Annotated in this window: 52 protein-coding genes and 1 pseudogene (1 of these 53 cut by a window edge); 32 read left to right on the top strand and 21 right to left on the bottom strand. The window is 69.8% G+C overall.

The annotated features are described in order from the left end of the window. From KLK06_RS35275 to KLK06_RS35245, 7 genes are all read left to right on the top strand, one after another. On the top strand, positions 1-1,001 hold the 3' portion of the coding sequence (locus KLK06_RS35275) for a flavin monoamine oxidase family protein (protein WP_214639951.1). 550 nt of this gene lie to the left of the window's left edge; the window shows 1,001 of its 1,551 coding nt (coding positions 551-1,551); its start codon lies beyond the left edge, outside the window; the stop codon is at positions 999-1,001. Between the two features lie 59 nt (positions 1,002-1,060). Beyond that, on the top strand, positions 1,061-1,573 hold the full coding sequence (locus KLK06_RS35270; RefSeq protein WP_214639950.1) for a YbaK/EbsC family protein: 513 nt from the start codon (positions 1,061-1,063) through the stop codon (positions 1,571-1,573). 121 nt (positions 1,574-1,694) lie between these two features. After that, positions 1,695-3,749 carry a serine/threonine-protein kinase gene (locus KLK06_RS35265; RefSeq protein ID WP_214639949.1) on the top strand — a complete coding sequence of 685 codons (2,055 nt, stop codon included), beginning with the start codon at positions 1,695-1,697 and terminating at the stop codon, positions 3,747-3,749. A gap of 16 nt (positions 3,750-3,765) precedes the next feature. Continuing rightward, positions 3,766-5,547 (top strand): serine/threonine-protein kinase, encoded by a 1,782-nt coding sequence (locus tag KLK06_RS35260; protein WP_214639948.1) that lies wholly within the window; start codon positions 3,766-3,768, stop codon positions 5,545-5,547. A gap of 34 nt (positions 5,548-5,581) precedes the next feature. Then, complete coding sequence (locus KLK06_RS35255; RefSeq protein WP_214639947.1) at positions 5,582-6,811, top strand: serine/threonine-protein kinase; 1,230 nt, start codon at positions 5,582-5,584, stop codon at positions 6,809-6,811. A gap of 216 nt (positions 6,812-7,027) precedes the next feature. After that, a complete protein-coding gene (locus KLK06_RS35250) occupies positions 7,028-7,807 on the top strand; it encodes an electron transfer flavoprotein subunit beta/FixA family protein (RefSeq protein ID WP_214639946.1) in 780 nt (259 codons plus the stop codon). A gap of 21 nt (positions 7,808-7,828) precedes the next feature. Further along, positions 7,829-8,782: an electron transfer flavoprotein subunit alpha/FixB family protein gene (locus KLK06_RS35245; protein ID WP_214639945.1), complete on the top strand. Its 954-nt coding sequence runs from the start codon at positions 7,829-7,831 to the stop codon at positions 8,780-8,782. A gap of 3 nt (positions 8,783-8,785) precedes the next feature. Here the strand turns inward: KLK06_RS35245 and KLK06_RS35240 are convergent, their stop codons facing one another. From KLK06_RS35240 to KLK06_RS35220, 5 genes are all read right to left on the bottom strand, one after another. Beyond that, complete coding sequence (locus tag KLK06_RS35240) at positions 8,786-9,925, bottom strand: cell wall metabolism sensor histidine kinase WalK (protein ID WP_214639944.1); 1,140 nt, start codon at positions 9,923-9,925, stop codon at positions 8,786-8,788. Then, a complete protein-coding gene (locus KLK06_RS35235; protein WP_214639943.1) occupies positions 9,922-10,821 on the bottom strand; it encodes an ABC transporter ATP-binding protein in 900 nt (299 codons plus the stop codon). The genes KLK06_RS35240 and KLK06_RS35235 overlap by 4 nt, the downstream gene beginning before the upstream one ends. A 188-nt stretch (positions 10,822-11,009) precedes the next feature. Beyond that, positions 11,010-11,684 (bottom strand): rhomboid family intramembrane serine protease, encoded by a 675-nt coding sequence (locus KLK06_RS35230; RefSeq protein WP_214639942.1) that lies wholly within the window; start codon positions 11,682-11,684, stop codon positions 11,010-11,012. A 77-nt stretch (positions 11,685-11,761) separates the two neighbouring features. Beyond that, a complete protein-coding gene (locus tag KLK06_RS35225) occupies positions 11,762-12,958 on the bottom strand; it encodes an MFS transporter (RefSeq protein ID WP_214639941.1) in 1,197 nt (398 codons plus the stop codon). A 94-nt stretch (positions 12,959-13,052) separates the two neighbouring features. Then, positions 13,053-13,559, bottom strand: coding sequence for a TetR/AcrR family transcriptional regulator (locus tag KLK06_RS35220; RefSeq protein WP_214639940.1), 507 nt, complete (start codon positions 13,557-13,559; stop codon positions 13,053-13,055). Positions 13,560-13,612: 53 nt separating this feature from the next. Between KLK06_RS35220 and KLK06_RS35215 the strand changes: the two genes are divergently transcribed. Continuing rightward, positions 13,613-14,776, top strand: coding sequence for a cysteine desulfurase family protein (locus KLK06_RS35215; RefSeq protein ID WP_308168591.1), 1,164 nt, complete (start codon positions 13,613-13,615; stop codon positions 14,774-14,776). Positions 14,777-14,796: 20 nt separating this feature from the next. On the opposite strand, the gene KLK06_RS35210 is transcribed toward KLK06_RS35215, so the two are convergent. Then, on the bottom strand, positions 14,797-15,849 hold the full coding sequence (locus tag KLK06_RS35210; RefSeq protein ID WP_214639939.1) for a DUF695 domain-containing protein: 1,053 nt from the start codon (positions 15,847-15,849) through the stop codon (positions 14,797-14,799). A gap of 79 nt (positions 15,850-15,928) precedes the next feature. Here KLK06_RS35210 and mnmA point away from each other — a divergent pair, with 79 nt between their 5' ends. Next, the gene (gene mnmA / locus KLK06_RS35205; RefSeq protein WP_214639938.1) at positions 15,929-17,032 is read left to right on the top strand and encodes a tRNA 2-thiouridine(34) synthase MnmA; all 1,104 of its coding nucleotides are present in this window, start codon (positions 15,929-15,931) and stop codon (positions 17,030-17,032) included. A gap of 52 nt (positions 17,033-17,084) precedes the next feature. Here mnmA and KLK06_RS35200 read toward each other — a convergent pair whose 3' ends face one another. Beyond that, positions 17,085-17,717, bottom strand: a complete 633-nt coding sequence (locus KLK06_RS35200) for an MBL fold metallo-hydrolase (RefSeq protein WP_214639937.1) — start codon at positions 17,715-17,717, stop codon at positions 17,085-17,087. 24 nt (positions 17,718-17,741) lie between these two features. On the opposite strand from KLK06_RS35200, the gene KLK06_RS35195 reads away from it, so the two are divergent. From KLK06_RS35195 to gatB, 7 genes are all read left to right on the top strand, one after another. After that, complete coding sequence (locus KLK06_RS35195; protein WP_214639936.1) at positions 17,742-18,734, top strand: methionine synthase; 993 nt, start codon at positions 17,742-17,744, stop codon at positions 18,732-18,734. Positions 18,735-18,748: 14 nt separating this feature from the next. Then, positions 18,749-19,168, top strand: a complete 420-nt coding sequence (locus tag KLK06_RS35190) for a hypothetical protein (protein ID WP_214639935.1) — start codon at positions 18,749-18,751, stop codon at positions 19,166-19,168. A 95-nt stretch (positions 19,169-19,263) separates the two neighbouring features. Continuing rightward, positions 19,264-21,447: an NAD-dependent DNA ligase LigA gene (ligA, locus tag KLK06_RS35185; RefSeq protein WP_308168590.1), complete on the top strand. Its 2,184-nt coding sequence runs from the start codon at positions 19,264-19,266 to the stop codon at positions 21,445-21,447. Between the two features lie 149 nt (positions 21,448-21,596). Then, positions 21,597-23,669, top strand: a complete 2,073-nt coding sequence (locus KLK06_RS35180; RefSeq protein WP_214639934.1) for a bifunctional diguanylate cyclase/phosphodiesterase — start codon at positions 21,597-21,599, stop codon at positions 23,667-23,669. A gap of 76 nt (positions 23,670-23,745) precedes the next feature. After that, the gene (gene gatC / locus KLK06_RS35175; protein ID WP_214639933.1) at positions 23,746-24,045 is read left to right on the top strand and encodes an Asp-tRNA(Asn)/Glu-tRNA(Gln) amidotransferase subunit GatC; all 300 of its coding nucleotides are present in this window, start codon (positions 23,746-23,748) and stop codon (positions 24,043-24,045) included. Further along, positions 24,042-25,532 carry an Asp-tRNA(Asn)/Glu-tRNA(Gln) amidotransferase subunit GatA gene (gene gatA / locus KLK06_RS35170; RefSeq protein ID WP_214639932.1) on the top strand — a complete coding sequence of 497 codons (1,491 nt, stop codon included), beginning with the start codon at positions 24,042-24,044 and terminating at the stop codon, positions 25,530-25,532. The genes gatC and gatA overlap by 4 nt, the downstream gene beginning before the upstream one ends. Before the next feature lie 115 nt (positions 25,533-25,647). After that, the gene (gene gatB, locus KLK06_RS35165) at positions 25,648-27,153 is read left to right on the top strand and encodes an Asp-tRNA(Asn)/Glu-tRNA(Gln) amidotransferase subunit GatB (RefSeq protein ID WP_214639931.1); all 1,506 of its coding nucleotides are present in this window, start codon (positions 25,648-25,650) and stop codon (positions 27,151-27,153) included. Positions 27,154-27,276: 123 nt separating this feature from the next. On the opposite strand, the gene KLK06_RS35160 is transcribed toward gatB, so the two are convergent. Genes KLK06_RS35160 through KLK06_RS35145 form a run of 4 tightly spaced genes read right to left on the bottom strand, consistent with a single transcriptional unit; the run spans position 27,277 to position 30,815 of the window. Continuing rightward, positions 27,277-27,729 (bottom strand): VOC family protein, encoded by a 453-nt coding sequence (locus tag KLK06_RS35160; protein WP_214639930.1) that lies wholly within the window; start codon positions 27,727-27,729, stop codon positions 27,277-27,279. 48 nt (positions 27,730-27,777) lie between these two features. Then, on the bottom strand, positions 27,778-29,301 hold the full coding sequence (locus KLK06_RS35155; protein ID WP_214639929.1) for a tripartite tricarboxylate transporter permease: 1,524 nt from the start codon (positions 29,299-29,301) through the stop codon (positions 27,778-27,780). Then, positions 29,302-29,835, bottom strand: a complete 534-nt coding sequence (locus KLK06_RS35150) for a tripartite tricarboxylate transporter TctB family protein (RefSeq protein ID WP_214639928.1) — start codon at positions 29,833-29,835, stop codon at positions 29,302-29,304. It lies immediately after the preceding gene. Further along, complete coding sequence (locus tag KLK06_RS35145) at positions 29,835-30,815, bottom strand: tripartite tricarboxylate transporter substrate binding protein (RefSeq protein WP_214639927.1); 981 nt, start codon at positions 30,813-30,815, stop codon at positions 29,835-29,837. Before KLK06_RS35145 ends, KLK06_RS35150 begins: the two co-directional genes overlap by 1 nt. Positions 30,816-30,951: 136 nt before the next feature. Here KLK06_RS35145 and KLK06_RS35140 point away from each other — a divergent pair, with 136 nt between their 5' ends. The 3 genes from KLK06_RS35140 (at position 30,952) to KLK06_RS35130 (ending at position 35,318) form a co-directional block, all read left to right on the top strand. Further along, on the top strand, positions 30,952-32,535 hold the full coding sequence (locus KLK06_RS35140; protein WP_214639926.1) for a sensor histidine kinase: 1,584 nt from the start codon (positions 30,952-30,954) through the stop codon (positions 32,533-32,535). Beyond that, the gene (locus KLK06_RS35135) at positions 32,532-33,194 is read left to right on the top strand and encodes a response regulator (protein ID WP_214639925.1); all 663 of its coding nucleotides are present in this window, start codon (positions 32,532-32,534) and stop codon (positions 33,192-33,194) included. The genes KLK06_RS35140 and KLK06_RS35135 overlap by 4 nt, the downstream gene beginning before the upstream one ends. Positions 33,195-33,512: 318 nt before the next feature. Next, positions 33,513-35,318, top strand: coding sequence for a VanW family protein (locus KLK06_RS35130; RefSeq protein ID WP_214639924.1), 1,806 nt, complete (start codon positions 33,513-33,515; stop codon positions 35,316-35,318). Here KLK06_RS35130 and KLK06_RS35125 read toward each other — a convergent pair. Beyond that, a complete protein-coding gene (locus KLK06_RS35125; RefSeq protein ID WP_374197171.1) occupies positions 35,315-36,370 on the bottom strand; it encodes a sorbosone dehydrogenase family protein in 1,056 nt (351 codons plus the stop codon). The genes KLK06_RS35130 and KLK06_RS35125 overlap by 4 nt on opposite strands. A gap of 140 nt (positions 36,371-36,510) precedes the next feature. Here KLK06_RS35125 and KLK06_RS35120 point away from each other — a divergent pair, with 140 nt between their 5' ends. The 5 genes from KLK06_RS35120 to ilvC all read left to right on the top strand — a co-directional run bounded on the left by KLK06_RS35120 (position 36,511) and on the right by ilvC (position 43,643). Further along, positions 36,511-37,308 (top strand): 2-hydroxyacid dehydrogenase, encoded by a 798-nt coding sequence (locus KLK06_RS35120; RefSeq protein WP_308168589.1) that lies wholly within the window; start codon positions 36,511-36,513, stop codon positions 37,306-37,308. A gap of 238 nt (positions 37,309-37,546) precedes the next feature. Continuing rightward, positions 37,547-40,180, top strand: a complete 2,634-nt coding sequence (locus KLK06_RS35115; RefSeq protein ID WP_308168588.1) for a sensor domain-containing phosphodiesterase — start codon at positions 37,547-37,549, stop codon at positions 40,178-40,180. Between the two features lie 200 nt (positions 40,181-40,380). Next, positions 40,381-42,120: an acetolactate synthase large subunit gene (locus KLK06_RS35110; RefSeq protein ID WP_250906524.1), complete on the top strand. Its 1,740-nt coding sequence runs from the start codon at positions 40,381-40,383 to the stop codon at positions 42,118-42,120. Continuing rightward, entirely contained in the window at positions 42,113-42,637 is a 525-nt protein-coding gene (ilvN, locus tag KLK06_RS35105; protein WP_214639921.1) for an acetolactate synthase small subunit, read from the top strand. Before KLK06_RS35110 ends, ilvN begins: the two co-directional genes overlap by 8 nt. A gap of 22 nt (positions 42,638-42,659) precedes the next feature. Beyond that, positions 42,660-43,643 (top strand): ketol-acid reductoisomerase, encoded by a 984-nt coding sequence (ilvC, locus tag KLK06_RS35100; RefSeq protein WP_308168605.1) that lies wholly within the window; start codon positions 42,660-42,662, stop codon positions 43,641-43,643. An 862-nt stretch (positions 43,644-44,505) separates the two neighbouring features. Here the strand turns inward: ilvC and KLK06_RS35095 are convergent. Both KLK06_RS35095 and KLK06_RS35090 read right to left on the bottom strand, forming a co-directional pair. Then, positions 44,506-45,162, bottom strand: coding sequence for a WXG100 family type VII secretion target (locus tag KLK06_RS35095; protein WP_214639919.1), 657 nt, complete (start codon positions 45,160-45,162; stop codon positions 44,506-44,508). A 74-nt stretch (positions 45,163-45,236) separates the two neighbouring features. Continuing rightward, positions 45,237-45,581, bottom strand: coding sequence for a hypothetical protein (locus KLK06_RS35090; RefSeq protein WP_214639918.1), 345 nt, complete (start codon positions 45,579-45,581; stop codon positions 45,237-45,239). 104 nt (positions 45,582-45,685) lie between these two features. On the opposite strand from KLK06_RS35090, the gene KLK06_RS35085 reads away from it, so the two are divergent. From KLK06_RS35085 to KLK06_RS60380, 8 genes and pseudogenes are all read left to right on the top strand, one after another. Beyond that, positions 45,686-46,081: a YbaB/EbfC family nucleoid-associated protein gene (locus tag KLK06_RS35085; RefSeq protein ID WP_214639917.1), complete on the top strand. Its 396-nt coding sequence runs from the start codon at positions 45,686-45,688 to the stop codon at positions 46,079-46,081. Between the two features lie 485 nt (positions 46,082-46,566). Then, positions 46,567-46,722, top strand: a complete 156-nt coding sequence (locus KLK06_RS35080) for a hypothetical protein (protein ID WP_214639916.1) — start codon at positions 46,567-46,569, stop codon at positions 46,720-46,722. Positions 46,723-46,848: 126 nt separating this feature from the next. After that, entirely contained in the window at positions 46,849-47,226 is a 378-nt protein-coding gene (locus KLK06_RS35075) for a group 1 truncated hemoglobin (RefSeq protein WP_214639915.1), read from the top strand. 57 nt (positions 47,227-47,283) lie between these two features. Then, entirely contained in the window at positions 47,284-48,348 is a 1,065-nt protein-coding gene (locus KLK06_RS35070) for a globin domain-containing protein (RefSeq protein ID WP_308168587.1), read from the top strand. Beyond that, positions 48,348-48,998: a DivIVA domain-containing protein gene (locus tag KLK06_RS35065; protein WP_214639913.1), complete on the top strand. Its 651-nt coding sequence runs from the start codon at positions 48,348-48,350 to the stop codon at positions 48,996-48,998. The genes KLK06_RS35070 and KLK06_RS35065 overlap by 1 nt, the downstream gene beginning before the upstream one ends. Positions 48,999-49,372: 374 nt before the next feature. Continuing rightward, positions 49,373-49,585 carry a hypothetical protein gene (locus KLK06_RS35060; RefSeq protein ID WP_214639912.1) on the top strand — a complete coding sequence of 71 codons (213 nt, stop codon included), beginning with the start codon at positions 49,373-49,375 and terminating at the stop codon, positions 49,583-49,585. 219 nt (positions 49,586-49,804) lie between these two features. Then, positions 49,805-50,014 (top strand): annotated as a pseudogene (locus KLK06_RS63190) (NUDIX domain-containing protein); the annotation flags it as partial. A gap of 46 nt (positions 50,015-50,060) precedes the next feature. After that, the gene (locus KLK06_RS60380; protein ID WP_250906523.1) at positions 50,061-50,225 is read left to right on the top strand and encodes a hypothetical protein; all 165 of its coding nucleotides are present in this window, start codon (positions 50,061-50,063) and stop codon (positions 50,223-50,225) included. A 1-nt stretch (position 50,226) separates the two neighbouring features. On the opposite strand, the gene KLK06_RS35050 is transcribed toward KLK06_RS60380, so the two are convergent. The 7 genes from KLK06_RS35050 to KLK06_RS35020 form a co-directional block, all read right to left on the bottom strand. Then, positions 50,227-51,228, bottom strand: coding sequence for a substrate-binding domain-containing protein (locus tag KLK06_RS35050; RefSeq protein WP_214639909.1), 1,002 nt, complete (start codon positions 51,226-51,228; stop codon positions 50,227-50,229). Positions 51,229-51,275: 47 nt separating this feature from the next. Then, positions 51,276-52,286, bottom strand: a complete 1,011-nt coding sequence (locus KLK06_RS35045) for an ABC transporter permease (protein WP_214639908.1) — start codon at positions 52,284-52,286, stop codon at positions 51,276-51,278. Continuing rightward, entirely contained in the window at positions 52,283-53,776 is a 1,494-nt protein-coding gene (locus KLK06_RS35040; protein ID WP_214639907.1) for a sugar ABC transporter ATP-binding protein, read from the bottom strand. Before KLK06_RS35040 ends, KLK06_RS35045 begins: the two co-directional genes overlap by 4 nt. A gap of 13 nt (positions 53,777-53,789) precedes the next feature. After that, positions 53,790-54,194: a D-ribose pyranase gene (rbsD, locus tag KLK06_RS35035; protein WP_214639906.1), complete on the bottom strand. Its 405-nt coding sequence runs from the start codon at positions 54,192-54,194 to the stop codon at positions 53,790-53,792. Continuing rightward, positions 54,191-55,135: a ribokinase gene (locus tag KLK06_RS35030; RefSeq protein WP_214639905.1), complete on the bottom strand. Its 945-nt coding sequence runs from the start codon at positions 55,133-55,135 to the stop codon at positions 54,191-54,193. The genes rbsD and KLK06_RS35030 overlap by 4 nt, the downstream gene beginning before the upstream one ends. 83 nt (positions 55,136-55,218) lie before the next feature. After that, positions 55,219-56,079 (bottom strand): aldehyde dehydrogenase, encoded by an 861-nt coding sequence (locus KLK06_RS35025; RefSeq protein WP_214639904.1) that lies wholly within the window; start codon positions 56,077-56,079, stop codon positions 55,219-55,221. After that, a partial coding sequence (locus KLK06_RS35020) for an aldehyde dehydrogenase family protein (protein WP_214639903.1) occupies positions 56,072-56,347 on the bottom strand: 276 nt, incomplete at its 5' end. The genes KLK06_RS35025 and KLK06_RS35020, both read right to left, overlap by 8 nt.

Here is a 56,347-nt window from a genome sequence, read left to right as displayed (position 1 = left end):
CCAAAGCGACGAATGTCGGCGCGCTCGACAAACAGATCAGCAAGGACGACCAGGAACGCCTGCTGGAGTTCCTCCGCAGGTTCGGCGACCTGGGCCCCAAGCTCGGCTACGAAGGCTCCGACCGCCGCGGTTTCGTCAAATATCCGGCGCTGGACGGCGGCACTCCCATCCCGGCCCCCGGCACCCTGCACGCCGTCCTCGCCGCCGGCACCGGCCGTTCGATCACCAACGACTTCGGCTACGAGCAGTCCACCCCCATGTTGCAGCCGATCGGCGGCATGGACGCCATCGTCACCAAGCTCACGGCGGCGGTCGGCGAGGACCGGATCAGGACCGGCGTCAAGGTCAACAAGATCACCAACCTGGCCGACGGCGTCGAGGTCACCTGGGACGGCGGCTCGCTCAAGGCCGACTACTGCATCGCCACCCTCCCGCCCCACCTGCTCGCGAAGATCCCGCACAACCTCGGCGCCCCCGTCACGGCCGCTCTCAAGACGCCCATCCCGGTCGCGAGCGGCAAGATCGGGCTGGAGTACAGCCGGCGCTGGTGGGAGCTCGAAGACCGCATCTACGGCGGCGTGACCGAGACGGACCTGGACATCACCCACATCTGGTACCCGTCGTCCGGCTTCCACTCCGAGCGCGGCGTGCTCGTCGGCTACTACAACACCGAGCAGAACGCCGAGCTCTACGGCGCGCTCACCCCGGAGGACCGCAGGCGCCGCGCCCTCACCCAGGGCAGGAAGATCCACGGCGACAAGTACGGCAAGGACCTGCTCTCCAGCGTCTCCATCGCCTGGGACCGTCAGGAGCACATTCAGGGCGGCTGGGTGCGCTGGCCCGCCATTGATTCGTCGTTCACTCTTCTGCAACGCCCCAGCGGAAGGGTCTACTTCGCGGGTGACTGGCTCACCTACCTGATCGCGTGGCAGGCGGGCGCGATGGAGTCGGCCCGCGGCGCCGTCACCCAGCTGCACCAACGGGTATTGCAGTCACCGTGACGTCGCGCGCGACTCCGGGGACCGGCGTAAGGTCCTGAGAGAGCGATCGAGGAGATGGGATGACGTTGGACTGGGTGCCCGCGACCGACCGGACCGACCTGCTGGCCGAGCCGGTGGCACGTGCCGTGCAGGGACTCGGCGGCGTCGAAGTGGCCGAGATCGACCCCGAGCTGGCCGATACGGCGGCGTTCTGCGAGCGCTACGGCGTGACCCTCGACGAGTCGGCCAACTGCGTGGTCGTCGCGGCAAAGCGCGGCGGTGAGACGCGTTACGCGGCGTGCATGGTGCTCGCGACGATGCGGGTCGACGTGAACGGCGTCGTACGCAAGCATCTCGACGCGCGCAAGGCGAGCTTCGCCCCGATGGCGGAGGCGGTCGAGCTCACCGGGATGGAGTACGGCGGCATCACCCCGCTGGGCCTGCCCGCAGACTGGCCGATCCTGGTGGACACGAAGGTGGCGGAGCACCACAAAGTGGTGATCGGAAGCGGTGTGCGGCGGTCCAAGTTGGCCATCGCCGGAACCGCACTTGCCGGACTTAAGGGTGCAGAGGTCCTCCCTCTGGCGAACTGAAGCCAATTCGAGACCGTTGAACTGGAAACCGATGGGCCCCTTCCGGACGTTGTACGAGTGGGAATGTGGCCTCATGGTTCATCTCGTGGGCGGGGATTAAGCCGGTATGGTGCTTCATGCCATGAACGATGACCGACTCGGCCCTTACCGGCTGCTCAGGCGGCTCGGTGAAGGCGGAATGGGCGTTGTCCACCTCGCTGTCGACCCACAGGGGCGACAGGTGGCGGTCAAGGTCCTACGCGCCGAAGTCGCCGGCGACGAGGTCGCCAGGCGGCGGCTCTCGCGCGAGGTCGAGACCATGCGCCGGGCGCGCAGCAAGTACATCGCCGAGGTGCTCGACGCCGATGTGACCGGTCATCGGCCGTACATCGTCACGCGTTACGTCCCCGGACGACCGCTCGACGAGATCGTCAAGGACGACGGCCCGCTCGGCCTGCCCGCGCTGGTCAAGATCGCGCACGGGGTCGCCACCGCGCTGGCCGCCGTGCACGCGGTCGGCGTGATCCACCGCGACCTCAAGCCGGGCAACGTGCTGATCATCGACGGCGAGCCGGTCCTGATCGACTTCGGCATCGCCCAGGCGGTCGACGCGACCCGGCTGACGCAGACGGGGATGTTCATCGGCACGCCCGGATACCTCGCCCCCGAGATCATCGAGGGGCAGGAGGCCGGCCCCGAGGTCGACGTCCACGCCTGGGCGGGCACGCTGCTGTACGCGGGCACCGGCCAGCCGCCCTTCGGCAAGGGCACGCTGGAGATGATCTTCTACAACATCACCGCGGGCAAGGCCGACGTGAGCGCGGCCCCGGCGGAGCTGCAGCCGCTGCTCAAGGCCGCCTTCCAGCGCAACCCCGCCAAGCGGCCCAAGGCCGCCGAGCTGGCCGAGCAGACCGCCAGGATGCTGCCCAGGCCGCCGGGCAACGTGCCCGACGAGATCTCGACCGTGCCGCGGTCCGACCGCTCCAACCCGTCGATCGAGCTGCCGACGCCGCAGCCGCTGGCCGACAAGCCGTCCTACGACGTCTCGACGCCGCCCATGACGCCGCGGAAGTTCGTCGACGGCCAACTGCGCCAGCAGCCGGGACAGCCGCAGCAGGGGCCCGGCCAGAACCGGCCGCCCCAGGGCCAGCCGCCCCAGCAGCCGCCGCAGGACCAGCAGTACGTCTCGCTGCTCCCCGAGCAGCAGGGCGACCCGTGGCCGACCCGCAGGGTGACCCCGGAGGAGCTGCGCAAGATGCAGCGCGAGGCCACCCCGCAGCCGTGGCAGGTCTCCGCCCAGAACAACAGCCACACGCCGCCGGCCGAGGCCGACGTGCCGACCCGGCGCGTACGCCCGACGGACCCGCCCGACATCCCCACGCGCCGGGTACGCCCCGACGCGCCCGACTACGGCAGGGGCAACCCGGTCCAGCCGCCGCCCTACATCCCGGTCCAGGGCCAGTTCCCGCCCGATCCGCAGGCGAAGCGCGAGCCGTACCTCCCGCCGGACCAGCAGGGCGCGCGCGACTCCTACCAGCAGCCCGACCTGCGGACCAAGCGCGAGCCGTTCATCCCGGCCGCCCGGCCGGGGCAGGCGCTCCAGCGCTCCAGGGCCTATGGCCTGGCGAGCGCGATGCTGCTGATCCTGATGATCGTGGCGGCCGTGGTGGCGCCGGTGCTGGTGGCCCTGGTGGCGATCCCGGTCGTGGTGCTGCTGCGCGCGGCCGACCTGGCCCAGCCGGAGCTCATCGCGCGCAGGTCCACCGGATCGGCGGCGCTCGACGTGGTGCGGGTGTTCGCCTTCCCCAAAGCGCTGGTCAAGTCGGTGGGCATCACCTTCGCGCTGACCTTCTACGCGCTTATCCTGGGACTCCCGGTGACGTTGCTGCTCGCCGTGGTAGTCAAGATGAACCCTTTCAACGCTCTGGCCTGGGGGACGGCGATCGCCCTGTGGACCGTCTGTTCGGGCCCGGGAGTAGAGGGACCTGGAAGGCAGATGCGCAGAACCCTCTCATCGCTCGTACCCTCGAGAACAGCGGCGATGGTGATGGTGGGAGTTCTCGCGGCGGGGGCCGCGCTCTCCCTGATCCTCGCTTACGGCACGTTCGACAATGCGAGGAGGGCCGTATGGGCTCCGCTGGACGTCGGACCTGTGGTGACCCAGCTCAACGGACTGAAGGGGAACCCAGGGGGATGATGCTGGGACGGTGGCGATGAGCACCCAGGCGCCGGAACGTCTCGGCCCCTATCGGCTGGTCAGGAAGATCGGCGAGGGTGGCATGGGCGTGGTCCACCTGGGCCTCGACTCTGAGGGCCGCGAGGTGGCCATCAAGGTGCTGCACCCGCACGTGGCGGCCGACCTGAAGGCTCGGGACCGGCTGACGCGCGAGGTCGAGACCATGCGCCGGGTACGCAGCCCGTACGTGGCCGAAGTGGTCGACGCCGAGCTCGTCGGCGGTCAGCCGTACGTCGTGACCCGCTTCGCGCCCGGCCGCACGCTCGAGGAGACCGTGCTGGCGGAGGGCGCGCTGGAGGCGCGGCAGATCATCAGGCTGACCCAGGGCCTGTGCCAGGCGCTGGTGGCCATCCACGCGGCCGAGGTGATCCACCGCGACTTCAAGCCGTCCAACGTCATGTTGGTCAACGGCGAGCCGCTGGTCATCGACTTCGGCATCGCGCACCTGGTCAACGCCACCAGGCTGACCCAGACGGGGATGTTCGTCGGCACGCCCGGTTACCTGGCGCCCGAGATCATCCGCGACTCGGAGATCACCCAGGCGGCCGACGTGCACGCGCTGGCCTCCACGGTGTTCTTCGCCGCGACGGGCGCGCCGCCGTTCGGCACGGGCACGTTCGAGGCGGTCTGCTTCAACATCATGGAAGGGCGCGCGCAGATCGACAAGGCGCCCGCCTGGCTGCGCGGCTGGCTGAGCCGCGCACTGCGCGTCGAGCCCGGCACCCGGCCCAGCGCCCAGGAACTCCTGCGGATGGCCAGGTCGCTGGACCCGACGGTGACCTCATTCCACGAGACGCCGTCCGACGGGCCGACCGGCACCAAGCGGATGGGCAACCGGACGCGGGTCATGGACAACTACGCCGACGTGCTGCCGCCGGTCACCTACGGCAGCCCGCCCGCGCCGTCGCCCGCGCCGCCGCGCGAGGTGAAGCCGCCGCCCTACGTCCCGGCGCCGATGCCGGACAGGCACCCGGCCCCGCGCGTCGACCAGCGGGTCGCCGGTTACCCGGCGCCGCCCACCCATCCGCCCGCCTACCAGCCCACCCAGGCGGGTCGGCGGGAGCAGCCGCCCCCTTACTCGCCGCCGGCCGAGCGCAAGCGTTATCTGGTCGGCAGCCAGTTCGTCGGTCTGCTGCTGCTGGTCACGCTGACCGCGCTGGCGGTCATGCTGCCCGTCGCGGTGAGCGCGGTGGCCGTCGCGCTGGCACTGGTGCTGCGGGTCGGCGAATACCTCTTCGGCGACATGGTCAAGCGCCGGCAGGTGCGCGGGAGCAGCGCGGCCGACCCGCTGCTCGTCCTGGTCGGCACGCCGTGGGCGCTGGTCAAGGCCGCGCTCGTGACGCTGGTCCACGTGCCGCTGTCGCTGATGTTCGGTGTCTGCGTCTGGGGCGTGCTGCGCTGGGGTGGCGGGATGAGCGTCAACGACGCCGCCGCCTACGGCGCGGGCGCCTTCTCGGCCGGGCTGTTCGTGCTGCCGGGTGGCGGCGCGCCGCGCAAGGCGGTCACGCGCTCGCTCACCGGCATCCTGCGCACTCCCGGCGCGGCCCTGGTCGCCGCCCTGATCGTCGGTACGGCCGCGCTGCTCGCGGTGATGTTCGCGATGGGCCAGAACCCGACGTGGGCGCCCTGGCAGGCTCCGGAGACGGTGATCGACCAGCTGACCAGCCAGGCACGGCACAGCACGATGGGGTTGATCACCGGCCTGATCGACAGTCTGCTCGACGGCGTGGGAATGGGATTCCTGTCACCCTGGTCGTAAGTGTCTTGGCCCGCTCCGGGGGGAGAAAAGGGGTATGAGCCAGAAGCTGGGCCCGTATCAGTTACTCTCCCGGCTCGGAGCGGGCGGGTTCGGCGTGGTGCACCTGGCGCTCGACCCCGAGGGCCGTACGGTCGCGGTCAAGGTCCTGCACCCGCACGTGACAGCCGACAGCGGCGCGCTGGCCCGGCTGGCCCGCGAGGTGGAGACCATGCGGCTGGTGGGCGGGCCGCACGTGGCCGAGGTGCTCGACGCCTCACTCGACGTGGCCGAGCCCTATCTGGTGACCCGCTACGTCCAGGGCAGGCCGCTCAGCGCGGTCCCCACGCCGGTGGCCGAGCTGCGGCTGCTGGCTTCCGGGCTGGCCGACGCGCTGCTGGCCATGCACGAGGCGGGCGTCGTGCACCGGGATCTGAAGCCGGCCAACGTGATGATGGCCGAGGGCGAGCCGGTCGTCATCGACTTCGGCATCGCCAGCGCGCTCGACTCGCTCTCGGTGACGGCCTCGGGAGCCGTGGTGGGCACGCCCGGCTATCTGGCGCCCGAGGTGCTGGAGGGCAAGGAGTCGGGGATGGCGGCCGACGTGTTCTCGTTCGGGGCCACGCTGGCCTACGCGGCCACGGGACGCCAGCCGTACGGGCAGGGGCCGGCGTCGGCGGTCGCCTACCGTGTCGTGCACCACGACGCCGACCTGGAGGGGGCGCCGGACTGGCTGGCCCCGCTGCTGCATGAGTGCCTGGCCGCCGACCCGGTCGCGCGGCCGACGGCCGCGCAGATCTGCGCCCGGCTGGGCGTCGAGGTCGTCCCTCGCGCCCACCACGCCGTCCGCCCGCCCACCGCCACCGCCCTGCGCTCCCGGCCGGGCGAGACGAACGACCTGGAGACCCGCGAATGGCGGCCGGGCCAGGAGCGGCGCCGTCCGCCGGTCGAGGAGTCCAGGGCCAGGCACCGGGAGAAGGTACGCAGGCGCTGGCTGATCGGCTCCGGGCTGTTCGTGGCGCTGCTGTCCGCCGCCGCGCGGGAGCCGCTGCCGGAGGTGGCGCTGTTCCTGCTGGCCGCCTACACGCTGGTGGCCGTGATCGACGCGGGGGTGGCGCTGTTATCGCGCCGCCTCCTCAGGACGAGCCGGATCATTTACGATTTCGCGGCGATGCTCGGGGCCGCGGGGCTCTGTGTGGGGCTGAGCACGTTCTTCAGCACGTTCACGCTCGCGCTGTTCGCCGGGACGGCGCTGGTGGTCGGGGTCGTCTTCCTGCTGTCGGCCTGAACCCGGGTAACGGAATAAAGTTCGGTAGGGTGGTGGATGCTTTGGTATGGGCCCCGCGCTTGCACCTAAGCTACTCATGGGTAACATGGCGGCAGGCGGGGGGAGTCCACCCCCTGTCGCCGCCCCCATGGGGCACCTGGCAGTCTGTCAGCATGCATCAGGCGCCGGTCGCACCGAGCGACGGCGTACGCGAACACGGGAGGTCGTCCACCGGCCATGAACATCGTCGTCTGCGTGAAGCAGGTCCCCGACACGGCGACCGAGCGCAAGCTCCGGTCCGATGACAAGACGCTCGACCGTGACGCCGTCGACGGCGTGGTGAACGAGCTTGACGAGTATGCGGTCGAGGAGGCCCTGAAGCTCAAGGAAGCCCACGGCGGTGAGGTGACCGTTCTCACCATGGGGCCGAGCCGGGCCGCCGAGACCATCCGCAAGGCCCTGGCCATGGGCGCCGACAAGGCCGTCCACCTGACGGACGACGCGCTGCACGGCTCCGACGCCCTGTCGACCTCCTACGCGATGGCGCAGGTGCTCAAGAAGATCGGGTTCGACCTGGTCATCCTGGGCTCGGAGTCGACCGACGCGCGTACGGGCGTGCTGGCCGCGATGCTGGCCGAGCGCCTGGACGCGCCGCAGCTCACGCTCGCCAAGAAGGTCGAGGTCGAGGGCTCTCAGATTGTGATCGAGCGGATCACCGACTATGGGTTCGACAAGGTCGCGGCCGAGCTGCCCGCCGTCGTGTCCGTGGTGGAGAAGATCAACGACCCGCGTTACCCGTCCTTCAAGGGCATCATGGCGGCCAAGAAGAAGCCGGTCCAGACGCTGGCCATCGCCGACGCGGAGATCGCGGCCGACCAGGTCGGCCTGGGCGCGGCCTGGTCCGAGGTCGTCGACTTCGCCGCGGCCCCGCCGCGCGCGGCCGGCACGATCGTCAAGGACGAGGGCGACGGGGGCTCCAAGGCCGCCGACTTCCTCGCGTCCAAGAAGTTCATCTGAGCCCGGGAGAGAACAACTGATATGTCGGAGATTCTCGTTCTCGTCGAGCACGTCGACGGAGAGGTCAAGAAGGTCACGCTCGAACTGCTGACTCTGGCCCGCTCGCTCGGCACGCCGGCCGCCGTCTGGGCCGGCCCCGGCATCACCGACGACGCCAAGGCCAGGCTCGCCGAATACGGTGCTGACAAGATCTACGTCGCCGGTGCCGACGAGATCGTGGACTACGTCGTCGCGCCCAAGGCCGAGCTGCTCGCCCACCTGGTGGCCGACAAGTCGCCCGCCGCCGTGCTGGTGGCCGCCACGACCGAGGGCAAGGAGGTCGCCGGCCGGCTCGCGGTCAAGACCGGCTCGGGCGTCATCACCGACGCCGTGGGCCTGGGCGAGGGCTTCGTGGCCGACCAGTCCATCTTCGGCGGCGGCGTCAACGTCCGCTCGAAGGTGAGCAAGGGCACGCCGATCATCGCCGTCCGCCCGAACTCGACGGCCCCCGTGGCCGCCGCGGGGGCGGGCACCGAGGAGCAGGTGTCGGTCACGCTGACCGCGTCCGCCAGGGCCGCCCGCGTCCTCGAGCGGGTGAAGCAGGAGAAGGGCGCGCGCCCCGAGCTGACCGAGGCCGCGATCGTGGTCTCCGGCGGCCGTGGCGTCGGCTCGGCCGAGAACTTCTCGGTCATCGAGGGCCTGGCCGACGCCCTGGGCGCGGCCGTGGGCGCCTCGCGCGCCGCCACGGACGCCGGCTGGTACCCGCACCAGTTCCAGGTGGGCCAGACGGGCAAGACGGTGTCGCCGCAGCTCTACATCGCGGCCGGCATCTCCGGTGCGATCCAGCACCGGGCCGGGATGCAGACCGCGAAGACCATCGTCGCGATCAACAAGGACCCGGAGGCGCCGATCTTCGAGCTCGCCGACTATGGCGTCGTGGGCGACCTGCACCAGGTCGTACCGCAGCTCACCGAAGAGGTCGTCAAGCGCAAGTAGGTCTCATGTGTCGATGGCGGGGAGCAGGACCTGGAAGGCCGCTCCCCGCCCCGGCGCGGAGCGGACCTCCACGCGCCCCCCGTGGGCGGCGACGATGGAGCGCACGATGGCCAGGCCGAGTCCCGCCCCACCGGTGGACCTGGCTCTGGAGCCGTCGGCGCGGTAGAAGCGGTCGAAGACGCGGGCCGACTCCTCGGCGCTGAGCCCCGGCCCCTCGTCCTCGATGACCAGCACCGCCTGCTCGCCCACGGTGCCGACGCCGATCCTGACCGGGGAGCCCGCGGGCGTGTGGGTGACGGCGTTGCCGACGAGGTTGCTGACCACCTGACGCAGCCTGGCCTCGTCGCCCAGCACCGGAGCGCTCGCCGCGGGTCCGTCGCCGGGCCCGGTGAACGCGATCGGCCTGGACGGGTCCAGCGCGGCGAAGTCGTGCCGCGCGTCGGCGGCCAGCGTACGCAGGTCCATGGGCGTCAGATCGAGCCTCTCGGGTTCATCGAGGAAGGCGAGCAGCAGCAGGTCGTCCACCAGCCGGGCCAGGCGCCCGGACTCGCTCTCGATGCGGGCCAGCGCCGCCTCGGCGTTCGTGCCGGTGCTGACGTTCACGGCGGCGGCCGTGGCCCGCATCAGGAAGCCGAGCGCCAGACCGAAGAGCGCCAGCAACGTGGGCACGAGCGGGCCGAGCGTCAGGATGCGAATGACGGTGGCGTCGCCGAACCAGACGGCCGGCGCCCCGCGAGCCGAAAGCGTCGCCATGCAGGTCAGGACCATCAGCCACACGGCCGCCACGCTCACCGGCAGTGCGGCCAGCACGGTCATCCCGGCCTTGGCGGTCAGCAGGCGCCGCCGGCCCACGGCCGCCGCGCTCGCGCGGATCGTGCCCGAGCCGTACTCGGACGAGGCCACCAGCGCGCCCAGCCCCGCGACCAGCAACTGCACGATGAACAGGCCCCGGGCGGCCGGGGTCATCGGGTCGAAGTCCAGCCGGTCTTGTGCCGAGCCGGCGGCGTACTGATGGGCGCTCGCGGTGCCGAACAGCCAGCCGAACATGGTCGAGAGCGCGACGATCGCCACGGAGAGGATCGTCGTGGAGCGGATGGTGGCGAACTTGGTCCATTCGGCGCGCAGCACGCCCGCGGCGGTCATCGGGACACTCCGTACTCGACGCTGTCACGGGTGAGCTCCATGAAGGCCTCCTCCAGGCTGGTACGGCGCGGGGCGAGCTCGAACAGGGGCACGGCCTCGGTGGCGGCCAGCCGCCCGATGTCGGGCGCGGTCAGGCCGGTCACGATCAGCTCGCCGTCGATGCCCGCCCGCACCCGGGCTCCGGCCAGCTCCAGCAGCCGGGTGAACATGGCGGACTCATGTGTCCGGACGAGCACCCCTTCGCCGGTGTCGGTGAACGTGGCGGTCTCCGCGTCGGCGATGAGCCTGCCCTTGCCGATGACCACCAGCCGGTCGGCCGTCAGCGCCATCTCGCCCATCAGGTGGCTGGAGACCAGCACCGTGCGCCCTTCGGCGGCCAGCCCGCGCATCAGCGTGCGGATCCACAGGACGCCCTCGGGGTCCAGCCCGTTCACCGGCTCGTCGAACAGCAGCACCGGCGGATCGCCGAGCAGGGCGGCCGCGATGCCGAGCCGCTGGCTCATGCCCAGGGAGAACGCCCCCGCCCGCCGCCCGGCCGCGTCCGTGAGCCCGACCAGGTCGAGCACCTCGGCCACGCGCCGGTCATGGATCCCGTTGGTCTGCGCCAGGTAGCGCAGGTGGTTGTAGGCGCTGCGGTGCGGGTGCACGGCCTGCGCCTCCAGCAGCGCCCCCACCTCCCGCAGCGGCTGGGGCAGGTCGCGGTACGCGCGCCCGTTGACGGTGACCGAGCCCGAGGTGGGCAGGTCGAGGCCGAGGATCATCCGCATCGTGGTGGATTTGCCGGCACCGTTCGGGCCGAGGAAGCCGGTGACCAGGCCGGGTCGTACGGTGAAGGTGAGGTCGTCCACGGCGAGCACCTCGCCGTAGCGTTTCGTCAGTCCGTTGAGCTGGATCATGCGGCCAGCGTCGTACGCCGGGATGGAGGGCTTCTGAGGAGATCTGTGAGGTTTCTGTGAGCCCGATCCCCCGAGCAGCGGATCACCGCGAGGCCCAGCCGAAATCCACAGAGAACTTCCAGATCACACCCCGCCGAGCGCCTCCCGGATCCGCGCCGCGAGGGCGCAGATGAAGCGCTGCCCGTTCTTCACGCGAGCGACGTAGGCCGTGAGGTCGAACGGGACTTTGCGGTCAGGGCCCATGCCGCGATCATGCCACCCAGCAGGGCCACGCCGTGGAGGTCGGCGAGGGCGGTGAGCGTGACGCCGACGACCGTGAGGACGACGGGGAAGAGCCGCACGGGCAGTCGCTCGCGGTGGACCACCAACTGGAACCCGGCCACGGTGAGCGCCACCGTCACCACCCAGCCCCAGGTGCCGCCGGACGGCGCGAGGGCGTACGCGGCCAGTGTCACCGCGTAGAAGGCGCCCACGGAGCGCTCCAGCGTTCCCTCGCAGGCCAGGGCCAGGCCCGCGGCCAGGCCGCACAGGGCGATCGAGTTCCCGGCTCCCGGGTCGTTGAACAGGTATCCGGCCGTCTGCCCGGCCACGGCGCCCGCGCCGTACAGGATGAGCCAGCGGGCGGGCCCGAGCGAGCGCTCGGTGAGGTAGCCGAGCACCGCCAGGAACGCCAGGTTGACCAGCGTGCCGAGCACGCCGCCGTCCTGGACGACGAGGGAGGTCGCGGGCCGCCACCATTCCCCGGCGCCGATGGCCGCCGGGTCGCGCATGAGTGCGGGCTCCAGTCCGGGGAGGAAGAACTGGAGCACACTCGGCACGGCGGTGACGACGAGCACCGCGGCGGTGGCGATCGGTTTGACCATGGGCTCAGCCTGGCACTGATCTGCGGATCGGGGCAGTGCAGAATGTCAGCCACTGAACCAGGACAAATGTCCCGGTGTCAGGCGTGGGCGGGCTCCCTGGCCGCATCCTCGACGGCCGGCCAGACCGTGACCGACGTGGGCTCCTGACGCGGCAGGAAGCGGGCGGCCACCGCGATCGCCACACCCAGCACGACGGCGATCCCCAGCGCGGCACGCAGTGACGTGACGTCCGTCAGGAAGCCGATCACCACGGGGCCGAGCAGCAGTCCCGCGTAGCCCATGGCACCGGCCTGGGCGATCGCCGGACCGGGGTTGTCGGTGGCAGTGCCGGCCAGCGAGAGCGTCATCGGCGAGATCGTGGCCACGCCGAGGCCGACGAAGAACATCGTCACCACCGCCACCAGCGGCGCGGGCGCGACCAGCACGACGGCGAAGAACCCCGCGGTGGCCACGCCGGAGGCGGTCATGATGCCGCGCACCCCGAACCTGGACCCCAGCCTGTCGCCGGTGAGCCTGGCGACCAGCATGCCCACCTCGAAGACGGGGTAGCCGAGCGCGGCCAGCGCCTCCGGCGCGCCCAGGGTGTCGCGCATGAACAACCCGTTCCAGTCGGCGACCGTGCCCTCCACCATGAACGCGAAGAACATGATGGCGCCGAGCAGGTAGACGACCGGGGGCAGGCGGCGTGCCGCCTTGGCGGTGGTCCGCGCGGCCGGGGGCTCAGGCAGGTAGGTGCGGCCCAGCAGGACCGCCACCGGCAGCGAGACCAGGCCGACCAGCGCCACGTTGGCGGTGAACGACAGGCCAAGGGCGATCGACAGGCTGCCCATGGCGCCCGCCGAGATCGCGCCCACGCACCAGCCCGCGTGCATGCCGTTCAGCAGCGGGCGCCCGTAGGCCCGCTCGACGGCGGATCCCTGCGCGTTCATCGCGATGTCCACCATGCCGAACGCCATGCCGAAGAACGCGGACGCGGCCAGCAGCAGCGGGAGGTTCGGCGCGAAGGCCACGCCCACCAGGCCGAGCGCCGTGAGCGGGCCGCCGATCCGCAGGATCGTCTTGCTGCCCGCGCGGGCCATGATCCGGCGCATGGACTGCATGGTGATCAAGGCGCCCACGCCCCACGCGAGCAGGACCACGCCGACCGCCGACTCGGACAGGCCGAGCTTGTCGGTCAGCGCCGGGATGCGCACGGTCATCGTGCCCACCAGCAGTCCGGCCAGAACAAAAGTAAGAACTGCCCCATAGCGGGCAATCCTCAAGTCGCGGATCATTGGAACATACCTCGCAAATCACTCATCAGTTGGCATGCGACGCGGCCCGGAGCTCATGACGCGAGCCCGGGCGGCGAAGGAAGGAAAGGGGGTCTTAGGGTTTGAGCAGGGCGCGGCAGCGGGCCTCAAGGGCGCGCAGGTCGCTCTCGGCGTTGAGGTCGGGATCGTGGCTCGCCACGTCCCAGAGCCCCTCGCAGGCCAGCCGGACGATCTGGGACGCCACCCGGTCGGGCTCGTCGTCCAGCCCCTCGCGGTGCCAGCGGGCCATGGCCTCGCGCATCGGCGCCAGCAGGAACAGGTTGCCCGACGCCCCGGTGACCACGGCCCATCGTCGCAGCCGGTTGGAGCGCACGGCCTCCAGCGTCGCCGCCAGGTAGCGCTCGGTGTAGGTGGGGTCGCTCTGGGCGGCCATCAACTGGTCGAAGTCGTCGATCAGCCGCTCGACCATGCCCTTGATCAGGGCTTCTTTGGAGGAGAAGTGGTAGAGGAGGCCGCCCTTGCTCACGCCGGCCCGATCGGCCACCGCGGACAGGGTCAGCGCGGTCGAGCCCTGGTCGCAGAGGAGATCCTCTGCCGCATCCAAGAGCTCGTCCCTTCTCATGCCTCTACTGTACCGTCCGGACGGTACAGTGGCAAAGGGGATACGCTTTCCTGGTGAGCAGACCGTCGGCCTACCTTGATCACGCGGCGACCACGCCCATGCTTCCCGAGGCGATCGAGGCCATGACGGAGCAACTCGGCCTGGTCGGAAACGCGTCATCGCTGCACGCGACCGGCCGCCGAGTGCGCAGGGTGGTCGAGGAATCCCGTGAGACCATCGCCGACACGCTGGGCGCCAGGCCGAGCGAGGTGGTGTTCACCTCGGGCGGCACCGAGGCCGACAACCTTGCCGTCAAGGGCCTCTACTGGGCGCGCCGGCCGAGGAAGCGACTGCTGATCAGCTCGATCGAGCACCACGCGGCGCTCGACCCGGCCCATTGGCTGGCCGACAGCCAGGGCGCGCAGGTCGAGCTGCTGGAGGTCGACGAGCTCGGCCGGGTGCATCCCGACACGCTGCGCGCCGCCATCGCCCGCGACCCCGACGACGTCGCCATGATCAGCGTCATGTGGGCCAACAACGAGGTGGGCACGGTCCAGCCCGTGCACCTCCTGGCCGCCATCGCGCACGACAGCGGCATCCCGTTCCACACCGACGCCGTGCAGGCGGTCGGGCAGCTGCCGGTGTCGTTCGCCGACTCGGGCGCCGACGCGCTGACGGTGACCGGGCACAAGGTCGGCGGCCCGCTGGGCGTCGGCGCGCTGCTGCTGGCCCGAGGGCAGACGCCGGTCTCGGTCATGCACGGCGGCGGTCAGGAGCGTGACGTGCGCTCCGGCACGCTCGACGGGCCCGCCATCGCCGGTCTCGCCGCCGCGGTCCGCGTCGCGGTCAAAGAACAGCAGGCGCTGAGCCGCCGCCTGACCGAGCTGCGGGAGGACCTCATCCAGCGCGTACGTCAGGCGGTCCCCGACGTGGTGCTCAACGGCGACCCGGCCGACCGGCTGCCGGGAAACGCCCACTTCTCCTTCCCCGGCTGCGAGGGCGACGCCCTGCTCATGCTGCTCGACGCCAAGGGCGTGGAGTGCTCGACCGGGTCGGCCTGCTCGGCCGGGGTGGCCCAGCCCTCCCACGTGCTGCTGGCGATGGGCGCCGACGCGGCGGCGGCCAGGGGCTCGCTCAGGTTCTCGCTCGGGCACACCTCGACCCAGGACGACGTCGACCGCCTGATCGAGGTGCTGCCCGCGGCGGTCGAACGCGCCCGCCGCGCCGGCCTGAGCTGACCCGGCTGATCGATGCCCGGCTAGTTGATGAAGGCCACCACCGCGGTCCACGCGGGGTCGGTCGCCACGTCGACCCGCGGCTCCCCTTCCTCCCAGCTCACGATCAGCTCCTTGGCGTGGATCGCCGCGTCGCCGGTCGGGTCGGCGTAGATGTGGATGACCCGATGGCTCTCCGCGCTCAGGTGTGCGGCCAGCACCGCGTCGTCGTGGAGCTTGAGCAGCCGGGCCGCCAGCCGTTCCTCGAAGTCGCGCAGCGCCGTCAGCGACTCGCCGACGGGCAGCCCGTTCTCGTCGCGATGCGCGTACGGCAGCGTGATCGCGATGTGCTGGTCGAAGAGCGGATAGTCGACCGGCCGCAGCGGATAGCGGGCGGTGGCGATCAGCGGCGCGCCCGCCGCCGTCTGGCCCTCCAGCAGCGCCCACTGCTCCTCTTCGTAGCCGGAGGCCAGGTCGGCCACCACGGCGGGCAGGTGCACGGCGGCGACCGAGTCGATCGGCTGGAACGTGGCCGGGGTGATCTCGCCCACCCAGCGCGCCACGTCGTCCTCGCCGAGCAGCCAGTCGAGGGCCAGCAGCGTGGCCTCCAGCCGGGTGTCCTCGTCGAGCTGGCCGAAGATCGGGTGATAGGCGGCCACGTCCACGCGCGGTGAGTTGGGCGGCACCCGCAGCCCCAGCATCAGCTTGTCCAGCGCGAACTCGAAGCCGCCCACGTCGAGCGTGAGCTCCAGCGCCTGGGGGTTGACCTGGCGTGACGGATGGAACTCCCACAGCAGGTCGGCGGGCGGCGCGCCCTTGACCCAGCGGTGCGCCAGCGAGCGCAGCTCGGGGTCGCCGGCGGCGGTCACGACCAGCGCGTGCGCCGCGTTCCTGCCGGGGGCCACCTCCCAGACCAGGTCGGGATGCACCGCGGCCACGGCCGGGGCGATCCATTCCGAGAGCCCCTCGGCCTCACCGGCGGCCACCAGCGAGTCGAGCCGCGGCCTGGTCTCCTCCCACCACGCCCAGAACGGCGCGATGCCGTCACTCGGCTCGGTGGGCTCTTCTTCGTCGTCCTTGCGCCCGAACAGTCGCATGGCCTGAATACTCCCAGACGCGGGCCCCGCTTGTGCAGATGGCCGGGCACCCTTGGCGGGACAGTACGCTGGAATGGTCATGGGATTGCGTGTACTTGCCGCCATGTCGGGCGGCGTCGACTCCGCCGTGGCCGCAGCCCGGATCGCCGAGGCCGGTCACGACGTCACTGGCGTGCATCTGGCCCTGTCGGCCAACCCTCAATCACACCGCACGGGAGCCAGAGGCTGCTGCACGGTCGAGGACTCCCGCGACGCGCGGCGCGCCGCCGACGTGATCGGCATCCCGTTCTACATCTGGGACATGGCCGAGCGCTTCCAACGCGACGTGGTCGATGACTTCGTGGCCGAGTACGCCGCGGGCCGCACGCCCAATCCGTGCCTGCGGTGCAACGAGAAGATCAAGTTCTCGGCGGTGCTCGACCGGGCGCTGGCGCTGGGCTTCGACGCGGTCGCCACCGGTCACCACGCCAGGTTGGTGGACGGCGTGCTGTCGAGGAGCGCCGACCAGGGCAAGGACCAGTCCTACGTGCTGGGCGTGCTCACCCGCGAGCAGCTCGGCCACGCGATCTTCCCGCTGGGCGACTCGACCAAGGCCGAGGTACGCGAGGAGGCCGCCAGGCGGGGCCTGACGGTCGCCGACAAGCCCGACAGCCACGACATCTGCTTCATCGCCGACGGCGACACGCGGGGCTTCCTGGCCAAGCGGCTCGGCGCGGCCGAAGGGCCGATCGTCGACCAGGAGGGCGAGGTCGTCGGCAACCACCACGGCGCCCACGGCTTCACGATCGGCCAGCGCAAGGGGCTGCACATCGACCGGCCCGCCGCCGACGGCAGGCCGCGCTACGTGCTGTCGATCGAGCCCGTGTCCAACACGGTCACGGTGGGGCCGCGGGCAGCGCTGGAGGTCACCTCGATCACCTGCGTCCGGCCGGTCTGGAACGGGCCCACGGAGCCGACCGGCCTGACAGAGCCAGCGGCGCCGGGCGGGCTTGTCGCGCCGGACGAGCTGAAGGTGCAGCTGCGGGCCCACGGCGAGGTCTACGGGTGCCGCTTCGAGGAGACCGCCGAGGGGCTGCTGATCACCCTCGACCGCCCCGCCACGGGGGTCGCGGCGGGGCAGGCGGCGGTGCTGTACTCAGGCGAGACCGTCATCGGCTCGGCCACCATCGCCGCGGCCGTCTGACGCCCCAGAGCGGCTGAGCTTCGGGACGGCCCGACCTCGGGGCGGCCCGACCTCAGGGCAGCTCGACCGACTCGCCGACCTTGAGTCGCCGCATGTCGGCGTGCTGCTTGTCGGACTCCAGCTTCAGGTAGTTGTCGACCAGGCTGAGGCCGATGTCGTTGAGCAGCCCGTCATGGGTGGAGAACGCCCTGGCCGGCCGGATCGCGCGCAGGTAGTCGACCGTCTCCAGCAGCTTCATCCAGGGAGCGTGCGTGGGCACCAGGAGGGTGGGCACCTCGACCCCCGGCACGGTCAGCGCGTCACCCGGGTAGAAGACCTCATCGTCCACCATGAAGCCGACATTCTGCACAATCGGCACATCAGGGTGGTTCTTTGCATGCCACTCGCCGAACACCTTCACCGCGAAACCCGCCGCCGTGAAGTCGTCGCCATGCCGTACGACCTGCACCTTCGCCGGCACCTCCGCCAGCTCGGCGGCGACCGCCTCGCAGGTCCAGATCTCCAGGTCGGGAGAGGCGGCCTTGAGCCGCTCGACGTCGACGTGGTCCATGTGCTCGTGGGTGATGAGCACCGCGCCGGCACCGTCGAGCACGGGGCCCTCGGTGAAGGTGCCGGGGTCTACGACGAGGACGTTGCCGTCCTTCTCCAGTCGTACGCACGCGTGGCCGTGCTTGGTCAGCTTCATATTTCCAGAGCCTACGCTGGTGCCATGTCGACGTTGGAAGCCACCGGGGTTGGGTCGCATCCGGGTGAGGATCATTTCGAGGCGCTTCGGATGGTGTTCGGCGAATTGCCGAGCCTGCCGTACCTACCTGAGTTGCCGGCCCGTGGCGTAGGCGCCGACCTGGTGGGGCGGACGGCGGGGCTGCTCGTCGACCTGGCGGTGGAGGTGCAGCCGTCGGGATGGCGGCTGGCCGACCGGCCGGGACGCGACCACCAGCGGGCCGTCGACCATCTCAGACGCGATATCGACGGCCTGGAGGAGGTCGGGCACGACTACACGGGGCCGCTCAAGCTGCAGGTCTGCGGGCCGTGGACGCTGGCGGGCACCATCGAGCTCAAGTACGGCGACAAGATGCTCTCCGATGCCGGAGCCGTACGCGACCTGATCGCCTCGCTCGCCCAGGGCGTCGAGGACCACGTCGCGGAGGTGCGGCGGCGCGTGCCCGGGATCACCGAGATCGTCCTGCAACTTGACGAGCCGGGTCTGCCCGGCGTGCTCGCGGGCACCGTGCCGACCGCCTCGGGCTTCGGGCGGCTGGCCCCTGTGGAGGGCTGGCGGGTGGCGGAGTCGCTGCGCCTGTTCGGCGACCTGGTCGTGCACTGCTGCGCGCCGTCGGTGCCCCTCCGCCTCCTCCGTACGGCCGGCGTCCGCGGCATCTCGCTGGACGCGTCCCTGCTCAGCCGCCGCGACGACGACGCGCTCGGGGAGGCCCTGGAGGCGGGGCTGCTGCTGTTCCTCGGCGTGGTGCCGGGCACCGACGCGCGGCTGGCCGATGCCGCTGTGGTCGCCAGGCCCGCGCTGGACCTGTGGCGGCGGCTCGGCTTCCCACCCGAAAAGCTGGCCGGGCAGGTCGTGCTGACCCCGGCCTGCGGCCTAGCCGGTGCCTCTCCCGGCTACGCGCGGGCCGCACTCGCCGCCTGCCGCAAGGCCGCTCAGGTGCTGCGCGACGATCCGGCAAGCGGGTTGCAACCCGGGTGAGTAGCCTCACTTTTATGATCTTTCGTACTGTGGCGGTCGGCGTCACGCTCCTGATCTCCTCCGCGTCGATCGCCGCGCCGGCCGCGGCCGCCGCCAACCCCGAGATATGGAAGTGGGGCCCTATCTCCTCGTCCGACCGGGCGGGCACGGCCAAGGGCAAGGTCGTCCTCGACCGGCCGGGCTTCGTGGTGAACGGCAAGCTCTACAACCTCCCCGGCCGGAGCGGGTGCTCGTGGCTGAAGTTCCGGTGGGTCAAGGAGGACAGCGGCAAGGGCGCCAAGACGTACCACAACTGTTCCAAGACCAAGCCGCTGACGTTCTCTCTGCCCACCGGCTACATGCTCTCGATCGAGGGCCGGGTCTGCCGCGGCACGGCCACGAAGGTCACCGGCAAGTGCTCGTCCTGGGACGGCGTCTGGGCCCAGGGCGGCTGACCCCGTTCACGCCGCGACCGGGCACCGCGGAAGGTGCCTGTTGCCGGTGCTCGGCGATAGCGTTTGCTCAGGGTGTTGGACGGAAGGAGACCCTGGTGAGCGAGCCAAGCGTCGATGGCGTGCCTGTGGCCGCGCGTGAGCGGCACGCCGAGGTGAGCGAGCTGGTGGAGGAAGCCCGCTATCGCTATTACGTGCTCGACCGGCCCACGGTCAGCGACGGTCAGTTCGACGAGTGGTTCAACGAACTGCTCGCGCTGGAGGCGGCGCATCCGGGCCTGCAGACGCCCGACTCGCCGACGCAGAAGGTGGGCGCGCCGGTCGCCGGTGACTTCGCCAAGGTCGATCACCTGGCGCCGATGGAGAGCCTCGACAACGCCTTCGACCCGGCCGGGATGGCCGCGTGGCAGGCGCGGGCCGAGCGGCTGGCCGAGGGCGATCCCGGGCCCTATCTCTGCGAGCTCAAGATCGACGGGCTGGCGATCGCGCTCGTCTACCGTGACGGCCGGCTGGAGCGCGGCGCGACCAGGGGCGACGGCAGGACGGGCGACGACGTGACGCCCAACGTCCGCACCATCGAGGGTGTGCCCCACCGGCTGAAGGGCGCCGACGTGCCCAGCCTCATCGAGGTCCGGGGCGAGGTCTACATGCCCGTCAAGGAGTTCGGCCGGCTCAACGAGCAGCTCGTCGAGCAGGGGATCGCGCCCTTCGCCAACCCGCGCAACGCCTCGGCCGGCTCGCTGCGCCAGAAGGACCCGCGGATTTCCGCGCAGCGCCCGCTGCGCATGATCGTGCACGGGGTCGGCGTCTGGGAGGGCGCGGCCGAGCCCAAGACGCAGTCCGAGGTCTACGAGCGGCTGCGGGAGTTCGGCCTGCCGGTCAGCGACCTCTACCGGGTGGTCGGCGACCTCGCCGAGATCGACGCCTTCATCGAGCACTACCGCGTGCACCGCCACGACCCGCCGTATGAGATCGACGGCGTGGTGGTCAAGGTCGACGACTTCCGCACCCAGCGCGAGCTCGGCTCCACCTCGCGGGCGCCGCGCTGGGCGATCGCCTTCAAATACCCGCCGGAAGAGGTCAACACCAAGCTGCTCGACATCCAGGTGGGCGTCGGCCGCACCGGCCGGGTCACGCCGTTCGCCGTGATGGAGCCGATCAGCGTGGCCGGTTCCACGGTCGAGCGCGCCACGCTGCACAACGCCGCGGTGGTGGTCGCCAAGGGCGTGCTCATCGGCGACACCGTCGTGCTGCGCAAGGCGGGCGACGTCATCCCCGAGATCCTCAGCCCGGTCACCGACCTGCGTGACGGGTCCGAGCGCCCGTTCGTCATGCCCACCCACTGCCCCGAGTGCGGCACGGAGCTGGCCTACGAGCAGGAGGGCGACGCCGACCTGCGCTGCCCCAACGCCCGCGGCTGCCCCGCGCAGATCCGCGAGCGGCTGTTCTTCGCGGCCCGGCGCGACGCGTTCGACATCGACGGGCTCGGCTACGTCGCGGCGACTGCGCTCAGCCAGCCGCTGCCGCCGCAGGAGCCGGTCGTGCGCACCGAGGCCGACCTGTTCGACCTGACGCTGGAGCGGTTGATCCCGATCAGGTCCGTGGTCCGAGACAAGGACAGCGGCCTGCCCAAGATCGATCCGAAGACGGGCGAGCAGAAGGTCGTCTCGTTCTTCTCCAACATCAACGGCGAGGCCAGCCAGAACGCCCACAAGCTCATCGAGGAGCTCGAGCGGGCGAAGCAGGCGCCGCTGGCCAACGTGCTGGTCGCGCTGTCCATCCGCCACGTCGGGCCGCCCACGGCCCGCGATCTGGCGGTCGCCCTGCGCTCGATCGACGCCGTCATGGCCGCCTCGGAGGAGGAGCTCGCTGCGATCAAGGGCATCGGGTCCAAGGTGGCGGCCACCATCCGCGCCTGGTTCGAGGTCGACTGGCATCGCGAGATCATCACCCGCTGGCGGACCGCGGGCGTCCGCATGGAGGACGAGCCCGCTCCCGAGAAGGGGCCGCAGACGCTGGAGGGGCTGACCTTCGTGGTGACGGGCACGCTGTCGGGCTTCACCCGCGACTCCGCCGCCAAGGCGCTCAGCGATCAGGGCGGCAAGGTCGCGAGCTCGGTGTCGAAGAAGACCTCGTTCCTGGTGGCGGGCGACAACGCCGGGTCCAAGTACGACAAGGCCGTCAGTCTGGGCGTGCCGATCCTCGACGGGGCGGGCTTCGAGGTGCTCCTGACCGATGGGCCGGAGGCGGCCGCACAAGTGGCTGTCACTCCGGAGCCATAGGTCATATACGGATCGTCGCGGGTAGCATACGAAGAGTGGTTTTGGGGTATATGTCCGAAGGATAAGTGACGGAACGTACGCGGTTGGTTTCGCGAAGTGGGGTAAAGGTCGTACCCTCCCATAGTGACCTAATGGGGGTTCTGTTACTGATGGCTGACCCAACCGACACCCGCGACACAGGGCCACGCGCCGGGACGCCTCTGTGGGCGTTCCTCGCCGGCATCACCGTGATCGGCTTCACCGCGCTGGCCGTGGCCATGCTCCGACTCGACCCGGCCGGCCTGGCGGAGCTCGCCCGCACGCCCTTGTTCTGGGTGCTGACCGTCCTCGCCGTGCTGGGCGAGCTCAGGCCCGTCATGGTGTCCTCGGCGACCGCCGTCGGCGGCACGTACCCCTCCACCATGTTCACCTTCGCCGTGCTCCTGCACTTCGGCCTGCCCGTGGCGGTGCTGATGCAGGCGGTGGCCGTGACGATGAACGGCATCGTCACCCGCAAGGCGTGGCACCGGGTGATGTTCAACATCGCCCAGTCGACGCTCGCGCTGACCGCCGCCGCCGTGGTGCTCGGCCTGTTCGGCATCGTGCCGCGCCCGGCCGCGCCGTGGGTGCCCACGGGCTCCGACCTGCTGGCGATCACGCTGGCCGGCATCGCCTACTTCGCCGTCAGGGCCGCGCTGGTGAGCGGTGCCGTGGCACTGCACGAGCGCCGGTCGATCACCCGCGTGCTGAGGGCGAGCCTCGGCCCGCAGAGCCTCGTCTACGCCGCGCTGCTCGGCCTGGCGCCCCTGGTCGTCGTCGTGATGACCCACGCGCCCTCCCTCGTGCCGCTGTTCGTGGCGCCCCTGGCGGCGGTCTACTTCACCGCCACGCTGTCCATGCGTCGCGACCACCAGGCCATGCATGACGAGCTGACCGCCCTGCCCAACCGAAAGATGCTGATCGTGAGCACCGAGGAGGCGCTCGCCGAGGCCCGCCAGGACGAGCGGGTCGGCCTGTTCCTGCTCGACCTCGACCGGTTCAAGGAGGTCAACGACACGATGGGCCACCCGGTCGGTGACCGGCTGCTGCAGATGGTCGCCCACCGGCTCACCCATTCCGTACGGCCCGGCGACGTCGTGGCCCGGCTGGGCGGTGACGAGTTCGCCGTCCTGCTGCCCTCGATCAGGGACGCCCACGCGGCCCGCGAGGTGGCGGCCAGGCTGCGGGCGGCGCTCAGAGAGCCGGTACGGCTGGAGGGCATGTCGTTCGACCTCGACGGATCCGTCGGCATCGCGCTCTACCCTGACCACGCCCCCGACTTCGAGCTGCTGCTCCAGCGCGCCGACGTGGCCATGTACCTGGCCAAGGAGGGGCGCACCGGCGTGGAGCTCTACCAGCCGGACAAGGACCGCAACTCGCCCGAACGCCTCAACCTCCTCGGTGATCTGCGGCGCGCCGTCGACAATCGCGAGCTCAGGTTGCACTACCAGCCCAAGGTCGGCCTGGGCACCGGTGCCGTGCACGGCATGGAGGCCCTGCTGCGCTGGAACCACGCGGTGCACGGCCAGATCCCGCCGTCGGAGTTCATCCCGCTGGCCGAGCAGTCCTACCTCATGCGCCAGCTCACCGAATACGTCATCGAGGCCGCCCTGGAGCAGGCCGCCCGCTGGTGGCACAGCGGCCTGCGGGTGCAGGTCTCGGTCAACATCTCCGCCCGCGACCTGCTCGACTCGGCGCTGCCCGAGCAACTGGAGGCGGGGCTGGCCAAGCTCCGGCTGCCGCCCTCGGCGATCCAGCTCGAGGTCACCGAGCGCATCCTGATGGGCGACCAGGCCTACACGCACGAGACGATCAAAGCGCTGGCCGTGCTCGGCGTGCCGCTGTCCCTCGACGACTTCGGCACCGGCTACTCCTCGCTGATCAGGCTGCAGCGGCTGGCGGTGTCCGAGGTGAAGATCGACGCGTCGTTCGTCAAACGCATCGCCGAATCCGACGACGACTACCGGATCGTGCGCTCCATCGTCGACCTGGTCCGCTCGCTCGGCCTGCACTCGGTCGCCGAGGGTGTGGAGTCGGACGACGTGGCGATCCGGCTCACCGAGATGGGCTGCGAGATGGGCCAGGGCTGGCTGTTCAACGAGCCCATGCCGCCCGCCGAGGCCACGGTCTGGCTGCGCGAGAACTTCGAGAGCCCGCCCGAGATCGAGTACGGCTACCGCTCCGAGGTCACTCAGACCGCTTAACGGTTCGGTCTCGCTCCGTCAAGGCCCCTAGGATGACAGTGTCCCAACTCCATCCACGAAACGGGTTAAACGACTCATGTCCGCCATAACCCGCGACGAGGTCGCACACCTGGCCCGGTTGTCCAGGCTGGCCCTCACCGATGACGAACTCGCCCACTACGCCACCCAGCTCGATGCCATCATCGAGTCGGTCGCGAAGGTGGCCGAGGTCGCCGCCGAGGACGTTCCGCCTTCGTCGCACGCGCTTCCGCTGACCAATGTCTTCCGCGCCGACGAGGTGCGACCGTCACTGACGCCCGAGCAAGCGCTGTCCGGCGCGCCGGCCGTCGAGGACAACCGCTTCCGGGTCCCGCGCATCCTGGGGGAGGAGGCATGAGTCTGATCCACAAGACCGCCGCAGAGCTGGGCGCGCTGATCGCCGGTGGCGAGGTGACCGCCGTCGAGGTGGCCGAGGCGCATCTCGACCGCATGGCCGAGGTCGAGCCCAAGATCAACGCGTTCCTGCACATCGATCGCGAGACCACCGTCGAGCAGGCCAGGGCCGTCGACGCCCGGCTGGGCGCCGGTGAGCGGCTCGGCCCGCTGGCCGGGGTGCCGATCGCGCACAAGGACATCTTCGCGACCGCCGACATGCCGACCACGGCCGCGTCCAAGATCCTCGAAGGCTGGCGTCCGCCGTACGACGCGACCGTCACGAGCCGCCTGCGCGCGGCCGGGCTGGTGATCCTCGGCAAGACGAACCTGGATGAGTTCGCCATGGGCTCCTCCACCGAGAACTCCGCCTATGGCACGACGCACAACCCGTGGGACCTGACCAGGATCCCCGGCGGGTCGTCCGGTGGTTCCAGCGCCGCCGTCGCCGCGTACGAGGCGCCGCTGTCCACCGGCACCGACACCGGCGGCTCGATCCGGCAGCCCGCCGCGGTGACCGGCATCGTAGGCATGAAGCCGACCTATGGCGGTTCGTCGCGTTACGGCCTGATCGCGTTCGCCAGCTCGCTCGACACGCCCGGCCCGTTCGCCCGCAACGTGCTCGACGCGGCGCTGCTGCACGAGGCGTTCTCCGGGCACGACCCGATGGACTCCACCTCGGTCGACGCGCCCGTGCCGTCCGTGGTCGAGGCCGCTCGCAACGCCGACATCTCCGGCATGCGCGTCGGCGTGGTCAAGGAGTTCGGCGGCGAGGGCTACCAGGCCGGCGTGCTGGCCCGCTTCCACGAGGCCGTCGAGCTGCTCGAATCGCTCGGCGCCAAGGTCGTCGAGGTCTCCTGCCCGTCGTTCTCGACCGCGCTGCCCGCCTACTACCTGATCGCGCCGTCGGAGTGCTCCTCCAACCTGGCGCGCTTCGACGCCATGCGCTACGGCCTGCGCGTCGGCGACGACGGCACCCGCAGCGCCGAGGAGGTCATGGCGATGACCAGGGCCGCCGGGTTCGGCCCTGAGGTCAAGCGGCGCATCATGCTCGGCACCTACGCGCTGTCGAGCGGCTACTACGACGCCTACTACGGTCAGGCGCAGAAGGTGCGCACGGTCATCTCGCGCGAGTTCGAGGCCGCCTTCCACCAGGTGGACGTGCTGGTGTCGCCGACCACGCCGACGACGGCGTTCCCGATCGGCGAGCGCGCGGACGACCCGATCGCCATGTACCTCGCCGACCTGTGCACGATCCCGTCCAACCTGTCGGGCAACGCGGCCATCTCGGTCCCGTGCGGCCTGGCCGACGAGGACGGGCTGCCGGTCGGCCTGCAGATCATGGCCCCGGTGCTGGGCGACGACCGCTGCTACCGCGTCGGCGCCGCTGTGGAGCAGGCCCTCGAAAGCCGCTGGGGCGGCAGTCTGCTGTCCAAGGCTCCGGCTCTGTAGGAACGTGTCGAAAGGGGGGACGGCGGCGTGCTGACGCACATCGAGATCGACGTGCCGCCGTTCCTCGCCGTGGTTGGCGGCGTGAAATGCGACGATCTGAACTAAGGACTCCACCATGACTGTCGATACGCACATGCCGTACGACGAGGCGCTCGCCCGGTTCGAGCCGGTGCTCGGGCTGGAGACGCACGTCGAGCTCGGCACCGCGTCGAAGATGTTCTGCGGGTGCAAGACGACCTTCGGCGCCCCGCCCAACACGCAGGTCTGCCCGACCTGCCTGGCGTTTCCCGGCTCGCTGCCGACGGCCAACGCCGTCGCGATCGAGTCGACGATCCGCATCGGCCTGGCGCTGAACTGCTCGATCGCCGAGTGGTGCCGCTTTGCCCGGAAGAACTACTTCTATCCGGACATGCCGAAGAACTACCAGATCTCCCAGTACGACGAGCCGCTCTGCTTCGACGGCTACCTCGATGTCGAGGTCGACGGCCGGACCGTGCGGGTCGAGATCGAGCGGGTGCACCTGGAGGAGGACACCGGCAAGTCCACCCACGTGGGTGGCGCGACCGGCCGCATCCAGGGCGCCGACTACTCGATCGTCGACTACAACCGGGCCGGCATCCCGCTGGTGGAGATCGTCACCAAGCCGGTCGAGGGCACCGAGAGCCTGGCGCCCGACGTGGCCAAGGCGTACGTGACCGAGCTGCGCGAGACCCTGCGCTCGCTGGGCGTCTCCGACGTGCGCATGGAAGAGGGCTCGCTGCGCTGCGACGTCAACGTCTCGCTCATGCCGCGCGGCGCGTCCGAGTGGGGCACCCGTACGGAGACCAAGAACGTCAACTCGCTGCGCAGCGTCGAGCGCGCCGTGCGCAGCGAGATCGAGCGGCAGGCGGCGATCCTCGCCGACGGCGGCCGGATCATCCAGGAGACCAGGCACTTCCACGAGGACACCGGCGTCACCACGCCCGGCAGGTCCAAGGAGGAGGCGCAGGACTACCGCTACTTCCCCGAGCCGGACCTGGTGCCGATCGCGCCCGACCCGGCCTGGGTGGCCACGCTCAAGGAAGCGCTGCCCGAGCTGCCGTCGGTCAGGCGCAAGCGGCTGCAGGCCGAGTGGGGGGTGTCCGACCTCGACATGCAGGCCATGCACAACGCCGACGCGTTCGACCTGGTCGAGGCGACGGTCGCGGCGGGCGCGCCGGCCGCCGACGCGCGTAAGTGGTGGATGGGTGAGCTGGCGCGGCGGGCCAACGAGTCCGGGGTGGCCCTGGCCGGCCTGCCCATCACGCCCGCGCAGATCGCCCGCGTCACCGAGCTGGTGGCCTCCGGCGCGCTCAACGACAAGCTGGCCCGCGAGGTACTCGAAGGAGTGCTGGCCGGGGAGGGTTCGCCCGACGAGGTGGTCGAGCGGCGCGGGCTGCGGATCGTCAACGACGAGGGCGAGCTGTCGGCGATCGTCGACCAGGTCATCGCCGGCAACGCCGACGCGGCCGACAAGGTCCGCTCCGGGAAGATCGCCGCGGCCGGTGCGCTGGTGGGCGGCGTGATGAAGGCCAGCCGCGGCAAGGCCGACGCCGCCCGGGCCCGCGAGCTGATCCTGGAGAAGCTGGGCGTCTCCGAGTAAGCCCGTCGGCGGGTTACTCGCGAGACGGGTAACCCGCCGATGTGCGGCTCGTCGCCGAAGGCCCCGCCACTCGCTGAGGAAGCGAGCCGGCGGGGCCTGCGCCGTACAGATGCCGTAAAACGCTCAGCTGATGCAGAACTCGTTGCCCTCCGGGTCGAGCAGGGTGATCGCGTAGTAGTCGGGCAGGCCCTCCACCAGGAGCACCTTCGACAGCGTCGCCCCCAGCCCGATCAGCCGCTCGGCCTCGGCGTCGAGCTGGGCCTTGCGGACCTCCACCGGCCGGTCGTGCCCGGACGTGATCGACAGGTCGAGGTGGAGGCGGTTTTTGACCACCTTGCCCTCGGGCACCTTCTGGAACCACAGCCGCGGCCCCACCCCGGCCGGATCGACGACCGAGTCGTAGCCGCCGTCACCGGTCAGCTCCTCCTCGGGCAGCCCCCGGGCGCGCCAGTAGTCCTGCCAGGTGGCGAAGCCCTGCGGGGGCTCCTCCAGCCGGTAGCGGAGCGCCTCGGCCCAGAACCTGGCCAGCTTCTCGGGGTCGGCGCAGTCGAAGGTCACCTGTACTTTCACGGCCATGGCCGCCATGCTGCCCAGCCGGTACGACAGAAAACGACCGGGAGGCCGTCAGTCCTCCCGTGACGTCGGCAAGGCCGGTTCGACGTGGCGCCGTTCCATCAGCTTCCTGAACAGCGGCGCGAGCAGCGCGAGCAGGGAGAGCACCAGCAGGATCACCGCGATGGGGCTGCGCACCAGCACGGTCACGTCGCCCGCCCCGATGGCCAGGGCCCGGCGTAGCTGGATCTCCGCCATCGGCCCCAGGATCAGGCCGATCACCGCCGGGGCGACCGGCAGCCCGAAGCGCCGCATCGCGTACCCGAGCAGGCCCAGCAGGAACAGCGCGACCAGGTCCACCACCGAGCCGTTCAGGGCGTACACGCCGAGCGCGGCGAACAGCACGATGCCCGCGTACAGGTACGGCCGGGGGATGCGCAGCACGCGCGCCCAGAGCGGCGCCAGGGGCAGGTTCAGCACGAGGAGCATCGTGTTGCCGATGAACAGCGACGCGATCATGCCCCACACCAGGGCCGGGTTGTGGTCGAACAGCTGCGGCCCGGGCTGCAGGCCGTACTGCTGGAAGGCGGCGAGCAGGATCGCGGCCGTCGCGGACGTGGGCAGGCCCAGCGTCAGCAGCGGCACCAGGGTCCCGGCGGCCGAGGCGTTGTTGGCCGCCTCGGGCCCGGCGACGCCTTCGATGGCGCCCTTGCCGAACTCCTCCTTGGCGACGCCGCGGGCCAGCCGCTTCTCGGCCGCGTACGACAGGAAGGTCGGGATCTCGGCGCCGCCGCCGGGCAGCGCGCCGAACGGGAAGCCGAGCGCGGTGCCGCGCAGCCAGGGCAGCCACGACCGGCGCCAGTCGGTACGGCCCATCCAGGCCCGGCCCACCGGCACCACTTCGGGCAGTGAGTGGCGCAGCCGCGAGGCCACGTACAGGGCCTCGCCCAGCGCGAACAGCCCGACGGCCACGACCACCACGTCCACGCCGTCGAGCAACTGGTCCATGCCGAGCGTGAGCCGCGCCTGCCCGGTCTGCTGGTCGATGCCGATCAGCCCGATCACCAGGCCGAACCCGAGCGAGGCCAATCCGCGCACGACCGAGCGGGACAGCACCGACGACACCGCGGTGAAGGCCAGGATCGCCAGCGCGAAGTAGTCCTCGGGGCCGAACGCGATGGCGAAGCTCACCACCGCGGGCGCCGCCACGACCAGCAGCGCGGTCGCGATCGTGCCCGCCACGAACGAGCCGATGGCCGCGGTGGCCAGCGCCTGCGCCGCCCGGCCGCGCCGGGCCATCTTGTTGCCCTCCAGCGCGGTGATCATCGAGGACGACTCGCCGGGGGTGTTGAGCAGGATGGAGGTGGTCGAGCCGCCGTACATGCCGCCGTAGTAGATCCCGGCGAACATGATGAACGCGCTGGTCGGCGGCACGGTGAAGGTGATGGGCAGGAGCAGCGCCACCGTCATGGCGGGCCCGATGCCGGGCAGGACGCCGACGAGGGTGCCGAGGGTGACGCCGATGAGCGCGTACATGAGGTTGATCGGCGTCAGCGCCCCGGCGAAACCGTCGAGCAGGAGCTGGAACGAATTCACCTAGATCACCCCCTGCAGCAGCCCGCCCGGCAGCGACACGCCCAGGCCCTTGACGAACAGCAGGTAGGTGGCGATCCCCAGGACCACCCCGACGCCCGCCGCGCGCAGCTTGTGCTCCGCGCCGAGCACCAGCGACAGGCCGAAGAACAGCAGGCTCGCGGCGATGATCCAGCCGAGCAGGTTCAGCACCGCGGTGAAGGCCAGGAAGATCCCGCTCACCAGCCCGACGCTGCGCCAGTCGGCGGGCGCGTCCACGTCGACGTCCTCGCTCTCCTCGGGGTCGCCGCGCCCGCCCCTGAGCACGTCGGCCACATAGAACAGGCCGACGACGATCATGGAGCCGCCCACCAGCATCGGGAAGAACCGCGGCCCGATGCCGAGCTGCGAGGCGGCGGCGGACACGTCGAGCGTGCCGATCACGACGAACACGCCGAGCGCGAGCACGATGAGAGCCAGCCCCAGTTCGGGACGCCACCGCCAACGCCGCTTCTCGCCGTCACCGGGGCCGGTACGACCGGCCGTGGTCTCGGACATCAGGAGACGACGCCCAGCTCGGCGATGATGGTCTTGACCTTGGCCTGCTCGGCGTTGAGGTAGTCGGCGAACTGCTGCCCGGTCTGGAAGGAGTCGATCCAGCCGTTCTTGGCCACCGCGTCCTTCCACGGCTGCGAGTCGTGCATCTTGGTCACCAGGTCGGTCAGCGACTTCTTGGCGGCGTCGTCGAGCCCGGGGGGCGCCACGAAGCCGCGCCAGTTGGTCAGCTCGACGTTCAGCCCGGCCTCCTTGAGCGTGGGCGCGTCGAGGTCGGGCAGCCGCTGGCCCGAGGTCACGGCCAGCGCGCGGAGCTTGCCGGACTTCACGTGCTCGGCGAACTCGCCGACGCCCGAGATGCCCACGCTCACCTTGTTGCCGAGCAGCTCGTTCAGCGCCTCGCCGCCGCCCGAGTGGGCGATGTAGTTGACCTGCTTCGGGTCTACGCCGGCGGCCTTGGCCATCAGCCCGGCCGCGATGTGGTCGGTGCCGCCGGCCGAGCCGCCGGAGATGGACACCTTCTTCGGGTCGGCCTTCCAGGCGGCGACCAGGTCGGCCACCGACTTGAACGGGGAGGCCGCCGGGACCACGATGATCTCGTACTCCTCGGTCAGCTTGGCGATCGGCGTGGTCTGGGCCAGTGTGACCTTGGACTTGTTCTGCTCGATCGCGCCGACCATCACCAGGCCCATGGTCATCAGCAGGTTGCCGTTGCCCTTCTCGCCGGCCAATTGGGCCAGGCCGATGGTGCCGCCCGCGCCGGGGACGTTGTACACCTCGACCCGGCGCTTCGGGTCGACGGCCTTGAGCGCCTGCTCGGCCGTACGGGATGTCTGGTCCCAGCCGCCACCCGGTGAGGCGGGAGCCATGATGCGCAGAGCGCCGGTCCCCCCGCCGTCAGAGCCGGAACCGGAGCCGGCGCCGCAGCCGGACACCGCGGCGACGGAGAGCGCCGCGACGGCGGCGAGTATGCGGAGACGCATGATCACTCCAAAGGGGGGATTTCACGTTACGAGATACTGGATGGTGAAGTCCGCTGCCGATGGAGTCGACCTTTTTACGATAGCCGTCGTATAGGTCGTATTGGTCGCAACCCCCCCGTGACCTCGGCATGTTTCCATGGGCCAGGTGAGACGGGTACGTGACGCCTCCCTCGGAACCCAGCTGTTCGTGCTCCAGATGGTCATCGTGCTGCTGGCCGTCGGAGGCACAGGAGGCGTGTGGGCCAATCACACGCGCGCTCAACTGGACTCGCTGTACGAGCAGCGGGCGCTGGCGATCGCCCAGTCCGTGGCGGGGCTGCCTCAGGTCAGGGACGCGTTCGACATCAAGGATCCGCAGACCGTGCTGCAGCCGCTCGCGCTGAGCGTCCAGCAGACGACCGGCGCCGACTACGTGGTCATCGCCAACCGCGAGCAGACGCGGTACGCCCACCCCAACGCCGCGCTGATCGGCAAGCGGCTGTCCACCGACGGCAACACGGTGCTGAACACCGGCAAGAGCTGGGTCGGCACCGAGACCGGCACGATAGGCACCACGGTCAGGGGCAAGGCACCGATCTTCGACGAGTACGGCAACGTCATCGGCCTGGTCTCCGTCGGCGTGCTCCAGACCACGGTCACCGGTCAGCTCGCGGGCGCGCTGCCGCCGCTGGTGTGGACCGCGCTGGCCGTGCTGCTCTCCGGCCTCGCGGCGGCGGCGCTGATCACCGCGCGGGTGCGCCGGCAGACGTTCGGCCTGGAGCCGCGCGAGATCGCCGGGCTGCTGGAACAGCGCGAGGGCGTGTTGCACGGGGTCAAGGAAGGCGTGCTCGCGCTCGACCTCGCAGGCCGCGTGACGCTCGTCAACGACTCCGCCCGCGAGCTGCTCGGCGAGGTGGGCGAGGACCTCACCCAGATGCCGGTCTCCGAGCGGATGCGCGACGTGCTGGGCGGGGCCGACCCGGGGGAGGACCGGATCGTGCTGCACGGCGAGCGGGTGCTGGTCCTCAACCGCACGCCGGTCTCCGTACGCGGCCAGCACCGCGGCTGGGTGGTCACCCTCAGAGACCGCACCGAGCTCGTACGCCTGGCCCGCGAGCTCGACGACACCAGCAGCGCCACCGAGGCCCTCAGGGCCCAGGCGCACGAGTTCGCCAACCGCATGCACACCGTCGTCGGCCTGCTCGAACTGGGCGAGCACGACGCCGCGATCAGCTTCATCACCCGCACCACCCGCGGCACGTACGCCACCGGCCTGCGCGATCGCGTCCAGGACCCGACGCTGGCCGCGCTGCTGCTCGCCAAGTCGGCGGAGGCGGCCGAGCGCGGCGTCCAGCTCGTCCTGTCCGAGGACTCCGCCGTGGAGGAGGGCCTGCTCGGCGACCCGCAGGACGCGGTCCTGGTGGTCGGCAACCTGGTGGCCAACGCGATCGACGCGCTCGACGGGGCCACGGGCACGATCGAGGTGTCGGTGCTGGCCGACGCCGAGGGCCTGCACGTGCGGGTCGGCGACTCGGGCCCCGGCATCGCTCCTGACCTGGTCGAAGAGGTGTTCAGGGAGGGGTTCACCACCAAGGCCGCCCATTCGGGGCCGCGCGGGCTCGGCCTGGCGCTGACCCGGCAGGCGTGCCTGCGCAGGGGCGGCTGGGTGAAGGTAGGCAACGCGGACGGCGCCGTCTTCACCGCCCTGCTGCCCGCACCGGTCCGGGAACCGGTGCGATGAACGAGATCCGGGTGCTGGTCGTGGACGACGACTTCATGGTGGCGCGCATTCACAGCGGCTACGTGGCGCGGATGCCCGGCTTCCGGGTGGTGGCCGCCGCGCACACCGGGGCCGCCGCGCTCGCCATGGCCGCCGAGCACCGGCCCGACCTCGTGCTGCTCGACATCTACCTACCCGATATGTCGGGACTTGAGGTGCTCAAGGCGCTGCACGACGTGGACGTCCTCATGATCAGCGCCGCCCGCGACGTGTCCACGGTCAGGGAGGCGATGCGCGGCGGCGCGGTCAACTACCTGATCAAGCCGTTCACCGCCGCCGCGCTGACCGAGCGGCTCCAGCAGTACGCCGACACCCGCAAGCGGCTCACCGCCATCGGCGCGGAGGCCCGTCAGGACGACGTCGACCGGCTGTTCGGCACGCAGCCCATCGCGGCGCCGCTGCCCAAGGGCCTGTCGTCGGCGACGTGCGCGCTGGTCGCCGACACGCTCCGGGAGTCGGGCCGCGACCTGTCGGCGGCCGAGGCCGCCTCGCTCGCGGGCCTGTCCCGCGTCAGCGCCCGCCGATACCTCGAATACCTGTGCGTCGCCGGGCATGCCGAACTCAGGCCCCGGTACGGTACGGCCGGACGCCCCGAACATCGCTACCGGTGGCTAGGTTGACACACTTCCGTAGTCATTTCTCGTGACATATCCCAATGCTCGTGCCTTACTGTTGCCTGAGGATGTGGCTGCGGAGCGGGAGGAGATTGAGGCGTGCGTAACGCCGGACCGATCGAATCGCCGACCGACCCTTTCGCTTCAGTGCCTTTGCCCATGTCAGGCGGCAGTAAGAAGCCTCGGGTCGAAGGGCTGCCCCCGGGAGTGTCTCGTGACATCTTCGGGCCGCCCGGTCAGCCGGAGCCACGACCACCGACTCCCAGCGTGCCGAACGGCCCGAGTGGCCAGAATGGCCCGAACGGCGGCGGCGCTCTGCCTCCGGTGGCACCTCCGCCCCAGCCGTGGCCGGTGAACGAGGGGCGCTGGCAGGATCCGCCCGCGCCGCCCGCCCCCGTGTTCGGCCTGCCGGGCGCCTCCGAGCGGCTGCCCGCCTTCCTCGATCCGGAGCCGTCCCGCCGCCGTCGCCTCCTGCCCGCGCTGGTCCTGCTCGTCGTGGTCCTGCTGGTGCTGGCGTACCTGGTGCCGGCCGTGCTCATGTCGGGGTCCGTACTGCGTGGTACGCGCGTGGCCGGTGTGGACATCGGCGGACTCACCGTGACGCAGGCGGCCGACAAGCTCCGCACCGCACTCTCGACCAAGCTGAACAAGCCCGTCGTGGCCGACATCGGCGGTCGCAAGGAGACCATCCAGGCCGACGAGGCCGGTCTTGAGCTCGACGTGGTCAGCACGATCGGGCAGGCGCCCAGCGGCTTCCCCAGCCCGGTCGAGGTATGGCGCGGGCTGACCGGCACCACCGAGCTCCAGCCGAAGATGACGATCGACTCCTCCCAGCTGGCCAGGACCATCGAGGGGCTGGCGGAGACCTACGACAAGAAGCCGCGTGACGGCCGGGTGGCCTTCAAGAACGGGCAGCCCGTCACCTCGGAGCCGCACGACGGCGTGGTGCTCGACAAGAGCGACGCCGTCCGTGTGATCACCGACGCCTTCCTCACCGGCCGCGAATCCGTCTTCCTCGCGCTCAGGCCCGCCAAGCCCGACACCACGGCCACCGCCGTCAAGCAGGCCGAGACCGCCGCCAAGCGGGCGGTCTCCGCTCCCCTGACGTTGAAGCTGGGCGCCAAGCAGGCCCAGTTGCCCCCGGCCGCGATCGCCGCCAACCTGACCTTCGTCTCCGACGACAGCGGCGCGCTGACCCCCCAGTTCAATGCCGAAGCGGCGCTCACCTCGGTGGAGAGCAAGCTCGTCGACGCGGCGCAGGCGCCGCGTGACGCCACCTACCAGATCGTCAACGGCAAGCCGGTGCTGGTCCCCGCCCATCGCGGCAGGGGTGTCGACGCCAAGCAACTGGCCCGCGACGTGGCCAAGGTGGTCAGCGGCAGTGGCGCGCGCGTCATCCCCGTGTCGCTCGCCGTGGTCCCCCCGAAGGTGGGCACCGAAGAGGTGAGCGGGCTCGGCATCAAGGAGAACATCGCCGAGTTCACCACGACCTACGACTGCTGCCTGCCCCGCGTGACGAACATCCAGCGGATGGCGGCCCAGCTCGACGGCTACCTGGTGAAGCCAGGGGAGACGTTCTCGATCAACGACATCGTGGGCGAGCGGACCGTCGAGGGCGGCTACGTCCAGGCGGGGCAGATCGTCGGCGGCCGGATGGTGCCCATGATCGGCGGCGGCGCCTCGCAGTTCGCCACCACGATGTACAACGCGGCCTTCTTCGGCGGGTTCGACGACGTCTACCACCTGCCGATGGACTACCACGCCGCCCGCTACCCGGCCGGTCGCGACGCCGCCCTGCTCTACCCGGACATGGACCTCAAGTGGCGCAACGACTCCGACTACGGCGTGCTGATCAAGACGGCGTCGACCGACACCTCGGTCACCGTGCAGCTGTGGAGCACCAGGCGCTACGACAAGATCGAGGCCGTCGAGTCGGAGAAGCGAAACCTCACCCCGTTCCGCCGCGAGACCAGCTCCGCCCCTGGCTGCATGGCCACGGTCGGCGAGCAGGGCTTCACGATCGACGTCACCCGCGTGTTCTTCAAGGACGGCAAGGAAGTCAAGCGGGACAAGAAGCTGACCACGAAGTACCGGCCGCAGGCCCAGACGACGTGCGCGACCAGTAACTAGGAACGGCGCGGGCTGACGGACAGGATCCGGTCGTCGCCGTCCCTGGGGTCGCCCCGGCCGTCCTTGTTGCTGGTGGACATCCACAGCGTGCCGTCGGGGGCCGTGGCCAGGCCGCGGAGCCGGCCGTACGTGCCGGTGAAGTGCGCGACCGGCGTGCCGGGCGAGCCGTCCTGGCCGAGCGGGATCTGCCACAGGCGCTCGCCGCGCAGCGCGGCCACCCAGAGCGAGCCGTCGGCGTAGGCCGCGCCGGAAGGTGAGGCCTCCGAGGGGGGCCAGGTGATGATCGGGTTGACGAACTCCGGGTCGTCGCCCTTGCCCTCCACCTCGGGCCAGCCGTAGTTGGCGCCCGGCTTGATGAGGTTGACCTCGTCGTGGCGGTTCTGGCCGAACTCCGAGGCGTACAGCCGGCCCGCCGGATCCCAGGCCAGGCCCTGCACGTTGCGGTGGCCGAGGCTGTAGACGAGCGTGCCGAACGGGTTGCCGGGCGCGGGGGCGCCGTCCACCGTCATGCGCAGGATCTTGCCGCCGAGGGAGTCGCGCCGCTGGGCGAGCTGCCGGTCGCCCGTCTCGCCCGTGGTGGCGTACAGGAAGCCGTCGGGGCCGAACGCCAGTCGGCCGCCGTTGTGAATGCCGCCTTTCGGGATGCCCCGTACGATCACCTTCGGGTCGGACACCGTGTCGCCGGTGAACCGGTAACGGACGATCCGGTTGTCGTCGGCCGCGGTGAAGTACACGAAGAGCTGGTCCCCCTTGACCGCCACGCCCATCAGCCCGCCCTCGCCGTCGGGGGTGACCCCGTGGATCCGGCCCAGCTCGGTGACCTTGCCCGCCCGGGTCACGCGCAGCAGCCTGGCCGTGTCACGCTCGGTCACCAGCGCGTCGCCACCGGGCAGGAACGCGATCTCCCACGGCACGGCCAGATCCCTCGCCACGGTCTTCGGCTCGCCGGGCGGTGGCGCGGCGGGGACCGTCGACACCGCGCCACCGGCGCTGGAGCAGGCGGTCAGCAGGGTGAACAGCAAGACGGTCATGAGCGTTCTCATGTGTTCCATACTTCCTCCCTAGTCGTAAGGTTCTCGGCATGAAGATCTGGGTCCCTTCTGGTGCTGTTGCCGATGTTCTGACCGATCTGCCAGGGGTGGAATGCGACGTTTATGACGGTACGGGGCCAATTCCTGATGGCATAGGCGACGTGGAGGTGTGGATCCCGCCGCTGGTCACGGTCGCGGATGTGCAGGACGTGCTGGCCGCGATGACCTCGCTGCGCCTCGTACAGACCGTCACCGCGGGCGTGGAACCGTACCGGCCCCACATGCCCGAAGGCGCGGTGCTGTGCAACGCGCGCGGCGTGCACGACGCCGGCACCGCCGAGTGGGCGGTCGGCGCGATGATCGCGGTGCTGCGGGAGTTCCCGGGCTTCGTCGACGCGCAGCGCCAGGGGGAGTGGACCTACCACCACACGGACGTGCTGGCCGACTCGACGGTGCTGATCGTCGGCTACGGCTCCATCGGCGCGGCGCTGGAGCGGCGGCTCGACGGCTTCGAGGTCGAGATCGTCCGGGTGGCCAGGAGCGCGCGCGACGGCGTGCACCCCCTCGACGAGCTGCCCGCGCTGCTGCCGGACGCCGACGTCGTGGTGCTGCTCGTACCCGCCACGCCGGAGACCGCCGGAATGGCCGACGCCGGGTTCCTGGCCCGGATGAAGGACGGCGCCGTGCTGGTCAACGCGGCGCGCGGCGGCGTCGTCGACACCGATGCCTTGGTCTCGGAGCTGAAGACCGGCAGGCTGCGCGCGGCGCTCGACGTGACCGCCCCCGAACCGCTGCCGGCGGGCCACCCACTGTGGAGCGCGCCCGGCCTGCTGATCACCCCGCACGTCGCGGGCAGCACCCCCGCGTCAGGGCGGCGCATGCTGCGCCTGATGCGCTCGCAACTCCTCCGCTATCTGTCCGGTGAGCAGCTGAACAACATCATCACCGACGCATATTGAGAGGATTCCGGAACGTGGCTGGTCCGTGACCTTCGGTGCGTACGGTTGCCTCTAACTGAGGCTTCCTGACTCGCTGTCAAGTGAATCTTCGGGGCAATTGGTCTGTGTGGTTATCAGATCGGTGACGACATCGTCGTTGTCACCACCCGCACACCCGCAAACGCACACACTGGCGATGTGATCGACCGGACTTCGGCGATCACTGAGACAGTGTTCGAGACGGGATGGGCTAACGACTGTGATCCGCTGGCGTGATCCACGGGCACCACTGGCCGCCGCGGCGGCGTTCGGTGCGGCGGGGTTCGCGGCTGCGCTCCTTGCGGGCGGCCCGGCTCTGCTCACCGGCGCGATCGCCGGACTGCTCGCGGCGCTGCTCGCCGCCGCCTCACTCCTGGTCGCCTCGGTCAAGCTGGGCGAGCACCGCTCGACCGCGATGGGCGCCCGCTGGATGGGCAGCGGAGCCATCGTCTGGGCCGCCGGGGTCGGGGTACGCCCGATCGCCGACAGTTCCAGCGTCGCGGTGAGTTTCGCGGACCTGCTCGTGCTGCTCGGCGGGGTGCTCACGGCGGGCGGGGTGCTCATCGCGGCCCGGCGCAGACTGCCCGCCACGGTGGTGCTGCGGCACGTCACCGGCGCCTACCTGTGCGCCGCCTCGGTCTTCGTGATCGCCTGGGTGGTGCTGCTGCGGCAGGTCTACGCCGACGCCGCCGACCCGGCGATGTTCACCTTCGCCATGCTGCCGCCGATGATCACCCTGCTGGTGACCTGCGCCGTGATCCCCTCTGTCATCACGAGCAGGAGCGCGGCCTGGCCGATCGGCCTCGCGGGCATCGGCGTGCTCGCCACCACCACGGTCGCCGGGGTGGCCGCCGCGATCGCGCGTCTCACCGGCGGGGTCCCGCCGACGTGGTGCATCATGATCGCGCCTGTGGCGTACCTGCTCCTGGCCGCCGTGCCCTGGGGGCGGCTCCCGGCCGACCCGGACGCCCGCCCGGACCGTAGCGCCATCGGCAACCTGATCGCGGTGGTGCCGATGGCCCTGGTCGCCGTCGCGACCTGCACGCTGCTCGTGCACCTGGCGGGCGGGCAGGCGCAGACGCCGGTCACCGGCGTCGTCGTGCTCATCGCCTCGGTGGTCCTGCTCCTGGTCCTCCGGTTGTTCGTGCTCGCCGCGGCCAACGTGCGGCTGCGCAGGCAGGTCTCGCTCGGCGACCGGCAGCTCAGGGAGCTGGCCGAGAGCACCGGCGACGTGGTGCTGATCTGCGACTACGAGGGCGTGGTGTCCGAGATCGGTGCCGGGGTCGAGGTGACGTACGGCTACCGCCCCGAGCAGCTCGTCGGCGGGACGATCTTCGACTACATCCACCCGGAGGACGTACCCGGCATCCAGGCCGCGCTGCGCGCGATGGGCCTCGACGACGAGGGCGCCACCTCCGGGGCCTGCCTGATCGCCTGCCGCGTACGCGCGGCCGACGGCACCTGGCGGCCCACCGAGTCCGTCGCCACCCGCCACGTGGGCGGCGAGGACCAGCTCCTGGTGACCACCAGGGACGTGAGCGACGAGGAGGCCCTGCGCAACCAGGTCGCCCACCTGACCTTCCACGACGGCGTCACCGGGCTGCCCAACCGCTCCTACTTCGAGGAGCGCACGCGCGAGGTGCTGTCCGGCAGGATGTCCGGCAACGTAGCGGTCATCTTCCTCGACCTCGACGGGTTCACCTCGGTCAACGACTCCGTCGGCCACGCCAGCGGCGACTACCTGCTCGGGCAGGCCGCGCGCCGGCTGCGCGGTGCCGTACGCCCCGACGACACGCTCGCCCGGTGGGGCGGCGACGAGTTCGCGGTGCTCCTGGAGACAGGCGGCGAGGCGCAAATAGCGGTCGACCTGGCCGAACGCCTGGTCAGGGCGGTCTCGCAGGAGCCGTTCCGGGTGGCCGACCGCGATGTGGCGCTCACCGCGAGCGTGGGCGTGGCCTTCGCCGAGGACGACATGCCCTCCGGCGACCTCATCCGCAACGCCGACGTGGCCATGGCCAGGGCCAAGGAGCTGGGCGGGCGCCGGGTGGAGGTGTTCGCCGCGCAGATGCACGCTGACGTGGTACGCAGGCTGGAGCTGGCGGCCGACCTGCAGCGGGCGCTGATCGAGCACCAGTTCGCCATCGAATACCAGCCGGTCGTCGACCTGGCCACCTCCCGGGTGACCGCGGTGGAGGCGCTGGTGCGGTGGTGGCGCGGCTCGGAGTTCGTGCCGCCCGACCAGTTCCTCGGCCCCGCCGAGGACACCGGCCTGATCGTGCCGCTGGGCGAGTGGATCCTGCACGAGGCGTGCCGCGAGGTGGCCGCCTGGCGGGCCTCCTCCTGGGACATCGGACTGTCGCTCAACCTGTCGGCCCGCCAGATCACCGCGCCGCGCTTCGTCGAGACGGTCGAGGAGGCGCTGGCCGAGAGCGGGCTGCCCGCCTCCGCCCTCACCCTCGAAGTGATCGAGGAGATGCTCGTCGAGGACGCCGAGGAGACGGTCAAGCGGCTGTCAGAGCTGCGCGCCCTGGGCGTACGGCTGGCCATCGACGACTTCGGCACCGGCTACGCCTCGCTGGCCTTCCTCAGGCAGCTCCCGGTCGACATGATCAAGATCGATCCGTCGTTCGTGTCCGGACTGGCCCGGGACGAGACGCTGACCCTGCTCACCCGCACGATCGTCCGGCTCGGCCACGACCTGGGCCTCATCGTGGTGGCCGAGGGCATCGAGCGCCCCGAGCAGCTCGAACTCCTGCGGGAGATGGGCTGCACCAGAGGCCAGGGCTTCCTGGTGGCGCGGCCGATGGCGGCTCGCGGAGTGGACTCGCTGATGCGGACCAGTCTCACGGTTTGAGACATGTGTCCACGAAGTTGACACCAGGCCCTCCGGTGGGGCTAAGGTGTGGCCATGCTTCGCAGTGAGATTCTCGTAGTACTTCGCCGGCGCGCGGGCCGATAGCGAAGCACTACAGCCTGCGCGCCGCCCCAGTACCACCTCCGGTGGATGGGGCATTTTTTATGTCCTTAAGGTGTAGCCACACAAGGAACGAGCCGATGACCGAACGGATGACAGGTGCACAGGCCCTGGTCAGGGCGTTGGAGCACGTGGGAGTCGACACTGTGTTCGGGATCCCCGGCGGCGCCATCCTGCCCGCCTACGATCCCCTGTACGACTCGACCAAGGTCCGGCACGTGCTTGTACGGCACGAGCAGGGCGCGGGTCACGCGGCCGAGGGGTACGCGCAGGCCACCGGCAAGGTCGGGGTGTGCATGGCGACCAGCGGCCCCGGCGCGACGAACCTGGTCACGCCCATCGCCGACGCCTACATGGACTCGGTGCCGATCGTGGCGATCACCGGCCAGGTGGCCAGCGCGGCGATCGGCACGGACGCCTTCCAGGAAGCCGACATCTCCGGCATCACCATGCCGATCACCAAGCACAACTTCCTGATCACCAATGCGCTGGACATCCCCCGCACGATCGTGGAGGCGTTCCACATCGCCTCCACGGGCCGTCCCGGTCCGGTGCTGGTCGACATCTCCAAGGACGCGTTGCAGGCCGACACGACGTTCACCTGGCCGCCGACCATGCAGCTGCCCGGCTACCGCCCGGTGACCCGGCCGCACTCCAAGCAGATCCGCGAGGCCGCGAAGCTGATCGCCGAGGCCCGGCGCCCGGTGCTCTACGTGGGCGGCGGCGTGCACAAGGCGGGCGCCGCACCCGAGCTGCTCCGGCTGGCCGAGCTGACCAACATCCCGGTCGTCACCACGCTGATGGCACGTGGCACGTTCCCCGACAGCCATCCCCAGCACATGGGCATGCCGGGCATGCACGGCAGCGTCACGGCCGTCGGCGCACTGCAGAAGTCCGACCTGCTCATCGGCCTGGGCGTGCGCTTCGACGACCGGGTGACCGGCCAGCTCTCGACGTTCGCGCCGAACGCGAAGGTCGTCCACGCCGACATCGACCCGGCGGAGATCTCCAAGAACCGTCACGCCGACGTGCCGATCGTGGGCGACTGCAAGGAGGTCATCACCGACCTGCTCGCCGCCTTCGAGACCGCCGGGCTGGAGGGTGACTACGCCGACTGGTGGAAGCTGCTCAACGGCATGAAGGAGACCTACCCGCTCGGCTACGAGGAGTTCGAGGACGGGTCGCTGGCCCCCCAGTACGTCATGGAGCGGCTCAGCGCCATCGCCGGGCCCGACACCTACTACGTGGCGGGCGTGGGGCAGCACCAGATGTGGGCCTCGCAGTTCATCGACTACGAGAACCCGGGCACGTTCATCAACTCCGGCGGCCTCGGCACGATGGGCTTCGCCGTGCCGGCCGCGATGGGCGCCAAGATGGGCCGGCCGGACAGCACCGTGTGGGCCATCGACGGCGACGGCTGCTTCCAGATGACCAACCAGGAACTCGCCACCTGTGCCCTTGAGGGCGTGCCGATCAAGGTCGCGATCATCAACAACGGTAACCTCGGCATGGTCCGCCAATGGCAGACGCTCTTCTACGACCAGCGCTACTCCAACACCAACCTCCAGACGTCACGCCGGATCCCCGACTTCGTCAAACTGGCGGAGGCCTATGGTTGTGTCGGGCTGCGGTGCGAGCGACCGGAAGACGTCGACGCGACCATCAAGAAGGCCATGGAGATCAACGACGTGCCCGTCGTGGTCGACTTCGTGGTCCACCAGGACGCGATGGTCTGGCCGATGGTCGCGGCGGGCACGAGCAACGACAGCATCAAGATCGCCCGGGACATGGCGCCAAGGTGGGAGAGCGAAGATGAGTAGGCATACGCTTTCGGTGCTTGTGGAGAACAAGCCGGGCGTACTGGCGCGTGTGTCCGCGCTGTTCAGCAGGCGCGGCTTCAACATCGACTCGCTGGCCGTGGGCCCGACCGAGCACGACGACATCTCGCGCATGACCATCGTCGTCAGCGTCGAGGAGCTGCCGCTGGAGCAGGTCACCAAGCAGCTCAACAAGCTGGTGAACGTGCTCAAGATCGTGGAGCTCGACCCGACCCAGTCCGTGCAGCGCGAGCTCATGCTGATCAAGGTCAAGGCCGACGCCGACAGCCGCTCGCACGTGCTGGAGCTCGTCCAGCTCTTCCGCGCCCGCTGCATCGACGTGGCGGCCGACGCCGTGACCATCGAGGTCACCGGCACCCCCGACAAGCTCGAGGCCTTCGTCAAGGTGCTCGAACCGTTCGGGATCAAAGAGCTCGTCCAATCGGGCATGGTGGCCATCGGCCGCGGCGCCCGTTCCATTACCGACCGGTCCCTCAGAGCACTGGACCGTACCGCCTGAAAGGTTTATGCAAGTGACCGAGATTTACTACGACGACCAGGCCGACCTCTCGATCATCCAGGGGCGTCACGTGGCCGTGCTGGGGTACGGCAGCCAGGGCCACGCCCACGCGCTCTCCCTGCGTGACTCGGGCGTCGACGTGCGGGTCGGCCTCCCTGAGGGCTCCAAGAGCCGGGAGAAGGCCGAGAACGACGGCCTGCGCGTCCTCACGCCCTCGGAGGCGGTCGAGGAGGCGAACCTCACGATGATCCTGGCGCCGGACCACATCCAGCGCCACCTGTACGCCGACCACGTCGCGCCGAACCTCGTCGAGGGCGACGCCCTGTTCTTCGGCCACGGCCTGAACATCCGCTACGGCCTCATCGAGGCGCCCGAGGGCGTCGACGTCTGCATGGTCGCCCCCAAGGGTCCGGGCCACCTGGTGCGGCGGCAGTTCGAGGCCGGGCGCGGCGTGCCGGTTCTCGTGGCGGTCGAGAAGGACGCCTCGGGCAAGGCCCTCGACCTCGCTCTCTCGTACGCGAAGGGCATCGGCGGCACCCGCGCCGGCGCGCTGCGCACCACCTTCACCGAGGAGACCGAGACCGACCTCTTCGGCGAGCAGGCCGTCCTGTGCGGCGGCGTGTCGGAGCTCATCAAGGCGGGCTTCGAGACCCTCATCGAGGCCGGCTACCAGCCCGAGGTCGCGTACTTCGAGTGCCTGCACGAGATGAAGCTCATCGTCGACCTCATGTACGAGGGCGGCATCTCGAAGATGTACTGGTCGGTGTCGGACACCGCCGAGTACGGCGGCTACACGCGCGGGCCGCGCATCATCACGGACGAGACGCGCGCGGAGATGCGCCGCATCCTGGGCGAGATCCAGGACGGGACGTTCGCTCGCCAGCTGGTGGAAGAGTTCGACGGCGGCCAGAAGGAGTTCACGCGTTACCGCGAGGAGCTGGCCGAGAACCCGATCGAGAAGACCGGCGCCAAGCTGCGCCCGATGATGAGCTGGCTCAAGGCCTAACCAAAGGCGTAGTCAAAGGGCCTCGCTACGCTCGGGCTGTTTCTTTTTGGGCTACAGGCGAGGTCCTCGTTAGTGGCGCTTCGCGCTACTGGCTCGGGCTGTGTTTTGTGGGGGCTCAGCGCCCCCCACACCCCCACAAGGGCGTGGTCCTCGCTTCGCTCGGGCGCTTTGCCCGAGGGCGAGGGCTGCGCCCTCGCGCTGTCGCCAAGGACGGCTGTGTCCGAGCCTAGAAGCATTTCTTGCAGGTCGATCGATTGTCGAGCGCGCTGGCCGGAGTGATCCTGAAATGGGTCTTGCGGCAGGAGATCCAGGAATGTGCTATTCCTCTGACCTGCGCATCTGCACTACCGGCGGGGCGCTGCAAAAATGGCATTACGCAGGCTAACTGCAGGAGGCCTGACCTGGTGCTTTACCTTGGGGGTCACTCATCACCCTGGAGGAACGTCGCCGAAGGCCTCGACCGGGACGCTCTCATCGACCAGCAGGTCGCTCGCTAGGGCACCCTCGTGATGGACAGCGCCGGATCCGGGACGCAAGGCGCCCGCGGTGTCGGCGTACGGACTCATGTGCAGAGCCAGGTACGGATCGACGGGCTCTGTCGCTGATCTTGTGACGCGGGGCCATCCGGTAGTTGAGTGCATCCCGGGATGTGTTGAGGGCCTGATCTCGCACTTGGCAGGGATCGTGGTTGAGGGCATGGAACGGGTGATGGGCGTGATGGCGCTTTATGCCCGTGTCCGCATCAGCGACTCCGTCAAGAGATTCACTGCGGAGCGATCCCACAGCGCGGTGGGGCATCCACGCGAGGGGGCGGAGATCCTCAGTGACCGACCCGCGACGAAGCCGGTCCGTGCGGAACCGGCTAAGACGACGTCTTGGGCTTGGGGGCGACCCAGAAGTCATCAGGCACCTTCTGATCGGACTCCAAGTTCGTGAAGGTGGGGAACTTCTTGGTATCGATCTTCACAGAGGAGAAGTCCACCTCGCGCAGCTCCGCCCTCGAAAAGCCATTCGGATCGAGGAACGTTTTCGCCATGCCGCCCATTTGCTGGGCCTCGCTGGCGACGACGGCAAGAACGGTCGCCTGCCCCATGACGTAGGTGATGAGCACGGCGCACATCCCGGTCAGCACCTTGTCCGCGGCGCTCGCCAGATACCTCAGGTACACGCGAGCGGTGTAGGGCGACGTCAACATCATGGTGAGCGCGTACACGGAGGCGGCTGAGATCGTGACGCCCAAACCGGCCATCGCCTTCCCGAACACCCGGAACGCGAAGACCGTGGTCTCGAGGATTTCCCCCATTTTGTCGAGCGCGTCCCGCAGCTCTTCGGTGGACGTGTGCATGTGGCCCGTCACCCGGGAGAACTCGCGTTGATCGTCGGCGATCCAGCCCTTCCGCGCCGCAGCGGGGAGCCCGTCCAACGTCTCGACGGGGCGGTCGAGGGCTCTGGCCGCATTTCTCCAGAGCTTGGCGGCCTTCTCGATCTTGTCCACGTCCACGTTCAGGTTCTCCAGCAAGGAGAGTCCCACCAGGGGCACGCCCGCGAAGACGCTGAGCCGCCGGATCGCGAGAAGGGTCGCCCTGGGCGCGATCACTGGTACTTCACCGTGCTCGCCTGCTCGGCCCTCTGCCAGTTGCGGGCACAGATGGACAGTGCGTTGGACATGTCCCCGGCCACCTCGCGGCCGTCGTCCAGCGCGTCAATGCAGCCTTCATACGCCTTGTCGTACGCCGACTTGAAGATCTTCGACAGGGTCACGCCGAAGGTGGCGTCTTCGAGGTCTGCCTCAAGCCAGACGCGTTTCTTGCTGAGCAGGAAGTCATCCCAGATGTCGCCGTAGTGCTCGCTCATCGCGTAGATCGTTTTTGAGGTGATGAAACGTGCTTCTTCCTGCGAAGACATGCGGCTCCCCTTGATGTGGTACGTCAAGGTCATCTTTGCGACTCGGCAGACCTTGATCGTCGTGGTTCACCCAATGTTCGGCGGAATGCCACCGTTCGCTGGGGGCCGGTTAAGCCAACCTTGATCAACTCGAGGCCATGTTCGACGTCACGCCCGAAGAGCTCGAAAAGATCAGTAGGCAGGCCGACGAGGCGATGGCGAAGCTGGGCGAGGCGATGCGCGGGCTTCGTGACGTCACCGGTGAGGCCACGGCGGCAGACGGGAAGATCAAGGCGACCGTGGAGGCCGACGGCCTGGTTCGCGACCTCCGGCTCGACCCGCGCGTGCTGCGGACGATGGCCATCGACGAACTGGCCGAGGCCATCGTGACGGCGCTTCGCGCGGCCCAGATGTCTGTTCGCGAGCAGATGGAGGAGCAGGTAAGCGCGGTGGGCATCGATCACGCCGCCCCCCTGTCCATGGATCCGGCCGAGGCCCGCGCCCGCCTGGACTCCCTCCAGTCGGACTTCGTCGCCGCCCTCCAGAGCCTCTAGCCGCGAGGTGGCAGGTTCGCTGTCGATCACCGGCCACTTGGCGCCGGTCTGATCCAAGATGCGGCGGGGAAGGCCGCCGGAGATATCGGTTATGCCAGGTAGGGTGGGCATTTAATACGCATTGGCTGTCTAAAACGGACATTAAATGCGGACCGATTGTCCAAAACGGAACACTTTCCGCGTGGGACAAGTTGCGAGCGCCTTGATCACCCCCTAGTGTGCCTGAGACATGATCACGTGCGCGGAAGCCTGAAGGGGCTAGGGCCGGTACAGGTATACGGCCTGCACGGGGGACCCGCTCTATGGGGGCATGAATGGCGCTCAGACCGCCCGAAGCGTTGGCTGAGGTGGTGGCGACGGTAACGGGATACGGCGTCGTCCCGCGGCCTGTGCTCATCGGCCTGCTTCTGCCGGCTCCCCACCGATCGGCTCCCCACCGATCGGCTCCCCACCGGTCGGCTCGTCCATCGGCGATGGAGAGTTCCGTGTGGCCCGCGCGGGTGGGCGAGACGCCTGCGGCCGTCGCCTTCGGTGGGCCCGCCGGCCCCTGCCGTGTCCTGAGCGCGCAGACCTGGTCGATGGCCCGTATGGACGTCGAGGTCGTGACCTCCATCGAGGGGGACACCCAGGCGAACGACTGACGGTCGCCTCGCTGGATAGGGCGCCGCAACAGCACAGGACCAAGAAATTGACTTCCCGCAACACACGCCGTTGCGCCGGAAGTGGCGCGCTACTGCGTGTCCGATTTGGGAGGATTTGTAGTACTTATGGTTTCGCACTATGAGAAGATCGGTGGCGCTCCGACCGTCCGCGACGTGGTCGACCGCTTCTACACGCTCGTGCTGGACGATCCCGACCTCAAGCCGTACTTCGCCGACGTCGACATGGCGCGGCTCAAGCGGCACATGGTCATGCTGCTGTGCTCCGTCCTCGGTGGCCCGGAGGTGTACGAAGGCCATGACCTGGCCGACGCGCACCAGGGCATGGGCGTCACCGGGGAGCACTATGAGAAGGTCGGCGGCCTGCTCATCATGGTGCTCCGGGACGAGTACGGTGCCGATGAGGAGGTCGTGCAGCACGTCCTGACGGTCTTAGGCCAGGTGCGAGGGTCCATCGTGGAGAAGCCCGCAGAGGCAGCCCAGTAAGTGGACACGCAAGCTTTAAAGGACAGCTGGCACCTGGTCGCTCGGTCGGGTGATCAAGTGCCGCTGTTCTTCTACTCAGCCCTTTTCCTGATGTATCCCGAGACGCGCGGCCTGTTCCCGGTGTCCATGGCCACTCAGCGAGACCGGCTCGTCAGCGCGCTGGGGCGCGTCGTCAGCAACGTCGACCGAGTGGAGGACGTGGTTCCGTTCCTCCAGCAGCTCGGCCGTGACCACCGTAAGTTCTCCGTGGTCGCGCAGCACTATCCCGCTGTCGGGCAGGCGCTGCTCGCCACCCTGCAGCACTTCCTCGGCGATCGCTGGACTCCCGCCCTGGCGCACGACTGGACCCAGGCGTATGGCCTGGTCTCGAAGGTGATGGTCGAGGCGGCCGAAGAGTCGGCAACCACCTCACCGCCCTGGTGGGAGGGCGAGATCATCCTTCATGAGCTGCGCGCCCCTGGCATCGCGGTGATCCGGGCCCGCCTGAACTACCCGTACCCCTTCCGCTCGGGGCAGTCCGCGTCGATCTCGTTCGCGCAGCGACAGAGAACGTGGCGTTTCTACTCCTTCGGCAACGCGCCACGCCGGGACAACACCATCGACCTGCACGTACGCGTGGTCGATGGAGGCGCGGTCAGCACGACTCTGGTGCACGGCACGCAACGCGGCGACATCCTGCGGGTAGGCGCGCCGATGGGCGATCAGCTGACGCTCGACACGACCCAGCCCAGGGATCTCCTCCTGATCGCCGGTGGCACGGGCCTCGCTCCCCTCAAGGCGCTGGTGGAGCAGGTGGCCTACGAAGGGTCGCGCTGCAACGTCCGGCTCTTCATGGGTGCCCGGACATCTCGCGAGCTGTACGACATCGAGGCGCTTTCCAAGATGGACGCCGAGAACCCATGGCTGAGTGTGGTGCCCGTCGTGTCCCATGACAACCGCTACCGGGGTGAGCACGGCTATGTGGTGGACGTCGCGTTGAAAGCCTGGCGCGGGCAGGATGTCTTCGTATGCGGCTCCGAAGAGATGGTTCAGAGCACGGTCGCACGGCTTCTGGACGCCGGCGTGCCGCCCCAGCAAATCCGCTTCGACGAGTTCACCAGTGCCGTAGGTAGGGAGCAGTGATGGGAGAGACGCCCTGGGCACAGAGCCCGTCGAACGCCCGCCAGCCACTCACACCGGATCGGGTACGGAACAAGGACTTCTCACGCGCCAAGCTCGGAAGCCGCGGCTTCAACGTAGATGAGGTACGTAACTTCCTGTATCGCATGGCCGAGGACATGACGGCCAGTGACATGGAGAAGGCCGAGCTGCGCGCTGAGGTGGACCGCCTGAAGAACTGGTACAAGGACCACGGCACCGACACCACCAACCCGGGCGCCACGCAGCAGGCCAGGCTCAACGTCGACGCGGTCAACCTCCTCTCCCGCGCTCAGCAGACGGCAGACGCCCAGATAGCCGAGGCGGAGGACTACGCCCGCCGACTGGTAGGTCAAGCGCGTCAGCAGTACGAGCAGATACTCCAGGAGTCGCAGCAGCGCGCGGAGGAGGCCGCCAGCCAGGCGGTCAACGTCTATCGCTCCAGCGGCGAGGTCCATTCGGTCGAAGCCGAGGAACTGGAACGCCGTATCGCCTACTTGCGTACTTTCGCGGAGGTCACACAGGTCCAGTTGCGCGCGGTTCTCGAAGGACTGGCGAACGAGGTCAACAAGCTGGGCGCCCTGCCGGAAACGAGCCGAAACGTCGCCGCCTACTCCTCGTTGAGCCAAGACTAGTTCCAGCCAGGTCTGTCGTTGCTCCGCCTCGACCAGGCGACGGTTCGGTGACAGCCGGCTCGTCGTCTGCCGTATGAGCGGAATCCGTGAGTGCCTGCTTGTCGTCCTCGGTGAGGTCGGCGAGGGCGTAGATCCGCCTGGTGATCTAGGAGCGCGGGCCGGTTCGGCGGAGCGGATCGTCAACGCCTGGCCGTTGGAACGATCCGCCAGCGTGACGCGCTGCACCCTCCTTTTTGTCATGCGCGAGAGGTCATCCGCAAGGGCGAGAGCTGACGATATTGATTAGATCACTTGATAAATCTATCCAGTCCCCGGCTCGTCCCACCCTGCGATGATCTTCGTGCATTGTCCCAAGTGGTGAAGGGGAGTCAAATATGCGTGTACGGACTGCGCTCGCGGGCGCTGGAATCGCCACCCTGGCGGTCATCGGGCTCGGCGTGCCCGCCCAGGCTGCCAGTTGGCAGCCCTACGGGGTCTACGGCAGTCGCTACGCGTGTGTGGACGCCGGTCAGCAGTATGTGCGTGAGAACTTCAACGCGTACAAGTGCACCGACGTGCCCACCGGCTACATGCTCTGGCTCAAGTAGTCCCCCTACCGATCCCCGGCTCGCCGGGGATCGGTAGCCGTCAGCGTGGCGTGCTTGAAACGGAATCGGGGTGGCCGTCTTGGCGATGCGGCGGGCCGCCGTCTTTGCCGGGATGGGCCGGGGCTCGGAGAACGGCTGCGGGACCCTCCTGATCAGTCGGCTTCGGGGTCGTGGCGTTCTCGTACCGAATCCGCACGACGTCCGCCTATTCTCGCGATCATGCCCGAAGCGATCCTGCGCCCCTCCGCCCGCATCCTGCTCGTCGACGATCGCGACCGCCTCTTGCTGTACTACGGCCAGGGGCTGACGAAGAAGCCCGATCACGCGTGGTTCACTCCAGGCGGCGGTGTCGAGCCGGGCGAGGCGCTGGCCACGGCCGCCGCCCGTGAGCTGCGCGAGGAGACTGGGCATCAGGTGAGTCCTGACGCTGTCGGACCGGTTGTGGCCGTCAGCTCGGGTCACTGGGTTCGGGACGATGATGTCCTGTTCCGCTCGGTGGACTCTGCCCGAGCTGCGAACCACCACCGAACGCGTCATCCCCCTCGACGTGGCCGCCCTGCTGGCGCGCCTACTCGACGGCGACGTCCCGGCCGAACCCGTGATCCTGCCATGGCACCACCCAGGGGCGACAAGCCACTGATTCAGCGGAGCGAGGACGGGACGCCGGACGTGTCGCCGAGCTCGAGGAGGTACTTCGCGTAGTCCTTGACCGAGTCCTTGGTGACCAGCTTGCCTTCGAGCACCTCGTCGGCCTGCACCTTCTTCCCGGCGAGGATGTCACCGGCGAGTGAGACCACCTTCTGACCCAGTGCGTAGGGCGACTCGGCGTTCGTGGCGTACATCTCTCCGCTCTCGACGGCGGCGAGGGCGTCCGCGATGCCGTCGTTGCCGACCAGCTGCACCTTTCCGACGAGGCTGCGGGCCTTCAACGCGGAGAGCACGCCCATGGCCATCTCGTCGTTGGCGGCGTACACGCCGTCGATGTCGGGGTTGGCCTGGAGGACGTTGGTCATCACGTCGAGCGCCTTCGAGCGGTCGAAGTTGGCCGCCTGCTTGGCGACGACGGTGATGTCCTTGTAGGTGGCGATCTGCTGCTCGAAGCCCTTGCTGCGGTCCTGGGCGACGTTGGTGCCGAGGATGCCCTGGATCTCGACGACCTTGCCCTTGCCGTTGATCGCCTTGGCCAGCGCGTCAGCGGCGTTCTTCCCCGCCTGGACGGCGTCGTAGCCGACGAAGGAGGCGAGGTTGCCGCCGGTCGGCTTCCTGTCGAAGGCCATCACGGGAACGTTCCCCGCGTTCGCCTGGGTGACGGAGCTGGTCGCCGACTGGCTGCCCACCGGGTCGAGGATGAGGACTCCGGTCTGCTTGGAGATGGCGGTGGTCGCCTGGTTGAGGAAGGTGGCGTCGGAGTTGTCGGCGTTCTGGACGGTCAGCTTGATGCCGGACTTGGTGGCCTGGGCCTGGGCGCCGTCTTTGACGCTGACGAAGAACGGGTTGTTCAGCGTGCTCATGATGATGGTGGCGTCCTTCTTGCCGGACACGGCGGCGGGGGAGGCGGTGGTGGCGTCACCGCCGCGGCTGCACGCGGACAGGGAGAGGGCGGCGACGGCTGTCAGGACGACGGCGAGGCGGGTTGTGCGCATGGGATTTCCTTTGCGGGGGTGTTCAGCGTTGGGCGAGTTCGGGGTGTTCAGCGTTGGGCTAGTTCGGATGCGACGGGCGTGGGCGCGGGCGGCGCGCCGGCCCCGTCGCGGCGCGTCACGAGCGCGCGAAGGGAGTCGATGTTGCGGTCGAGGAAGACGGCGAGCAGGATGACCAGGCCCTTGACGACGTTCTGCAGGAACGGCGACACGTCGAGCAGGTTCATCCCGTTGTCGATGACGCCGAGGACGAGGGCGCCGACGAGGGTTCCGAGCAGGCTGCCGCGTCCGCCGGCGAGGCTGGTGCCTCCGATGATCACTGCGGCGATCGCGGCCAGTTCGAGGCCGCTGCCCGCGGTCGGCTGGGCCGTCGACAGCCGCGCCGTGATGATGAACCCGGCCGTCGCGGCGAGCACGCCGCTGATAACGAACGCGAGGATCTTGATCCGGTGGGTGCGGATGCCGGAGAGCCTGGCGGCCTCGGCGTTGTCGCCGGTCGCGTAGACGAACCGGCCGAAGCGGGTACGCGCAAGGACGAACCCGAACAGCCCGAACACCACCAGCATGATCCACACGGGTACCGGGATTCCGGCGAAACGCGCCTGCCCGATGCCCTGGAAGTCGTAGTCCGTGACGGCGATCGGGTTGCCCGCGGTGATCTGCAGGGTGAGCCCGGCCAGGACCGACATCGTGGCCAGGGTCGCGATGAACGACGGCATCCGGGTCTTCGTCACCAGCAGGCCGTTGACCAGGCCGATGACCGCGCCGACGGCGAGCCCCGCGGCGAGCGCGGGCAGCAGGCCGTGGTCGCGCAGGGTCATCGCGGTGATGACCGAGGAGAAGCCCAGCGCCGCGCCCACGGACAGGTCGATCTCGGCCAGGATGATGACGTAGGTCTGGCCCGCGGCCAGCAGCGCGGCGACTGAGGTGGCCAGCCCGACGTTGAGCAGGTTCGTCGGGGTGAGGAAGACCGGTGAGGCCACCGAGAGGACGATTCCGACCAGCAGCAGCATCCATACCGCACGCAACTGGCTCGCGGCGGATTTGAGCTTCGAGGTCATACGGCACCTACCAGGGCGTGCTTGAGGATGGACTGCTCGTCGAGGCGGTCACCGGCGAGTTCGGCGACGAGCCGCCCCTCGCGCATGACGACCACGCGGTCGGACATGGCGACGAGTTCCGGCAGATCTGAGCTGACGAGCACGACGGCGACGCCGTCCGCGGTGAGCTTGTTGATGATGCGGTAGATCTCGGTCTTGGCTCCTACGTCGACGCCGCGGGTCGGCTCGTCCATGAGCAGCACCCGCGGCCGGGTCATCACCCACTTGGCGAACAGCGCCTTCTGCTGGTTCCCGCCGGACAGCGACCCGACGGCGGCAGCCGGGGAGGCGGTGCGGACCCGCAGGTCGGAGATCACCTGGCCGGTCGCCGCGCGCTCCTTGGCCCGCCGGACGACGTTGCCGGCCGGGCTGTAGTCCCGTAGCGAGGCGAGGGACACGTTCGCCTCCACCGAAAGGCTCATGCACAGCCCTTCGGCCTGCCGGTCCGGTGACAGGTAGGCGATCCGGCTGTCGATCGCGTCTCGTACGTCGCGGACGCGTACCGGCGTACCGGCGACGCTCACGGACCCGCCGGCCAGCGGTCGCAGGCCGAACAGCGCCCGCAGCAGGGAACTGCGCCCGCAGCCGACGACCCCGCCGATGCCGAGCACCTCACCGGCGTGGACGCGCAGGTCGACATCGTGGAAGTCGGCGTGGCGGGCGCCCCGGACCTCCAGCACGACCTGGTTGGTGGCGTTGCGCTCCTTCGGGTAGAAGTCGTCCACGGTGTCGCCCACCATGGCCGTGACCACCCTGTCCGGGTCGAGCTCGCCGCGCGGCGCGTCCAGGGTGACGCGGCCGTCGCGCAGCACGACGATCCGGTCGGCCAGCTGGAAGACCTCGTCCAGCCGGTGGCTGATGTAGATCACCGACACGCCGGCCGCGCGCAGCCCGCGGACCTGGGCGAACAGCTGCTCGGACTCCCGCTCGTCGAGGGCCGCGGTGGGTTCGTCGAGGATCAGGAGGCTGAGGTCGTGCGTCATGGCCTTGGCGATCTCGACCATCTGGCGCTCGGCGACGCCGAGATCTCCGACGGGCCGGTGGACGTCGATCTCCATGCCCAGCCGCCGCAGTGCCGTCCCCGCCGCCTCGGCCATCCGCTGCTTGGAGACGAACAGGTTCCCGAAGCGGCGTTCGCGGTCGAGCACGTACATGTTCTCCGCGACGGTGAGGTGCGGGAACAGGTTCTGCTGGAACTCCTGGTAGATGACCTCGATGCCGCGGGCCATGGCCGACTGCGGGTCCTTGAAGGCCGCCGGGACGCCGTCGATCAGGAGCCGGCCGGCGTCGGGCTGGTGGGCTCCGGAGATGACGCGGGTGAGCGTCGACTTGCCGGCGCCGTTCTCCCCGACGAGCGCGACGACCTCGCCGGGGGAGACCTCGAAGCTGACTCCCCTGAGCACGCTGTTGTCGCCGAAGGACTTGTGAACGTCGACGAGTTGAAGGTGCATGCCTGCCTCCCGATCAGTACACGACGCCCGCGGTGAGCAGGACGTTGGCGTACGGGGTGAACTCGCCGGAGCGGACGGCCGCCCGCGCCGAGGCGGTGGCCTGCTTGAACTCGGTGTGCGGGACGAACCGCAGAGGGATGTTCAGCCGCGCGAACCGCTCCTGGATCTCCTCGAGCATCGCGGGACTGTGCTGCCGGATCTCCTCGGCCAGCAGGACACCCTCCACCTGCACCTCGTCCAGGACGGCGTCGAGCACGTCCAGAAAGCGCGGCAGGTTCTCCCTGATGGCGAGGTCGACCCGCTCCACCCCAGGCGGGATGGGCAGGCCCGCGTCGGTGACGATGAGCTGGTCGGTGTGGCCGACCTCGGAGATCACACGAGCGAGCTGGGCGTTGAGCGTTCCGTTGTTGCGCCTCATCGGGAAGCTCCTTCCAAGGGTGAGGTGCTGATCAGGGTGTCCACGGTGGTGCGGTCGGGCAGCGAGGGGCTGGCCCCGGCCCGGGTGGTCGCGAGCGCGCCCGCGGCCATCCCGCGCTGGATCGCGGCGTCGACGTCCAGCCGGGCGGCGAGGGCCGCGCCGAAGGAGCCGGTGAAGGCGTCGCCCGCTGCCGTGGTGTCCACGGGCGTCACCGGGTAGGCGGGGAAGTGGCGGGTCCGCTCGGCGGTCACCGACAGAGCACCCGCCGAACCGAGCGTGATGAGCGCGTGCTTGACCCCGCGCTCGAGGAACCAGGACGCCGCCCGTCCGGCGGAGTCGAGGTCGATGACCGGCACCCCGGTCAGGGCGGCGGCCTCGCTCTCGTTCGGGGTCACCACGTCGATGTGCCGCCACGCGCTCTCGGGCAGGGTCTGCGCAGGGGCCGGGTCGAGGACGACCGTCAGCCCCGCGGCGGCTCCGGCCTCGGCCGCGTGGCAGGTGACGTGCGCGGGGATCTCCAACTGGAGCAGGAGTACGCCGGCCGCGTCGCCGACCGCCCGGATGCTGGCGTCGACCATCTCGACGTCGAGGGAGGCGTTCGCGAGCGGCGTGATGACGATGTCGTTCTCGCCGGAGGCGTCCACCCGGATGTGCGCCACGCCGGTGCGGCCCTCGACCGTGCGGACCTCCGTCAGCTCGACCCCGTGGGAGCCCAGGCCCGACAGCACGATGTCACGGAAGGGGTCCTGGCCCACGCAGCCGACCATCCACGTCGGCGCCCCCGCTCGGGCGGCGGACACGGCCTGGTTGGCGCCCTTCCCCCCGAGGACGAGAGTGAAGTCGTCGCCGAGCACTGTTTCCCCGCGGTGCGGCAGCCGCTGGCTGAACGCTGTGACGTCCGCGGTGATGCTCCCGACGACGAGAACACCAGTCGGTTCCATCGCGATCCTCCCGATTTCGGCATGAGTGTGCTGAGATCACGGCGCTGCGCCGTGCTCTGGGGGTTGTGCGGTTGGGTTAGAGGTCAGCCCCCGAGGGGGTGCCAGACGGTCTTGGTCTCCAGGAAGACGGTCATCCGGCCGGTGCCCGGGCTCGCGGACCAGTCGGTGTCCGCGGGCCGCAGCACGCGCTTGAGGTTGTCGGCGGCCGCCTGCTCGCAGCTCAGGGCCAGGTCGGGGTCGGACACGCCGGTCAGGTCCAGGCCGTTGACGTCCATGTGGGACGCCAGCCAGGGCGCCAGCTCCGCTTGCCGCCCGGTCAGGATGTTGACCACCCCGCCCGGCAGGTCGGAGGTGGCCAGCACCTCGGCCAGGGTGATCGAGGACAGTGGCGCGGTCTCCGGTGCGACAACCACGCAGGTGTTGCCGGTGACGATCACCGAGGCGACCACTGAGACCAGCCCGAGCAGCGCGGACCCGGGGGCCAGCACGCCGACGACTCCGGCCGGTTCCGGGCTGGAGAGGTTGAAGTACGGCCCCGCCACCGGGTTGGCCGTGCCGCGTACCGAGGCGATCTTGTCGGACCAGCCCGCGTACCAGACCCATCGGTCGATGGTGGCGTCCACCTCGGCCGTGGCCGCTGCCTTGGACAGGCCGGTGGCCCTGAGGTCGGCGACGAACTGGTCACGCCGGCCCTCCAGCAGCTCGGCGACGCGGTAGAGAATCTGGCCGCGGTTGTAGGCGGTCGCGCCGGACCAGCCGGGGAACGCCTTGCGCGCGGCCACCACCGCTTCGCGGGCGTCCTTGCGCGAGGCGCGGGCGGCGTTGGCGAGGAAGTCGCCCTTCGCATCGGTCACGACGTAGGACCTGCCGGACTCGGAACGGGGGAAGGCGCCCCCGATGAACAACTTGTAGGTCTTGCGGATGGCCAGTCGCTGATCAGACATCGAGGTAGGCCTCCAACCCGAGGAGGCCGCCTTCGCGGCCGTACCCGGACTCCTTGTACCCGCCGAACGGGGCGGTCGGGTCGAACCGGTTGAACGTGTTGGCCCAGACCACGCCGGCCCTGAGCTTGTCGGCCATCCACAGGATGCGCGACCCCTTCTCGGTCCACACCCCGGCCGACAGCCCGTACGGCGTGTTGTTGGCCTTCTCGACGGCCTCGGCCGGGGTGCGGAAGGTCAGCACCGACAGCACCGGCCCGAAGATCTCCTC

The organism is Nonomuraea sp. NEAU-A123, assembly GCF_018603905.1.
GTDB lineage: Bacteria > Actinomycetota > Actinomycetes > Streptosporangiales > Streptosporangiaceae > Nonomuraea.
This window is presented reverse-complemented; position numbering and strand designations above follow the sequence as displayed.

What these genes read in the sequence shown, in the direction of transcription:
- KLK06_RS35270 (WP_214639950.1), top strand. Translation starts at nt 1,061, where the DNA reads ATGACGTTGGACTGGGTGCCCGCGACCGACCGGACCGACCTGCTGGCC.
- KLK06_RS35265 (WP_214639949.1), top strand. Translation starts at nt 1,695, where the DNA reads ATGAACGATGACCGACTCGGCCCTTACCGGCTGCTCAGGCGGCTCGGT.
- KLK06_RS35260 (WP_214639948.1), top strand. Translation starts at nt 3,766, where the DNA reads ATGAGCACCCAGGCGCCGGAACGTCTCGGCCCCTATCGGCTGGTCAGG.
- KLK06_RS35255 (WP_214639947.1), top strand. Translation starts at nt 5,582, where the DNA reads ATGAGCCAGAAGCTGGGCCCGTATCAGTTACTCTCCCGGCTCGGAGCG.
- KLK06_RS35250 (WP_214639946.1), top strand. Translation starts at nt 7,028, where the DNA reads ATGAACATCGTCGTCTGCGTGAAGCAGGTCCCCGACACGGCGACCGAG.
- KLK06_RS35245 (WP_214639945.1), top strand. Translation starts at nt 7,829, where the DNA reads ATGTCGGAGATTCTCGTTCTCGTCGAGCACGTCGACGGAGAGGTCAAG.
- KLK06_RS35240 (WP_214639944.1), bottom strand. Translation starts at nt 9,925, where the DNA reads ATGACCGCCGCGGGCGTGCTGCGCGCCGAATGGACCAAGTTCGCCACC.
- KLK06_RS35235 (WP_214639943.1), bottom strand. Translation starts at nt 10,821, where the DNA reads ATGATCCAGCTCAACGGACTGACGAAACGCTACGGCGAGGTGCTCGCC.
- KLK06_RS35230 (WP_214639942.1), bottom strand. Translation starts at nt 11,684, where the DNA reads ATGGTCAAACCGATCGCCACCGCCGCGGTGCTCGTCGTCACCGCCGTG.
- KLK06_RS35225 (WP_214639941.1), bottom strand. Translation starts at nt 12,958, where the DNA reads ATGATCCGCGACTTGAGGATTGCCCGCTATGGGGCAGTTCTTACTTTT.
- KLK06_RS35220 (WP_214639940.1), bottom strand. Translation starts at nt 13,559, where the DNA reads ATGAGAAGGGACGAGCTCTTGGATGCGGCAGAGGATCTCCTCTGCGAC.
- KLK06_RS35210 (WP_214639939.1), bottom strand. Translation starts at nt 15,849, where the DNA reads ATGCGACTGTTCGGGCGCAAGGACGACGAAGAAGAGCCCACCGAGCCG.
- mnmA (WP_214639938.1), top strand. Translation starts at nt 15,929, where the DNA reads ATGGGATTGCGTGTACTTGCCGCCATGTCGGGCGGCGTCGACTCCGCC.
- KLK06_RS35200 (WP_214639937.1), bottom strand. Translation starts at nt 17,717, where the DNA reads ATGAAGCTGACCAAGCACGGCCACGCGTGCGTACGACTGGAGAAGGAC.
- KLK06_RS35195 (WP_214639936.1), top strand. Translation starts at nt 17,742, where the DNA reads ATGTCGACGTTGGAAGCCACCGGGGTTGGGTCGCATCCGGGTGAGGAT.
- KLK06_RS35190 (WP_214639935.1), top strand. Translation starts at nt 18,749, where the DNA reads ATGATCTTTCGTACTGTGGCGGTCGGCGTCACGCTCCTGATCTCCTCC.
- KLK06_RS35180 (WP_214639934.1), top strand. Translation starts at nt 21,597, where the DNA reads ATGGCTGACCCAACCGACACCCGCGACACAGGGCCACGCGCCGGGACG.
- gatC (WP_214639933.1), top strand. Translation starts at nt 23,746, where the DNA reads ATGTCCGCCATAACCCGCGACGAGGTCGCACACCTGGCCCGGTTGTCC.
- gatA (WP_214639932.1), top strand. Translation starts at nt 24,042, where the DNA reads ATGAGTCTGATCCACAAGACCGCCGCAGAGCTGGGCGCGCTGATCGCC.
- gatB (WP_214639931.1), top strand. Translation starts at nt 25,648, where the DNA reads ATGACTGTCGATACGCACATGCCGTACGACGAGGCGCTCGCCCGGTTC.
- KLK06_RS35160 (WP_214639930.1), bottom strand. Translation starts at nt 27,729, where the DNA reads ATGGCCGTGAAAGTACAGGTGACCTTCGACTGCGCCGACCCCGAGAAG.
- KLK06_RS35150 (WP_214639928.1), bottom strand. Translation starts at nt 29,835, where the DNA reads ATGTCCGAGACCACGGCCGGTCGTACCGGCCCCGGTGACGGCGAGAAG.
- KLK06_RS35145 (WP_214639927.1), bottom strand. Translation starts at nt 30,815, where the DNA reads ATGCGTCTCCGCATACTCGCCGCCGTCGCGGCGCTCTCCGTCGCCGCG.
- KLK06_RS35140 (WP_214639926.1), top strand. Translation starts at nt 30,952, where the DNA reads ATGGGCCAGGTGAGACGGGTACGTGACGCCTCCCTCGGAACCCAGCTG.
- KLK06_RS35135 (WP_214639925.1), top strand. Translation starts at nt 32,532, where the DNA reads ATGAACGAGATCCGGGTGCTGGTCGTGGACGACGACTTCATGGTGGCG.
- KLK06_RS35125 (WP_374197171.1), bottom strand. Translation starts at nt 36,370, where the DNA reads ATGGAACACATGAGAACGCTCATGACCGTCTTGCTGTTCACCCTGCTG.
- KLK06_RS35110 (WP_250906524.1), top strand. Translation starts at nt 40,381, where the DNA reads ATGACCGAACGGATGACAGGTGCACAGGCCCTGGTCAGGGCGTTGGAG.
- ilvN (WP_214639921.1), top strand. Translation starts at nt 42,113, where the DNA reads ATGAGTAGGCATACGCTTTCGGTGCTTGTGGAGAACAAGCCGGGCGTA.
- KLK06_RS35090 (WP_214639918.1), bottom strand. Translation starts at nt 45,581, where the DNA reads ATGACCTTGACGTACCACATCAAGGGGAGCCGCATGTCTTCGCAGGAA.
- KLK06_RS35085 (WP_214639917.1), top strand. Translation starts at nt 45,686, where the DNA reads ATGTTCGACGTCACGCCCGAAGAGCTCGAAAAGATCAGTAGGCAGGCC.
- KLK06_RS35075 (WP_214639915.1), top strand. Translation starts at nt 46,849, where the DNA reads ATGGTTTCGCACTATGAGAAGATCGGTGGCGCTCCGACCGTCCGCGAC.
- KLK06_RS35065 (WP_214639913.1), top strand. Translation starts at nt 48,348, where the DNA reads ATGGGAGAGACGCCCTGGGCACAGAGCCCGTCGAACGCCCGCCAGCCA.
- KLK06_RS35060 (WP_214639912.1), top strand. Translation starts at nt 49,373, where the DNA reads ATGCGTGTACGGACTGCGCTCGCGGGCGCTGGAATCGCCACCCTGGCG.
- KLK06_RS60380 (WP_250906523.1), top strand. Translation starts at nt 50,061, where the DNA reads ATGATGTCCTGTTCCGCTCGGTGGACTCTGCCCGAGCTGCGAACCACC.
- KLK06_RS35050 (WP_214639909.1), bottom strand. Translation starts at nt 51,228, where the DNA reads ATGCGCACAACCCGCCTCGCCGTCGTCCTGACAGCCGTCGCCGCCCTC.
- KLK06_RS35045 (WP_214639908.1), bottom strand. Translation starts at nt 52,286, where the DNA reads ATGACCTCGAAGCTCAAATCCGCCGCGAGCCAGTTGCGTGCGGTATGG.
- KLK06_RS35040 (WP_214639907.1), bottom strand. Translation starts at nt 53,776, where the DNA reads ATGCACCTTCAACTCGTCGACGTTCACAAGTCCTTCGGCGACAACAGC.
- rbsD (WP_214639906.1), bottom strand. Translation starts at nt 54,194, where the DNA reads ATGAGGCGCAACAACGGAACGCTCAACGCCCAGCTCGCTCGTGTGATC.
- KLK06_RS35030 (WP_214639905.1), bottom strand. Translation starts at nt 55,135, where the DNA reads ATGGAACCGACTGGTGTTCTCGTCGTCGGGAGCATCACCGCGGACGTC.
- KLK06_RS35025 (WP_214639904.1), bottom strand. Translation starts at nt 56,079, where the DNA reads ATGTCTGATCAGCGACTGGCCATCCGCAAGACCTACAAGTTGTTCATC.